Genomic DNA, 57,671 nt, shown 5'->3' on the forward strand with positions numbered 1-57,671 from the left:
TGGCCTTGGCCTTGGCCACCCAGGCGTCGAAATCGGCATCGCTGAGGCTGTGGAAGCGGAAGCGCATATCGGAGAAGCCGGCGCCGCTGTAGTTCGCCGAGATGCCCTCGAAATCGCCGGGCTTGTTCATCACGGCGTTGAGCTTGGTCTCCATACCCGGCATGGCGTAGATCATGCCGGCCAGGCTGGGGACGAAGAACGCGTTCATCACGTTCGAGGCCGTGATGCGGAACTCGATCGGGCGATCGACCGGGGCGGCCATCTCGTTAACCGTGGCAATGCCCTGTTCCGGGTAGAGGAACAGCCACTTCCAGTCCAGCGCCACGACCTCGACCACCAGCGGTTTGGTGCCAGCGGCGACGGGGCGGCCCTGGCCGATCTGATCGAGCGGGCGATACGGGTCCAGCTTATGGGTGCTGGTCCAGGTGACGGCGCCCAGGGCGATGATGATCATCAGCGGGGCCGACCAGACGATCAGCTCCAGGACCGTGGAGTGGTTCCAGTCCGGATCGTAATCACGTTCCGCCGCCTTGCTGCCCGCGCGGTACTTCCATGCGAACAACAGGATGAGGAAGATGACCGGGACGATGATGATCAGCATCAGCACCACGGAGATGAAGATCAGATCCCGCTGCTGGCGGGCGATATCACCCGAGGGGGAGAAAAGGACGGCATCGCAGCCTGACAAAAGCAGGGCCAGGGCGGGGATGAGCAATCCGCGCAACATCTTCATGGACATTCGCATGTGGGAGCTACCGTGGGGACCCAAAAAAATACGCTCAAATTCACGTCAGGACCATAGGACACTTTGTCCCATGGGATCCAAGCCAGACGCCCCCGCCGGGGGTATGCTGTACCCAAGCACAGGAAGGGAGTTGTTCGATGTCGAGCATTTCACACGCCCCTCACAACGCCGTTGACGTCGCTGAAAACGATGTCCGGCGGCAGCACCAGGCAAGCCATGCCGCGGTGGCTCCCAACGAGATCGCCGTAGGGGTGGTTATTGGCCGAGCCTCTGAATACTTTGACTTTTTCACGTACGGCATCGCCTCGGTGCTGGTCTTTCCGTCGGTCTTCTTCCCCTTCCTGAACCAGGTCGATGGCATCCTCCTGGCCTTTGCCATCTTCTCCTTCGCCTTCATAGCGCGGCCTTTTGGTACCACGCTGTTCATGGCAATCCAGCGTCATTTCGGCCGGAGTACCAAGCTCACCGCCTCGCTGTTCCTCCTTGGCACCTCCACCGTGTGCATCGCCTTCCTGCCGGTGAACCACACGGGGGGCTACACCGTCATCTTCATCCTCGGGCTGCTCCGGTTCTTGCAGGGCATTGCGCTGGGCGGCTCCTGGGATGGCCTGCCCTCCCTGCTGGCCCTCAACGCGCCGAAGAACCGCCGCGGCTGGTTCGCCATGCTGGGCCAGCTGGGCGCCCCGGTCGGGTTCCTGATCGCCGGCTCGCTGTTCCTGTTCCTCAACACCCAGCTTACCCGCGAGGATTTCCTCGACTGGGGCTGGCGCTTCCCGTTCTTCGTGGCGTTCGCCATCAACGTGGTGGCCCTGTTTGCCCGCCTGCGTCTGGTCGTGACCGAGGAATACACCCAGGCCCTCGAGGAATGGGTGCTCGAGCCGATCGGCACCATCGACCTCGTGCACGCGCAGGGCTACAACCTGTTCATCGGCGCCTTTGCCGCCCTGGCCAGCTACGCCCTGTTCCACCTGGTAACGGTGTTCCCGCTGAGCTGGATCGCCATCAGCCGCTCACAGGACATCAATAACGTATTGATCGTGCAGCTGATTGGTGCATTCGTCGCGGTACTGGCCACGGTGGCGTCAGGCGTCATTGCTGACAAGATCGGCCGCCGGAACACGCTGGGCACCATGGCGGTGCTCATCGGCCTGTTCGCTATTGCCACGCCGTTCCTGCTCGATGGCGGCCGCGCAGGCCAGGATACGTTCCTGGTGGTGGGCTTCGCCCTGCTTGGCCTTTCCTATGGCCAGGCGGCCGGCACGGTCACGGCCAACTTCGAAAAGCGCTACCGCTACACGGGTGCAGCCTTGACCACTGACTTCGCCTGGCTGATCGGCGCGGCATTCGCCCCGCTGGTGGCCCTGGGCCTGTCGCAGCGGTTCGGGCTGGCGGCGGTGAGCATCTACCTGCTCTCGGGCGTGGTTTGCACCCTGCTCGCCCTGCGGATCAACAAGGCACTGGAGACGGAGCGGGTGAAGCCGGCCGTCTGATCCGGCGGTAACGGACCTTACGAAGGCCCCCGCTCAGCGGGGGCCTTTTGGTTTCGTACGGAATTAGCCCGCTAACCGACCTGCTGCCGCTTCCAGGCCGCCCAGAATGCTGTCGGCCAGGGCTTGGGGGAACGCCTCAGGAAGCATCGCCCGGATGGCACGCACGACGGCCGGCGAATCACGTCCGCCGGAATAGCCGCCCGATAGTCGGCGCCGCGGTCGCCCCAGGCCGGATACCCTATCGCCATGCTTTTCGACCTGCCCGACCACGACGTTCTTTACCGCGCGCTACTGGACCGCGACCCGGCCTACGACGGCCATGTGTATGTGGGCGTGACAAGCACCGGGGTGTTCTGCCGGCTGACCTGCCCGGCGCGCAAGCCCAACATCGAGAACACCCGTTTTTTTGACTCGGTGGCGGGGTGCTTCGAGGCTGGCTTCCGGCCCTGCCTGCGCTGCAGGCCGCTCGACCCGATCGGGCAGCGTGAGCCGGTGGTCTCTGCCTTGCTCAGGGCGCTCGAACACGAGCCCGAGCGGGTGTGGTCTGAGGATGACCTGGTGGGAATGGGCTACGACCCGTCCACCGTGCGCCGCACGTTCAAGCGCCAGTTGGGCCTGACGTTTCTGGATATGGCGCGTCTGCGCCGGGCCGGCCTGGGGCTGGATGAGCTCGGCGCGGGCCAGCGGGTGATCGATGCCCAGCAAGCCGCCGGTTACGCGTCCGGCAGCGGGTTCCGCGATGCCGTGGTGCGCCTGTTAGGCGACAGCCCGGTGCACCTGCGCGGCCGCGAACTGCTGAAGGCGGCCTGGATCCCCACGCCCATCGGAGACATGCTGGCGGTGGCCGATATGCATGCGCTGCACCTGCTGGAGTTCTTCGACCGGACGGCCTTGCCGGCAGAACTGAAGAAGCTGCGCGAGGCGACGCGCTCAGCCATCACCTTTGGACGCACGCCAGTCATCGACCAGATCGAAGCGGAGCTTGGCCATTATTTCGCCGGCACGCTCCAGGCATTCAAGACCCGGCTCGTGCTGCACGGCTCGCCGTTTACCAAGGCCATTTGGGACGAATTGGTCACGATCGTGCCGGGAACGACGTGCAGCTACGCCGAACTGGCCGCCCAGGCCGGGCGCCACACGGCGGTACGGGCAGCGGCGCGGGCCAACGGGGCCAATCAGCTGGCCATTGTCATCCCCTGCCACCGGGTCATCGGCGCCAATGGATCATTGACGGGATATGGCGGCGGCCTGTGGCGCAAGGACTGGCTCCTGCGCCACGAACAAAAAGTGCGGGCTGCGCTTACGGCGTGACCGGGTATGGCCCGTGCTCGAAGACCTCGTCGTGGTAGCCCTTGGCGCCGATAGCCAGCGACATGGGGCTGCGGAACTCCTCCCCGCGGCGCAGACACGCCAGCACGTAGGCGAAATCCCGCGTCGGCTGCCAGCCGAGGTCGCGTACCGCCCGGCTGCTGTCGTACACACGATCCAGCGAAGGGAGCAACTTCCAGCCCTGCTCCGCGTAGAGGGCATCCACGTCAGGGAACCGCTGGCGAACGACGGCAGGGGCATCGCTGCGTAGCGCGGCGGTATCGGCCCGGGTAAACGGCGGCGGCGCGGAGACGATATAGCGGCCGAAGCGCAGTGCCGGTGCTTTCTCAACCGCCAGCAGGTGCGCGGTCACGATGTCGTCGATGTCGGCCCGACGGTAGAGCAGCTCGTTGGCTTGCATGTTGGCCGTGCTGTATTCGGCACGAACGCCTGCGTTGTCGTCATCTTCCGGGAAAAAGCGCGACGTTCTCAGCACGAGCACCGGGAGCCTATCCTTCCTTGCCACCAGTTCGCACATGCCTTCGGCGGCGATCTTGGTGGCGCCGTAGATGTTCTTCGGGATGGGGATGACGTCTTCGTCGATCCACGCAGCCGGTTCACCGGGCGCAGGTGAGAGGGCAGCGCCAAACGCGCTGGTGGTGCTGGTAAACACGAATGCGCCCACACCATGGGCGACCGCCGCCTCTAGCAGAGCGACGGTGCCAGCCACATTCGTATCCACGAACTGGCGCTTGCTGTGCGTGGCCACGTGCGGCTTGTGCAGCGTCGCACTATGGATGACCGCCGTGGCGCCGGCCATGGCATCGCGCACGAACGCCTCATCGGCGATCGAACCCACGTGGTCGGTGAAGGCGGATGGCTTGATGTCCACCCCGCGCACCTCGCGGCCCTGCTCGCGCAGCCGGCGAACCAGCGCCTCGCCGAGGTGGCCAGCGCTGCCGGTGACAAGGAGAGTCATCGCCTGCCCTCACCACATCAGGTCGTCGGGGACGACAAACTGCTTGTAGAAATCATCCTCGTCATCGGCAACCGGGGCTGGGTCGCCTTCCTTGCGGCCATGGTCGAGTGCAATGAGTTCGGGCACGCGGGCATGGACCTGGTCCGCCGCGACGCGCGGCAGCAGTTCGAAGGAATCGCCCTGGCGCACGATAGCCAGGGTGCCGGCCGCCAGTTGTGCGCGCTGCGCCTCGCTGACCAGCACGCTTGTGATGCGGTCACCATCGTTGAAGCGGTACGGCACCTCGCCATCGCGCTTGATCTTCTTGGCCTCGACGATCTGGCGGACCTGGGCTCGCAATTCCTTCGCCCGGGCCTCGGCGTTGCGCTCGGCGACGATGGCGCGATCGCGCTCTGCCCGCTCGGCCTGAAGCTGGCGGGCGTCCACCTTTTCTTCGTCCGCCGCGACCGGCGCCTTGCCCTGGCGCTGCTTGGCCTGGTCGCGCACGATCTTGGCGGCCTTGTCCTTCTTGACGAGGCCGGCCTTGAGGAGTTGTTCCTGGAGGGGGTTGCGCATGGGGGGCCTGCGGTGGTGCCGTTCGAGGCTCCCAATGATATCCCGGTCAGAGGTATTCCACCTCTAGACATAACGGGTTGCGTTCATCACGACGCTGGCGTCAGCCGGCGCGGCACAAACGGTCGCTACCGCCACGCAAGCCGCGTGCAGCATGAATCTGCTCATCTTGGAATTGACCTTTCATATCGGCCGCCGGCGTGCCGACGGCCGAACCCGCGATTACGGGGCTTCGTAGTTGATCGTGTACTTCACGCGCCCCTGCGCGTCACCGGCAGTGATCGCGCCGGTGCGCTCGAACGCTGCGGCGTGGTAGATCATTGCGACGTTGCCGACCACGGTTTTCTTGATGACGTTGTCGTTCAGCCACGCATTGATCTTTTCGCCGTTCTCGTTGAAAAGACGAATGTCCACGCCGGCCGCCGTGCCGCCGGTGACACGAACCAGGCCCGTGTCCGGATTGACGGTCGCGCCATCCGCGTCGAATGCCGCCCAGACCTTGGTATCGTTCTCGCAGCTTGCCTCACCGCCAATCTTGAGCTTGAAGCCGGTCTGGCCCACGTTGTCGCCGATATTGGCAAAGTCACCGGCACTTACGGCGCCGAGATCGACTGCGAAGTTGGGTCCACCGCTATCATTGCCGTCCACCGAGCACGTCACGTTGGTGATCTTGCCCGTAAACGAGATGGTACCGGTTTCAGCAAACGCCGCCGGCGAAGCAAGACCCGCAATGAGCAGGGCGGAGCTAAAAATCTTGAGGTTCATCCAATCAACCTTTCTCAAAGTTACGCAGTTCAACGGCCCACCATGGACCGCCGGCCTGGGGCGACACGGGTCACCCCGCACAGCACGCAGCCGGGCCCGACTACGCGAGCGCTGGAGAAAGTTTGTCGGATTTACCCTACAAAGTTATATGGAAGTTTCCTCAAAAATCGGACTTTCTCTGAGGAAAAACGGCGAGACGATAAAGCGACTTTCGGCAGGAATTCTCAAACTACCGGTGTCGTTACTGTGCTACGCCGTTTTAAACCACCGCGTGCGAACCACGTCACGACCAACGGCATGAGGACGAGTGGCAGGTTGCTCATCCCCGGAATCCAGAATGCCAGTACGAACGAAAGCGTCGACATTAATGGAAGGGCGATAGTCCGCCGTCGCATGGCGGCGATGTCCTCGGCGGGCACGCCCTCGGCAACAAACGGCGCGCGCAACGCGGTGCGGAAGAGCCGCCATTGCAACACCCCCGAGATAAACAGGTTCAGCGAATAGAACATCTCGGGAATGCGCTCGGTGGGGTGCGTACTCATCAGTGCCGACGAGAACGGCATGAACGCGACCGACATCAATAGCGCCAGGTTGCGCCAGACAATGGCCGGGTCAAAGCGCTGTAGCATGCCGAACACACGGTGATGGGCGGCCCAAAGCGCGCCGACCACCACGAAGCTAAGCAGATAACCAAGGAAGTGCGGCACCAGGTGGCCCAGCGCTTGCAACCAGGCCGCGTCGCCGCCGCCCTCTACCTCGGGCACGTGAATCTCGATGACGAGGAGCGTGATCGCGATAGCGAATACGGCATCTGAAAAGAACGTCAGCCGTTCGAGTTGCTGCTCCTGCCCATGCGACATGCTCGGTCCCCCACCGTTGCGTGAAGGACGATCATCGCCTTGCCGGTGGTGCCGAGGCAACCACCGGCAAGGCATGGCCCGTCAATCGAGCGAGGATGCCGGGCCGAAGAACTCGTACTTCGCCCGCGCATCCGGCACGCCAAGGTCGCGAAGCGCGTTGCGCACACTCTTCATGAAGGGCTTGGGGCCCAGGAAGTACGCATCCATGGCGTCGGTGGCCGGCAGCCACGCCGCCAGCAGGTCGCGGTCCAGGAACCCCGTGGCGTGCGGTTCGGGATCTCCCGCACGCGGCGCCTCATAGCAGTAGTAGCGTTTCAGGTTGGGGTGCCGGGCCGCCAGCTCGTCGATCGCATCGCGAAAGGCGTGCACGCCGCCGTGGCGCGCCGCATGGATAAAGTGAATCGGCCGCCGGGTGGCCAGCGCCTGCTCGAGCATGGCCAGGGTCGGCGTAATGCCGACGCCACCGCTGATCAGCACCACGTCGCGCTCGCTCTCCTCCAGGGTGAAGTGGCCCGCCGGCGGGAACAGCTCCACGGTGTCGCCCACCTGCACCTGATCGTGCAGGAAATTCGAGACCGCACCGCCCGGCTGACGCTTCACGCTGATCCGGTAGGTCTTGCCATTGGCGGCAGCGGAGAGCGAGTAGTTCCGGCGCATATCCTGGCCATCCACGCTCACCCGCAGGCCGATGTACTGGCCGGGCGTGTGCACATAGACGGCGCCACCATCCACGGGAGCGAAGCGGAACGAGGTGATCTCGTCGCTCTCCGGGGCCTTCTCGACCACGCGGAACGCACGGCCGTCGCGCCAGCCACCGGGAGCCACGGCCTGCTCGTCGTAGATCGCTTCCTCAGCCCCGGCAAGGATGTTTGCAAGCTGCCCATAGGCGGCGCCCCAGGCGTCGATCACCGCATCAGTCGCGATCTCGGGCCCCAGCACTTCGCGAATGGCGCGAAGCAGGCAGGCACCGACGACCGGATAATGCTCACGACGGATGCGCAGCGAGACGTGCTTGTTCACGATCATGCCGACCAGATCGCCCAGCGCTTCGAGCCGATCAATGTGCTTGGCATACATCAGCACGCCGTTCGCGAGCGCGCGCGGCTGTTCGCCGGTCAGCTGGTTGGCCTGGTTGAAGTACGGGCGAACCTCGGGATGCTCGCTGAGCAGGATGCCGTAGAAGTGGGTCGTGAGGGCTTCGCCACCGGCTTCCAGCAGCGGGACGGTGGCGCGGACGATGGCTTTGTGTTCGGTGGAAAGCATGTGGGATCTTCTCGTTGGGTCGTTGGAGTTGCCCTTACCTATCCACGAGCCGTGCCAGCCACCTGCGACCTTTTTGATCAATACGTTGCCCAGCCATCGAGTCATAATGACCTCGCAACGGATCGAGTCGTACCGACTCGATAACGAGTCACTATGACCACACCCGACCACATTCTTGCCGCCCTGCTCCCGCTGGTGGATGACCTTTCCCGCGACCTGCCGGAAGCCGAGCGCTACCGGCGCTTGCTGGAGGCGCTACGTGGCCTGGTGCCCTGCGATGCCAGCGCCCTGTTGCGGCTGGAAGGCCAGGAACTGGTTCCCCTGGCCGTGAACGGGCTCAGTGTGGATACGCTTGGCCGTCGCTTCCGGGTGGCTGACCACCCCCGCTTTGCCGCACTACTCGGGCAGGCCGGACCCACGCTATTCCCTTCGGATAGCCCGCTCCCCGATCCCTACGATGGGCTCGTCACGGCCGAACCCCACCTCGACGTGCACGACTGCATGGGCTGCCCGCTGCAGGTCGACGGCACGCCATGGGGGCTGGTGACGCTGGATGCCTTGGAAGCCGGCCGGTTCGATACCAACGACCTGGCGACGCTGCGTGCTTTCGCCAGCCTGGCCGGTGCGACGGTAGCGGCGGGTGACCGCATGCGCGGCCTGGAACGCGATGCCGAGCGCGAGCACTCGCGCGCTGAGGGGTTTCGCCTCGCCGCAGGCCAGGCGCCCGTGCGCCGGCTCACCGGGCTCAGCCCGGCCTTCCGCCATCTCCAGGAAGATATCGCCACCGTGGCGCACAGCGACCTCACCGTGTTGATCCGCGGGGAGACAGGCACCGGCAAGGAGCTGGTGGCGCAGGCCATCCACGCCGCGTCCACGCGAGCCGACAGGCCACTGATCGCCGTGAACTGCGCGGCATTGCCGGAACAACTGTTGGAAAGCGAACTGTTCGGCCACGTGCGTGGCGCGTTTTCCGGCGCGACGACGGACCGGCGTGGCAAGTTTGAACTGGCGGACCACGGCACGCTGTTCCTGGATGAGGTGGCAGATCTTTCCTTGGGCGCCCAGGCCGCGCTGCTGCGGGTCATGCAAAGCGGCCAGCTGCAACGCGTCGGCTCCGATCGCGAGCATCGCGTGGATGTTCGCACCATCGCCGCGAGCAACCGGGACCTTGCCGATGAAGTGCGCGCTGGCCGCTGCCGGGCGGATTTCTACCACCGCCTGAGCGTGTATCCGCTGGTCGTGCCCACGCTGCGTGAGCGCGGCAACGATGTACTGTTGCTGGCAGGTGGGTTCCTTGAAGAAAACCGCGCGCGGCTCGGACTGAACGGTATCCGCCTCTCCAGTGAAGCGCAGGCACGTCTGCTCGGCTGGACATGGCCGGGCAACGTGCGCGAACTGGAGCACACAGTGGGCCGCGCTTCGCTGAAAGCCCTATCCCGCGCGGGCCGCGGAAAGGTGCTGGTCATTGAAGCGGGCGACCTGGACATTGCGCCATCCGAAACGGCGGCGCCTGCTCCCAACGCCGATGCAATACCGCCTCGCGACGCCGCGGGCCTGACGCTGCGTGCCGCGCTGGACCTCTACGAGCGCCAGCGCATCGAGGAGGCCCTGGCGCGCAGCGGCGGCCGCTGGGCCGCCGCTGCGCGCGATCTGGGCATGGACCGGGCGAACCTGCGGCGCTCGGCCGCCCGGCTGGGTATCGCTTAGCTGCCGATACGACGAAGCGGCTTGCCGCTCATCAGGTTGCGTTCGATCTGCTCCAGCGTCACGCCCTTGGTTTCGGGCACCAGCCACACGGTGAAGATGATGAACACGGCATTGAGCGCGGCGTACAGCCAGAACGTCTGTGCGTTGCCGATACCGGCCATCAGGCTAAGGAAGGTGACGCCAACAACGAAGTTGGTGCCCCAGTTGGTAAACGTGGATGCGGCGATACCGAAGTCGCGGCCCTTCAACGGCTGTACTTCCGAGCACAGGGTCCAGATCAGCGGGCCAGCCGACATGGCGAAGCCCACGATGAAGAACAGCAGCATGCCCACGGTGAATAGCTGCTCGGCGCGGCCGTTGATGCCCAGGGCCATCATGGTGCCAACGACGCCAAGGCCCACCGCCATCATGCTGAAACCGGCATAGAGGATCGGCTTGCGGCCAAGGCGATCGACCAGGCCAAACGCAATGAGGGTGGCCAGCACGTTGGTAAGGCCCACCGCTGCGGTAAACCACATCTGCGCCTGGGTGTCGTAGCCCATTTCCTTGAAGATGCGCGGTGCGTAGTACATCACCACGTTCATGCCGGTGAATTGCTGCATGGCTTGCAGCAGCATGCCCAGCCCCACCGAACGACGGAAGTTGCGGTTCTCGCGGAACATGCTCCAGCCATGCTGCTTCGTCTTCAGCTGTTCCTCGATATCGGCGATTTCCTTTTCCACCACGCGCTCATCGCCGCGTAGCTTGGCCAGCACGATCTGCGCATCTTCCTTACGTCCACGCAGGAGCAACCAGCGCGGGCTATCGGGCAGGAAGAACAGGCCCACCATGAACAGCGCGCCCGGCACCGCGATCACGCCGAGCATCCAGCGCCAGTTACCCGTGCTGCTGAAGGCGGTATCGGACAGGAACGCCAACAGGATGCCGGTGGTGATCATCAGCTGGTAGGTGGAGATCATGGCGCCGCGGATGCGCTCGGGCGCCACCTCGGCGAGATAGAGCGGGGCGGTAAAGGTCGCCACGCCGATGGCCAGGCCGAGGACGACGCGGGCGACGATGAGGCTCTCCGGGCTCCAGGCCATGGCACAGAACAGCGAGCCGGTGATAAACAGCACGGCTCCAAGCATCAGCGAGCGCTTGCGGCCCAGCGTGGCCGACATCCAGCCGGCGCCCAGTGCACCGGCAGCGGCACCGAGGGTCATGCTGCTCACCACCCATTCAATGGTGCGGTCAGTGGCTCCGAAGTCCTTCTGGATGAACTGCTGGGCGCCTGAGATCACACCGATATCCAGGCCGAACATCAGGCCGGCGAGGGCCGCGAGAATACAGGTGGTAACGATGGCCGTCCTGGGGTGGGCGGCCTGGACTTGTTGTTTGACAGCGACATCCATGGAGGTACCTGTGGATAAAGGGGACCCCGGCATTGGATGCCGCGTCATGTATTCACGAGGTCACCTGCATGTCGGCCGGCCGTGATGCCCGATTGTGCATATACGGCAAAATGGGGCGCCTCGCGGCATCGGTAAGTGCTCAAAACCCACGCCAAGGCCTTCGGATATCTGCGCCCCATACGCCCTGCCGCCCAACCCCGCTGCCCGGGGCGGCTGCGATGCAACGGCATGGCGGCCCCGCTAAAAATCACCTTATCGCCACCGAAAAGCGCAACTCTTGGCAAGCGCGTTGCGGCATACGCTGTGGTAGCGTCGATCTGCTATTGCTTGCGTTTCCTTTCCTTCCGCCTTTGTACGCCGCCTTGAGTTACCAGAACGCCATCACCCCTACCGACGATCCCACCCTGACAACGCGCGATGCCGCGCGGCTGCTCGGCATTTCCGTGAGCACGGCCCAGAAGTGGATCGAAAGTGGTGCCCTGGTGTCCTGGAAAACGCCCGGCGGCCACCGCCGCATGCGCCAGAGCGCCGTGCTTGCCCTGCTGGAGGAGCGCACCGCGCTGGCGGCGGATCCGCTGCAGGCCATGTCGCCTGAACTGCGCCCGGAGCGCATGCCGGCCTACCCTGTTCCCGACGACGAAGCCGGGCGCCTGCGGGCGTTGGGCCGCACAGGCTTGCTGGATACCCCGGCCGAGCCGGCGTTCGATCGCATCACCTGGCTGGCCGGCCTTATCGCCGGTACCCCGGTGTCGCTGATCACGCTGCTCACCTCGCAACGGCAGTGGTTCAAATCGCACCGCGGCACGAGCATGACCCAGACGCCTCGCGAATGGGCCTTCTGTGGCCACGCCATCCTGGGCGACGACATCATGACCGTGGAGGATGCCCGCGAGGACGAACGCTTCCGGCATAACCCCCTGGTGACCGGTAACGAGCACCTGGTGTTCTATGCCGGCTGCCCGCTACGCAGCCCCGATGGCCACGCCCTGGGGACCCTGTGCGTCATCGATAGCGCCCCGCGCCGCCTGGATGAGACGCAGCGGGAAGGCCTGCGCGCCCTGGCGGACATCGCCGAAGATGAGATCCGCCTGTACATGACCGAGCGCGGCCGCCGCTGGGCGTAGTCGCCTAACCCGGCGGGGCCCAGGGATCGTAGCTGCCGAAGTACCAGAGCCGCCCTTCCAGGTCTCGGGCTGAGTAGCCGGCGCCGCCGTATTCCTTCTCTTCGTAGTCGTCGATGATCGTGGCGCCGTGGGCTTTGGCGTTCTCGTAGTGCGCCTTGAGATCGGCGACGGTAACGCAGGGACACTGGGTTTCCCGACCACCGATCTGGTCCGGTTGCACGATGTGCTCGGCGAACGGCGTATCGCCGATGACCGAGCCGAGCATGATCATGCCCTCACCGAAGGTCAGTTGCGCGTGCACCACGATGTCCGGGTTCGTGTCATCGCGGTAAACGGCATGTTCGCTGAAGCCGAAGGCCTCGCAGAGGAAGCGAATGGCGGCCGGCGCGTCGCGGTAGCGCAAGCAGGGAATGATCGTGCTGGGCATGGCGGCAGGTTCCCTTGGGGGGGAAACCAAGGGTACCGCTTCTTCGCTACCTTGGCTTTTCGCGCGCAAGCGCGCTCCTACAGGGGCTCGGGCCTCGTCCTGACGACAGATCAGGCCAGTTCGGAGACCGCCCGGCGGACGGAGTCGATGCCGCCCGCCTGGGTGTTCGTGGCACGGGCCACGTCGGAGACGCGATCCAGCAGCGTGGTGACTGAGCCCAGGATGTTGCGCATGGCCTCGCCCGCCTCGCCACTGCGCTCGCTGCCTTCGCGCACACGCTCCAGGGTGTTTTCGATAAGCGCACGAATATCTTTGGCGGAATCGGCGCTGCGCTGGGAGAGCATGCGCACTTCCTGCGCCACCACGGCGAAGCCCTTGCCATGCACACCTGAACGCGCGGCCTCGATCGAGGCGTTAAGCGCGAGGATATTGGTCTGGAACGCGATCGAGTCGATCATGCCCACGATCTCGGCGATATCACGTGCGCCATCCTGGATCGCGCCCATGGTGGCAATCACCGCATCGACCATCGCGCCGCCATCGGCCGCGGAGCGGCTCGCCTCGTTGGCAAGCGCGTTGGTCGCGCGCGCCTGCTCGGCGATCGCCGGTACGGTATCGGCCAGCTCCGTGAGCGAAGCGTGCAGCGTGCGCGTGGCGCGGGTCTGCGCTGTCACGTCGGTGGCGTACTTCACGACCTTGAACGGGCGGCCGGCCATGTCAAAGATCGGGTTGTAGCTGCCCTGTATCCACACCTCGCGGCCGCGCCGGTCCACGCGGTGGTACAGGCCCGAGTCGTACTCACCACGGCCGAGCTTTTCCCAGAACGACAGGTAATCGGCACTTTCACGTTCTGCGCGGTCGACGAACATGCAGTGGTGCTGGCCGATCACCTCTTCGCGCATATAACCCATGGTCGCAAGGAAATTGTCGTTCGCTTCCAGGATGTGCCCATCGAGCGTGAAGCTGATCACGGCCTGGGCCTTGTCGATGGCGGCCAGCCGTCCTTCCATGTCGGCGGTACGCAGCCGTTGTTCCGTCACATCGGTGGCGAACTTCACCACGCGCACCGGGCGTCCGTGGCGATCGAGCACGGGGTTGTAGCTGGCCTGGATCCACACCTCCCGGCCACCGGCGCCGAGCCGGCGATACAGGCCCATGTCCGGCTGGCCGGAGCCCAGGCGCTTCCAGAACTCGGCGTATTCCGCCGTCTCGGCCTCGGCGGGATCCATGAACACCCGATGGTGCTTGCCCTGGATCTCGCGCAGCGAGTAACCCATGGCATCGAGGAAATTCTGGTTGGCGGAAAGAATGGTCCCGTCCAGCCCGAACTCAATGACGGCCTGCGTCCGGTTCAGCGCGTCCATCTTGCCGCGCACGCCGGTTCGCCCCGCGCTCATGAGCGAACGCAGCCCTTCGATGATGTTGGATGCCATGGGAGCCCCCGCCCTGTGATTAACCCTCAGGCGCTACTTATCGTCGTTTCGGGGCAGACTCTGAACGGTGGGTGCCGAATTTACCCACAGATTTCGTGAACGCCAATTCACATGTGCTATTCAACCGATCCAATTCCGAGATCGCGGGCATCCGATGCCCCGCGATCATCCACGACACGCACGAGAAAGCGTCCGGTGCGCTCCGGTGTCCACATCCAGGTTTGCCCCGCTGGCGTGCTTCCGACATAGGCGTTATCAACGAACCAATACAGGGTACGCACCCCTGCATCGGTCGTAGCCGTGAAGGCAATTTTCTCGGTGCCAAACCGGGAAACACGTATCTGGTAGGTGCTGCCCTTGAGCGGCGACGTGATCCGCGGCGGATCACCTGGGGGCTGCCCACCGCCCTGGCAATCGGGCAGCGGCGGTGGCGTACGCCGGGCCATGCCCGCCTGGGCAAACACGCGTGCAAGGTCGGAAGGCCAGTATTCGTACACTTCGGTGTGGGTCGTTTCCCGATCGAACGGCGGGCACGCCGGCTTGCCACTGCGGTTATCCACCACGACCGGGCGGTGCACGTTACTTACCTTGATCGGTGACTTGCCGGGAATGAACCAGGTACTGCCGACCTGCGGGCACCACGTGTTGGGCAGGTCACCGCTGGCCAGGCAGATGGGCAGGCGGCGCAGGTTGGGCGGGTTGCGGCGGATAGGCTCGGCCAGCCCCGGCCGCTCCGCGCGCAGGGCATCGGCGATACGGAAGAACAAAGGAGCCGCGGCGTCGACGCCGACGAAGGCCGGGTTGCCCGTGCTATCGAAGTTGCCGATCCACACGACAAGTACGTACGGCCCGAACGAGCCTGCCGTCCATGCATCGCGAAAGCCCCACGATGTACCGGTTTTCCAGTACACCGGCAACCGCGACGGTTGGGCCGCCACGGCATCGTCGGGGCGCGGGTTCTGCCGCAGCATGTCCATCACCATGAAACTGGCTTCTTCGCTGAGCAGGCGCGTGCCTTTGCCGTTCGGTTGGGTAGCCTCAGTGCGCAACGGGCGCAGCTCACCGCGGTTGGCCAGCATGGCGTACAGGCCCGCGAGTTCCTGCATGGTGACTTCACCGCCGCCGAGCACCAGCGCGAGGCCGTAGTGCTGTTCGCTCTGCATGCGCGATACACCCGCATCGCGCAGGAACTGGTACAGGTTCGGGTTACCCAGGCGCGCGGCAACCTGCACAGCGGGGATGTTGCGGCTGCGAATCAGTGCCTGCGTTGCCGTGACCGGGCCAAGGAACCGCCCATCGAAATTCTCCGGCGTATACGGGCCGAAGGCCGAAGGTACGTCGCGCAAGACCGTCTCGGGATGCAGGATCCCCTGGTCGAAACCGAGCGCATAGATGAAAGGCTTGAGCGTGGAGCCCGGCGATCGCTTGGCCTGCGTACCGTTCACCTGGCCAAAGATCGCTGGATCGAAGTAATCCGCCGAACCGACCATGGCCTTGATGCCCATGTCGCGCGTATCCACCAGCAACGCGGCGGCATTACGGATGCCACGCGCGCTCGCGTGGTCTACGTACTGGCGCACCTGGCGTTCAAGGCTGTGCTGCAGGCCAAGGTCGAGCGTGGTGGTGACGCGCATGTCGTCGCCGCCTGTCAGGCGCCGGTCGGCCAGCACTTGCTCCACGAAATGCGGTGCTTCGAAGGGCAGGCGGGATAACGAACGCAGGCGCAGCGGCAGGTCGAACAGCGGACGCGCACTGGCATCCTCCGGATGCCGCTCCACCCAGCGTGCGAACAGCCGGTCACGTGACGCGCGCAACGCCTTATCGATCACGCCCGTACCGTTGGCGTTGCCGGGCAACCCGCGCGCGGGTTCCTGCGGAATCACCGCCAGGGTCAATGCTTCGGGCAAGCTCAGCCGCGCGGGCGGCTTGCTGAAATAGGCCAGGCTCGCTGCGCCAACCCCCTCCACGTTACGCCCGTAAGGTGCCGCATTGAGGTAGGCCTCAAGAATGTCGTGCTTGGAGTACTGCAGTTCGAGCTGCATGGCCCGCATCGCCTGCACGAGCTTGCCACCCGGGCTGCGGGTATCCAGGTGCCACAGCAGGCGCGCCAGCTGCATGGTGACCGTGGAGCCACCTTGTGGATTGCCATGCCGCACATAGGTCACCCATGCGCCACGCATCAGCCCCCAGGCGGAGACGCCAGGGTGCCAACGGAACCATCGGTCTTCGTGCAACAGCACGCCATCGACCAGCGCCGGTGAAATGTCTTCCAGTGGCACCCACAGCCTGTACCGGTCGTCGCTGGCCAACGTCAGGCGCAGCAGCTGTCCACGGTCGTCGTAAACAGCCGTGGACGAGGGCAGCCACGCCCGCAACGGATCATGCGGCCAGAGCCGGCAGGCCACCGGCACGGCCGCGACCAGCAACAACGCCACGAGGACGTTGTGCCAGCGCGGCCAGCGGAGGCGGGAGAACAACCCCTTCACGTCAGGGCTTCGACTCCACCGTGAGTTTGCCGCCACCCGGTGCCGTCGCCTGCGTGCTGCGATCGTAAAGTGATTCCACCTGGGCCGGTGGGATCACGAACGTGCCGGCGTTGGTTGCCTTGATGCGGTAGATGAACTCCTGCACATCGGTCGATGCGTAGCCGTACACAACCACGCGATCTTCGCGCACATCCGCGTACTCGGGCTTCCACGTGGAGTTCGGGTTGCCGATCGGCGATCGCCACGCCGGCGTCGAATCATCAGCTGCGTTGGCATCGCCTTCCGAATCATCTTCCGAGCTGGTCTCGGCATCAGCGCCTTCGGTATCCGAAGTGGTCTCGTCGGATGACGGTGCCGCCTGGTCATCCGGCGCCGGCGGCGCCTGGGTATCCAGGACGGGTTCGAAACCACCCGGCAGCAGGTCGGTGATGGCGATATTGCTGATGCCCCCTTCCTTGGTGGCGCGGATCCGGACGTGCACATCCACTTCGTCGCCCACGCTCAGCTTGCTGATCGTGCTGCCCTTGGTGTCAGTGTAGGTGCGCGTGATCTCCAGCCCATCCTTGCGGACCTGGGTGGAAGGCGCACGATCGAAGCCTGCCTGGGTCACGGCATACCAGGCCGTGCTGTCGGCATCATTGACCAGGCGCAGGCGCTGGGCGGCGGCGCTGAACCTGGCATCGAGCACCACGCCTTCCGGCTTGCCGATCGGCGTGACCGTGCCGTCCTTTGCCACCGAACCGATCGAGAGCTTGTCGATACCGGTGGCGCCTTCCTTCGCCCACGCATCAAGCGCAAGAATGATCATGCCCGACGACAGCGTGTTGTAGTGGCCCTGGCCCAGCGGGCGAACCAGCGTATCAACCAGCGATGGCGGCAAGTCTTTCGCCTGCTCAGGGAAATGCTTTGCCAGCAGGTAAAGCACCGTGGCGTCGCGGATCGGCGCGTCGTAGTACGCCTCGTAGCTGTAAGGCTCGTTGGTTGCTTTGCGCAGCAGCAGTTTGCGCGGCCCGGCGATCAGGTCGTTCGCGACCCGGTCCTGGTGTAGCAGGCGATACGAAGCCGCCACCCATGCCGCCGCGAGGTCATCCTTCCACGTGGTGGCGTAGGCCTCCTGCAGGCGGCGCTGCACGGAAGCGAGATCGTTGGTGGTGACCACGCCCTGCCGGGTCAGCAGGTAGATGGCGTACGCGCGCTGGCGCATCTCGGCCAGGCTATCGCCGCTATCGTCCGCCGCAACCTGACGCAATGCCTTGTCCGCGGCATCAAGCATGTCGCGCGGTACGGCCACGCCACGGTCGCTCGCCTCGATCAGGTAATGCACGGCGTAATCGGTGGCGAACACGTGCGTATCCGGTGTCGCGGTCCACAGGCCGAAACCGCCCTGTCCGTTCTGCCGCGCACGCAGCGTATCGAACAACGCCGCCACAGGATCTGTTGGCGGTGCGGCGCCATCGAACATCTGCGCGGGTTTGATATCGCCGAACTCGGGGCGCTTGCCCAGGATGAGTGCCGGCATGGCGGCGCTGATCACCTGTTCGGTACAGGCATGCGGGAAGTCGACCAGATAGGCGGCGAGGCCACGCGCCAGCACCACCGGCACGGTGGAGAACGCAGCGTCGCGGCGCGCATACGCATCGAACATATCGCGCAGACCGGAGACATCGGCGCGTGCGTGCGCATCGACGTGGCCGAACGCGAGTTCGGTACGCATGGCCGATGCCGGCCGCACCGACACGTCCACGCCCTGGCGGGCTGATTTGCCATTGGCACCGGCGCTGAAGGCCAGGTGGCCCGAGCCGAGCTTGTCCGTGGCGCGCACGCGGAAGATTGCCGCGCCCTCGCGCATCTCGCCCAGTTGCAGCGTTTGGGTGGCGTTACCCACCACCTGCAGCTGCGGGCCTACCTTCAGCTCGACCGACACCGGGATGGTCTTACCGCCCAGGCCGGTGAGGTTGTTGGCCACACCCACACTCACCTCGGCCTCGTCGCCCGGCGCCAGCGTGGTCGGTACGTTCGGCGAGAGCACGAAATCGCCACGCACCGTCGTCGCGCCTTCAAAGGTGCCAATACGTTCTGGCGACACGGCCACGGCCATCACGCGCAGCTTGCCGTTGAAGTAATCCGGCACCTTCCACGTGAGGTCGCGGCTACCGTCCACATCCACGATGCCGGACCAGAACGCCACCGGCTTATCCTGCTTGCGGCGGAACGGGTTGAGCTGGCGGCCGATCGCACCCTCGGCATCACCGCCTGGCGCGGCCAGGGCCGTCAGCTTGGTGAAATCGGGGATGATCAGGTCGAGGATCTGCGTGGTGCTGACTTCCAGCATGCGCTTGCGGAAGAAGTACTGCAGCGGGTCGCCCAGTTTGTAGCGCGCCACCTGCAGGATGCCCTCGTCCACGGCGAATACCACGGCCCGCGTCGGCGTGCCTGACGTGACGTGGAAGGTCAGCGTATCGCCGGGCTTGACCAGGTCCGGTGTTTCCACGCGCAGGCCTTCTTTGCGCGCATCCATGTTCACCGAGAACGGCACCACGCCGAACGACAACGGGCTCATGAAGATCTCGTCGGAAGACGGATCACGCACGTACTGCACGTTGATATAGCCGTTGCCCTCGAAGCCGGCCGGCACCGTGATGTGCTGTACCGAACTGGTGGTATCGGCATGGAACCACGCGTGCGCATACACCTTGTCGCGCTCGATGGTGATGAGGCCACTGCCGGCGTACGGCGCGCGGATGGCGATATCCACCGCTTCGCCCGGCGCGTAGTCCTTCTTCGACAGCGCCAGCTGCAGCTCGGCATTGCGTTCCAGTGAACGCGATACATTGCCCTCGCCGGCGACCGACCAGGCCACGCGGTTCACTTCCTTGCCCTCGGCGTTCTTTACCACCAGGGCGAAGTTGCCCGGCTTGTTCGTGGGCAACGCCACATCGAGGCCTGCTGCCGGAATGGTGAGTCCGGTCTCCGACAACGTGGTTTCACGTGCTTTGGATTCGTACTTGTAAACGCCTGAATCCTGCTTGGTCAGCACCGAGACGTAGCGGGTCTCGACAATAGCCTGCTTGAGGCCCGCCAGGTCCATGCGCTTGGCCTCGGGGTTGATCGCCACGAGGTTCACGTTGCGCACGGCGTCACGTGCGACGTAATCCAGGTTATCGGGCGCCTTGTAGCCCACCAGCCAGTCATTGGACGAGACCATGCCCTGCGTGGCAGCGGCGACGCTGCGGCCGCCTTCGGCCTCGTATGCCTTGGCCAGGAAATACAGCTGGTAAGTGGCATCGGCGTAACGCGAAAGGTCGAGCGGGAACTCCGCGTGGCCCTTATCGTCACTCTTTTGGTCCGCCAGCTTTTCCTCGAAGCCATCCTTCGCGCGGCGGATGTCGTAGAAGTGGTAATCCTTGAAACTGGGGAACGACGGGAAGGCCGGGCGGAGGGTCAAGGACCCTTCCACCCGACGCCCCGCAGCGGGGGTACCGAACAGGTTCTGCACGTCGACCAGTGCCTTCAGCTGCGCCGGCTTCACCCAGCCTTCGGGCACCGCGGCGGAGAGCTTCGCCGATACCTTCATGCGATCGGGTTGAAACTCCTTCACCTGCACGGTGGTGTCGCCGATCTGCGAGTACGGCTTGCCGTCCTTCGCGATGTACAGGTTCACGGTCCAGTTGCCGGTCGGCGAGGTTTCGGCCGTGGTGTAGTCCAGCTCGGCAAAGCCGGCCTGGTCCATGGTGACCGGTTGCTGGCGAACCGTGGTGCCGCGTGGGTCCACGATCTGGGCGACCAGCGGAATGCCGGCAACGCTGCGTGTCCACGTGCTCGCCCGCACGATCAGGCCAATGTGGAACTGGTCGCCCGGCCGGTAGATGCCGCGATCGGAGAACAGGTAACCGGAGAGCTGGCCCGCGCTCATCGGGCTCACGTCGCCACCGATATCGAAGCGCGAGAAGTCGAGCTGACGGTCACGCGCGCTGATCGGCAGGAACGAGAGGTCCTCGCCCTGGCGCACCACCACCATCGCGGGCTCCTTCTCCTGGATGAAGCCCGCCAGGCCGGCGAAGTGCGCGTGACCATCGGCGCCCGTGGCCTGGGTGAGCAAGGTGGTGCCGTTCTTGGCGATGATCGAGACCGAGGCGCCCGCAGCGGGCTGGCCGCTGCGGATCGACTGCACGTAGATATCGCGGCTACCATCGGCCGCGCGCTTGGCAATCACACCAAGATCGGTGATCACGACCAGGCGATGGTCGCTGGGCCACTCGTAGGAGGTGTAGCCCCCTTCGCGGTCGAAGCGCTCACCAGCCGCGGCCGCATCGGCATCCGGATCGCCGCCGGCTTCGCGGCCGGCCGCTTCGCGTGCGGCCTGCATGGCCTTCTCACGCATCTCCTTCTCACGCGCCGGGTCGAAACCCTGCAGCTTCAGCAGGAACACGCCGCGCTTGCCGCTGGCGAGGTACTGGCCGACGTCGAACCCTTCGTAGTGCGCCTTGCCAGGGCCTTCGTCGGCGATAGGCACCTTCTTCACAAAGCGCTCGGTGATGTTGTCTTCGCTGATGCCATAAAGGTAAGGCTTGGCGAACGTGCCGCCCGACATGGTCACCAGGTGCTGCAGCTGATCCGGCAGCACGCGACCCACTTCGACCCGTAAACCCGGCATATTGCGCGAGACAATGGATACACGGTGGTCGCCCGAGAGCGACAGCAGGGCACCGTCGGACATGAAGCGGAGCAGTCGCGGGTAATCCGGAACCGGCAGGATCTCGGCGTACGACTTCGGCATCACGTAGCCGCCGAACGAGGTCATGCCTTTCTCGACACGCACGTACAGGCGGTCGCCGGGCTGGGCATGGAAACGGAAGCTCTGTGTCTCCGACCAGTCATTCTCCGTGGGCACCACGTCGGCCTTCACCGAGGTCCAGCTGCGCAGGTCGGCGTCACGGACATCGCTCGCGCCGTAGGCCTTCGCGTCCTTCGGGATAACCCACGCGCGCACGTGCTTGGCCAACTCGGTATCGCTTACTGCGCTGGCAAACGCCATGGTCACGACCTGCTCCGGCTCGAAACGGTCGTTATCCACCAGCGTGGCCTGCATCTCGTTGATCTTCAGGCTGTACAGGCCCGGCACGCGAACGCTGGTTTCCAGCGCCTTTTCGGTGCCGTCGCCGCCGCGGCTGCTACGCACGCCATCGGCCACGTTCATGCCTACCGCGCCATCATCGCGTGGCAGCTGGAGCGGCATGGAATGCACGAACGCATTGAGGTGGTGCTCGTCATACGTCACGCTGAACTTCAGGTCGCTGCCGTGCTTCTGGTCGTGTTCGCGCAGATCCAGGGCAATGCGTTTTTCGAGTTCGGCGGCGTCCACCGGGTAGTTAAAGGCGAGCTGGATAATCGTCTTGCGTCGGGTCGGATCCTGCGGATCCTGGTAGAACTCGCCGTTGGTGACGCGCGCGGTAAAGGGCACGGTATTGAACGTGGCTTCGTCATCGGCAAGCAGCGCCTGCGGCGCGAAGACCTTTGCTTTGTCGAAGCGCACCTCGAACTTGCGGCCGACCGGCCAGTCGGTGGCCGGCGTGAACACCAGCGTGCGGTCGTCCTGCCACTTCCACTGGCCGCCCTGGCGTGGTTCCAGCGCAATGCCATCGGTCACCGGCTTGCCGAGCGATTCGATGCGTGCCGCGGAGCCGGAAAAGCGAATTTCCAGCGAATGAATGTCTGGCCGTGCATCGCTGTAGTCGGTCACCGCCGGCGCGACTACCTCGAAGGTAATGCGGTTCGGCTCCGCCGCCTTGGGCCGATTGACCCACCAGTGCCAGCCGAACCACCCCGCCGCCGCCAGCAGCAGGACACCGGCGATCGTGCCGGTGAACTTCAGCGGGTGCTGGCGGGCGGCCTTGCCGGTGGCGGGTACCCATGCCGGGGCCGACCAGGCCACATTGCCAAAGATAGGCCGCAGCAGGAAGGCGAGCAGCCAGCCCAGGCCGCGCAGCAGGCGCACCGGGAGCATTGCGAGGAAGCGCAGGAGATCCATGTTCCGTTCCAATCCTTTCACGTAGGGCGGTTGGCCGCCGAGGGGGCCCGGGGTACACGCCGCCGCAGCCGCGCCATGCGCAGCGATGCCTTGAGCGGTTGTCCCCGGACATAGCCTGCGCGTTACCCCTGTCACGCTGGCGGCAGGATTCTGACATATCGACGGCCCGGTTCGGGCCGTCCGCAGGCAACGCCTCAATGCAATACGGCAATTCTGAAAACGCTTACGTATCTGTCCCTGCGTGACCGGCCTCACGCCACGGCAGGGCGCCATGCACGCGGCGTGATAAACGCGTTATGGTGGGCTCACTTCGGCGCCTCGTCGGCGAAGGGTCCCGGCGCGATGGATCGCGCGGACCACCATGGATGTCCCGCGCCGAGGGATCAGGAGGCGACGCGCGGACCGCGACGGTGAATATCGATGAGCGAGTACGCCACCAGCCCGTTCCAGCGGGCCATCGCCACCTCGGATCGCGAGTTCCGGGAGCTGGCCGATTTCGCGCCAGTCATGATCTGGCGTTCCGGCGTAGACAAGCTCTGCGACTGGTTCAACAAGCCCTGGCTGGATTACACCGGGCGCACCATGGAAGAGGAAGTAGGCAACGGCTGGGCCGAGTGCGTGCACCCCGAAGACATGGAAGCCTGCCTGGCCGTCTATACCGGCGCGTTCGATGCCCGTGAGCCGTTTTCCATGGAGTACCGCCTGCGCCGACGCGATGGTGAGTACTGCTGGATGCTCGATAACGGGTCGCCGTTCTACCGGGATGGCCACTTCGCTGGCTACTGGGGCAGTTGTGTTGACGTGACGGCCCACCGCGATGCCCAGCGTGCCCAGCGCATCCTCATCAATGAACTCAACCACCGGGTGAAGAACACCCTGGCCGTCGTCCAGGCCATTGCCATCCAGAGCTTTCGCGGGGAGCGCCCCGTGGAGCAATCGCTGGGCCTGTTCGAAAGCCGCCTTCGCGCCCTGGCCGGGGCCCACGATCTGCTCGTGTCACGCGCCTGGGAGGAGGTGGCCCTGCGCGGCATCATCGAGGCCACGGTTGCACCCCACGACCCGGACGGTACGCGCGTGCGGATGGACGGCCCGGCCCTGATGCTGCGCCCCGAGCCGGCGGTATCGGTCGCCATGGCCCTGCATGAGCTCCTGACCAACGCCATCAAGTACGGCGCCTTGTCAGTACCGGGCGGGACCGTGGCGCTGCACTGGGGTTACGTGCCCGAACGCCACACGGTGCGCCTGGAGTGGCAGGAGGCGGGGGGCCCCGCCGTGGAGCAGCCCGTCCAGCGCGGGTTCGGCACACGTTTCATCGAGCGGGTGCTCGCCACCCAGGCTGGGGGCAGCGCGGAGGTGACCTTCGCCCCCGAGGGCGTCCACTGCGTGTTCGAGGCCGAGGCACGGACCGGGTCAACCCTGGCCTGGCGCAAGGCCGGTGTGACCGGCCCGCCTGATCGGTTCGCCGACGCCTGAGCCTTCGTCGCTCATGCTTTGAGAATCCTCTGCTGCATGCTGTCGGGTGGGTGAGCTAAAACCCTGGCTGGCGGCGCGAAAAAATTTTCCGCTGCCATGTCGATCGGCCCGGATGCCGTTCGACGTACCCATGAAGGCCAGGAACGGTTCTGGCCAATGGCAAGGAGAAGGCAGATGCGATTCATCGTCATGGTTCGCGCGACCCAGGAATCCGAGGCGGGCATCATGCCCAGCGAAGCGTTGATTACCGCCATGGGCAACTTCAACGAGGAACTCGTGCGGGCCGGCGTCCTGCTGGCCGGCGAAGGCCTGCGCCCCAGCAAGGATGGCGCGCGTATCCGCTTCAGCGGTGACCGCCGTGAGGTCATCGATGGCCCGTTCACCGAGACCCGCGAGCTCATCGCCGGCTTCTGGCTTATCCAGGTGCGCTCGCTGGATGAGGCGCTCGAGTGGATGAAGCGCTGCCCCAACCCCTTCGAAAACGGAACCTCCGAAATCGAGATCCGCCGGATCTTCGAGGCTGAGGATTTCGGTGCCGAGTTCACCCCCGAGGCCCGCGCGCAGGAAGAACGCATGCGCGCCGAGATCGCCGCCCGTCAGTAACCCCACCCAGCACTCAAGGATCACGCCATGAACATCACTCCGTACCTTCATTTCAAGGACAACTGCGAGGAAGCCTTTGCGTTCTACGAGAAGGCCCTGGGCGGGCAAATCATCATGACGAGCCGCTTCAAGGATATGCCGCCACCGCCGGAGGGCGCGGCAAACAACGAGGGCTGTGGTCCTTCGCCCGAGGAGATCAAGGCCATGGGCGAGAAGATCATGCATATCCGCCTGCAGGTCGGCGATGCCATCCTCATGGGTTCCGATACACCGCCAGTGTTCAAGCACAGCGGCAAGGTCGAGGGCTGCACCATCGCGCTCGGTTTCGATACCCCGGCTGAGGCCGAAAAAGTCTTTGCGGCGCTTTCCGAGAAGGGCACGGTCACCATGCCGATTGGCGAGACCTTCTGGGCTGAGCGTTTCGGCATGCTCGACGACGCCTTCGGCGTATCGTGGATGGTGAACGGTGGCGAGAAGAAAGGCCCGTAAGGAGGGTTGCCCATGCGATTCCTGATCGTCCGCAAGGCCGATGCCGAGACCGAGGCCGGCGCACCTGTCACGCAGCCCCTGCTCGACGCGATGGCCGAGTATTGTGATGTGCTGGCCTCCGAAGGCCGGTTCCTGGCCGGTGAAGGGCTCAAGCCCAGCCGCGAAGGCGTTCGCGTCAGCTTTCGCGATGGCCGCACGCCGGTCGTGGTGGATGGCCCCTTCGCCGAGGCGAAGGAGCTCGTCGCCGGCTTCAGCATCATCGAGGCCGATTCCATGGAAGCGGCCGTGGACTGGGTGAAGGGCTGGCCGGCCGAGGATGCCAACGGCAACGCGGAGATCGAGATCCGCCCCGTGGGCTGCCCCGGTGGCCTCAGCAACTTCGGCGATCCAGCCGAAGATGACTCGGACCGGCCGCGCTACATGGTGATGCTCAAGGCGAACGAGCGTAGCGAAACCGACTGGAATCCGGGCCCGGAGATCCTCGGAAAGATGGCCGAGGCCAACCGCGCCGGCTACGAGGCGGGCTACCTCATCGCCGGGAATGGGCTTTCCTCCAGCCGGCACGCCAGGCGCGTGCGCTTCAGCAAGGGCCAGCCCCAGGTGTTCGACGGCCCATTCGCCGAGATCAAGGAGATGGTCGCGGGGTTCTGGGTGCTGCGCGTCGATAGCCTGGATGATGTCATCGCGTGGGCCCGCTCCTACCCGTTCCCCGACGGCGATGACGCACGGCTCGAGATCCGCCCGCTGTACACGATGAAGGAGCTGCTCGCGCCACTGGCGTAATGCGGCAGCGCGGCTTGCCTGCCATGGCGGCGGATGGTGTCATCCGTCGCCATGACCGACCCAACCCATCGCGCCATCGATGCGATCTGGAAGATCGAATCGCCCCGGCTCATCGCCACCATCGCCCGCATGGTGCGCGATCTCGACCTTGCCGAGGAGCTGGCCCAGGATGCGCTGGTGTCGGCCCTTGAGCAGTGGCCACGCGATGGCGTGCCACGCAACCCGGGTGCCTGGCTGACCCAGGCCGCCAAGCATCGCGCGGTGGACCGTATCCGCCGCGAGCGCATGGCTGGCCGCAAGCTCGAGGCGCTGGGCCAGGACATGGAAGGCCTGCTGGAATCGCACGACAATGCACTGATCGATGCGCTCGACGACGATATCGGCGATGACATGCTGCGGTTGATCTTCACCGCCTGTCATCCGGCGCTGTCGGTGGAAGCGCAGGTGGCATTGACGCTGCGCCTTTTGGGCGGCCTGGCGACTGATGAAATCGCGCGCGCCTTCCTCGTCCCCGAAGCCACCGTGGCGCAGCGCATCGTGCGCGCCAAGCGAACGCTGGCGGGCGAAGCCGTGGTTTACGAAGTACCACGCGGCGGCGAACTCAAGGACCGCCTCGTCGCCGTGCTGCGTGTCGTGTATCTCATCTTCAACGAGGGGTATGCCGCGACGGCGGGCGAGGACTGGATGCGTCCGGGCCTATGCGACGAGGCACTGCGCCTTGGCCGTATTCTCGCAGAGCTGATGCCCCGCGAGGCCGAAGTGCATGGCCTGGTCGCCTTGATGGAAATCCAGGCCTCCCGATCGGGCGCACGCACGCGGGCGAACGGCGAACCCATCCTGCTGATGGAGCAGGATCGTGCCCGCTGGGATCGCCTGCTGATCCATCGTGGCCTGGCCGCGCTGGATCGCGCAGAAAAGCTCGGCGGCGCGCGCGGCCCCTACGCCCTGCAAGCTGCGATCGCCGCGTGCCATGCCCGTGCGCCACGCGGCGAGGACACCGACTGGCAGCGCATCGCCAGCCTCTACGCGGAGCTCGTCGACGTCATGCCGTCACCGGTGGTCGAACTCAACCGCGCCGTGGCCGTATCCATGGCCGATGGCCCCGCGCCCGCGCTCGCTATCGTCGATGCGTTGAGCGACGAGCCATCCCTGAAGGATTACCACCTCCTGCCCAGCGTACGCGGCGACCTGCTATTCCGCCTCGGCCGGTTCAGCGCCGCCCGCGAAGCCTTCCTGCAGGCGGCCAGCATGACCCGCAACGAGCGTGAGCGGCGCCTCCTCGAGTCCCGGGCGGGGGCCTGCGCACGGGAATAGCTCTCGGTACGGTGAGATTCGAAGATGATTTCTTTTTTTGAACTAGTGCGTGATATCGATATTGACGTTGGTGCCGTCGGGGACATCCTGCAGCTGCTGCAGGACTGAACCGGTCAGTTCGAAATGTTCGCGTGCCGGTACCGGGTTGAAGTTTTCCACGGTGTATTCGCCTTCGGCGAACACGGGTAGCGTCACGTAGGTATAGCACTCGCCTTCGGCGCACACCTTGCCTGCTTCGATCAGTGCTTCGATCAGCGGCGGGAGCAGCCATTCATCGGCGATCTCTTCGCGCAGCAGCTGGTTGAATGCCTCGACGTTATCCGCCACGCGCTCCACTTCCGACGTACCGGTATTGAGCCAGTACACGCCACCTTCGTCCGCCTCATAGAACATATCGCCCAGCGCGGTGAACAGCAGCGGGGTGAACGCGTCGCCAATGCACCAGCTCCACGACGTGGCGAGGGCATCGATGGCGTCTTTATCAGGTGTGCAGGTGAGTTCTTTCCAAGAGAGGGGCATGGTGGGGTGGCCTGGGGAGGGGTAGGCGGATTGTAACGCCTACCGGTCCGCGTCGACGGCCCGGGTCACGGCCCGCACGAAATCGCCGCGCGCCCTGGCCTGGGTATCGTCGGTGGCGACAGGCCATGCCGCCAGTTGCACGACCACCAGGTGCCGTGCCGGGTCCACATGCAACAACTGGCCGAAGATGCCGATACCCGCAAACGCGCCGCTATCCCAGGTCCACCACTGATAGCCATAGCCACGGCCCGATACGCCGATATCCGCATGTTTTTTCGTCGCATCCGCCAGCCAGCCATCGGCCAGCACCGCACGCGCACCGGCCATGCCGCCATCGAGCAGGAACTGGCCCAGGCGGGCGTAATCGCCCAGCGTCGCGGAGACGCCCGAGCCGCCGGCCTCGGTCCCGTCAACATCATCCTTCAGCCACAGCGCATCGCTCGCCATGCCGTAAGGCTTCCAGACTTTCTCCGATAGATACGCCGCGAGCGTCTTGTGCGTGGCGCGGTTCACCAGGATGCCGATGAGATCAGTTTCGCCGGTCTTGTAAACCCAGCGCTCACCCGGTGCGAATTCGCGAGGCAGCGGTGCCATGTAGGTGACGAGCAGCGGCTCGCCCGGCACTCGCCTTCCTTCATACATCTGTGCCACATCCGAATGCGGGTCGCTGTAGTCCTCATTCCAGCGGACACCCGAGGTCATCGTGAGCAGCTGCCGCACCGTCACATCGCGATATGCGCCCGCCGCCAGCTCAGGGATATAGCGCACGACCTTGTCATCGAGCGACTGGATGCTGCCATCGCGCAATGCAGCGCCGACCAGCGTGGAGGTGAACGACTTGGCGACCGAGAACGAGGTCCACCGCGTCTTCGCGCCTGCGCCGAGCCCATATCGCTCCAGCCGCACTTTGCCGTCCTGCAGCACCATGATGCCCGCGACATGATGAGCGGCCATGTAAGCATCGAGCGTGGTGCCATCGTCCAGTACGGGCGCGATGGGCTTGCCCGGCGGCAAGGAATGCGCGACGCCATGCTTCACCACATTGCTGGCGTACTGCATTTCCATCGCGCGGAAGTTCGCCTCGCGCTGTGCCTGGTTCCAGAACAGCACATCGGTGCGGCGGGCATGCTGCGCCGTGCAGCCGGTGACCAGCACCAGGCAGGCCGTGATGAGAAAACGTTTCATGCCATTTTCCGGGCGCGTCGGCGAACTTCAAAACTGCCAAGCGCGATGGAGGCCAGGATAAACGGGCCGAAGCCGTAGATAACCCGGTAGGCCAGTAGCGCGGCGAGCACCTGCGCGCGCTGTTCCTGGGGGAACGCCGCGAGGGTCAGCGCTTCAAAGGCGCCGATACCGCCCGGCGTGTTGCTGATGATGCCTGCGAGCACGGCACCCACGTAGATTGGCGCGAAATTGAGGAAGCTGCCGGCAATCTCCGGCGGTAGCAGCAGGTACATGGTCAGGATGGCGCCGACCATCTCGATGATGCCGAACACGATCTGCGCGGCGGCCGAGCGCGCAGACGGGACCGGCGTGGAGAATTTCCACACCTTCAGTTCATCGTGCTTGCCGGCCAGCCAGTGCAGGAGCAGCACGAACGCGACGACCAGGCCCATGCCCAGCCAGCGACCCCATTCGTTCGCGATGGAGGGCTCCAGCACGAGCGCGATGCATGTGACCGCCGCAAACCCCATCCCGACTGCGAACCCCACGAGGCCGACCACGCGCGCCACATCAGCCGCACGCACTCCCTGCGTGGACAACATGCGGTAACGCAACGCCGTGCCGGTGATAGCGTGGAAACCCAGCGCGTTGCAGATGGCATGGGTGGTGGCACCGGAGAAGATCTTCATCTTCATCGATACCTTGCCCGGCACCACGGTTTCGACGGCGAACACGTCGTAGGCCGTGAGGCAGGCCCAACTGGTCAGTGCCGCGCCAATCGAACCGATCACATGCCAGTGGGGAATGCGGGTGAGCGCATCGCGCACGTCATGCCAGGCCATCTTCGCGATATAGCGGTGCAGCAGGAACGCTGCCGCACCCACGATGGCCAGCGTGATGCCGTACTTCAGGGCGCGGGTGGCGATGACCTTGCCCCGACTGGTCTGGCTTGGCTCTCTCAACGTCAGGTCCGCACGAACACAATGGGGGCCGATGATAGCCGAGCCGCTTCGCGGCAGGTGTTCATGCCACGACGTGGCCGTCGCGAATTTCGATCGTATGCCCCTGAAGGGCCTCGACATCCGCCGGATCGTGGGTGATGACCAGCAACTGGAGGTCGAGCCGTTGTTGCAAGGCGAGCAGCTCTGCCCGCATGCGCCCCCGCAACGCCGGATCCAGCGCGGCGAACGGCTCATCGAGCAGCACCAGCCGCGGTTCGGCCACCAGGGCCCGGGCCAGGGCCACACGTTGCCGCTGGCCGCCGGAGATCCGCGCGGGGTAGCTGCCGGCCACGGCGCCGAGCTCGAACAGGTCGAGCAGGCGCGCCACGCGCGCATCGCGCGCACGCCTGGCGGGATTGAACCAGCCACGATTTAGTGAGAACGCGATGTTCTGCGCCACGGTCAGGTGCGGGAAAAGGGCATAATCCTGGAAAACGTAGGCCACGCCGCGCTCCCGCGGCGGCAGCGCGACGCCCGCTGCGGCGTCGTAAAGGGTGTGCCCATCCACCCGCACGTGGCCGGCGTCCGGCAGCAGCAGGCCCGCCACGGCGCGCAGCGTCAGGCTCTTGCCGGCGCCCGAGGGGCCGAACATCACGATGCGCCTGGCGTCCGACGCGAAGGCAATATCGAGGTCGAAATGGCGATCGTCGTCACGCAGTGCCTTGCGGATCGAGATATCGACGCTCACGGGCGGCTCCTGCGCAGGTGATCGGGCGCCAGCCAGCCAGCGAGGAGCAACGCGATGACACAGGTGACCGATACGACTGCCACCATGATTGCCGCTCCGTGATCATCACCGGCCTGGACCGCGGCATAGATCGCCACGGAGAGCGTCTGCGTTCGGCCCGGCAGGTTGCCCGCGATCATCAAGGTGGCGCCGAACTCACCCATGGCGCGCGCGAACGCCAGCAGTGCGCCAGCACTAATGCCGCGGGCGGCGAGCGGCAGCGAGACGCGGAAGAACACGGCCGCTTCGCGCAAGCCCAGTACGCGGGCGGCATGTTCCAGTTGGGGATCCACGGCCTCGAACGCGGCGCGCGCGGCCTTTTGCACCAGGGGAAACGCCACCAGCGTCGACGCGATGACCGCGCCTTGCCAGGTGAATACCAGTTCGATGCCCAGGCGATCCAGCCATGCACCGAACACCCCGCGGCGGCCCAACAACACCAGCAGGTAGTAACCGAGCACGGTCGGCGGCAACACCAGCGGCAGGGTCAGCACCGCATCGACCACTTCGCGTGCATGCGATCGCCAGCGCGAAAGGCCGAATGCCACCGCCACGCCCAACACAAGGTTGATGGCGGTCGCCCACAGGGCGACCTTCAAGGTGAGCAACAGCGGAACCCAGAGCGAATCCACGCGCGGCTTACGGTGCCTCGAAGCCGAAGCCGGCCAGGATGCTGCGCCCCTCGGCCGACTGCACGAAGGCTTCAAACGCGGCGGCATCCGCGGGCTGCTTCGAGCCCGCCACCACGGCGATCGGGTAAGTGATCGGCTTGGGCGTGGGTACGGTGGCGGCGACCTTCACCTTGTCCTTCATGATGGCGGCATCCGTGGCGAACACGAAACCGGCGTCCACCTCACCCCGCGCCACGTAGTCCAGGCTCTGGCGTACGTTCTGCGCCAGCACGCCCTTGGCCGATACCGCATCCCATAGGCCCTGCTGCTCGAGCGCCGCCTTGGTGTAACGGCCCACCGGCACCGACGCGGGGTCGCCGTAAGCCACGCGCTTCACGCCATCGGCTTTCAGGTCAGCCGGCCCACGGATTGTCGCTTTGCTGTCATGCGGCACCACCAGCACCAACCGGTTGGACGCGAAATCCATGCGGGTGGCGGGGTCGATGGCCTTGGCGGCCGCCGCCTTGTCCATGGCCGCCTGGTCGGCGGAGGCGAACACATCCGCTGGTGCGCCACTGGTGATCTGGCGCAGCAGGACATCCGAGGCGGCGAAATTCAGGATCACGTGAGTATCCGGGTGTTTCGCCTCATAGGCCTTGCCCACCGCCTGGAAGGCATCGGTAAGGCTGGAAGCGGCTGATACCACCAGATCGGCAGCGGATACGGTGGAAACACCGGTCAGTAACAGCAGCGCGACAAGCGGACGAAGGCGCATCGTGGGTGTTTCCGGCAGTGGGGTCGTGAAGGACTATACGCGTGGGCGTATGGCACGGAAACCGCGGGCTCGAACGGACAAGGATCTCCAAGCCAGCCCCTCGCGCGGGTGGCAGCGTGGCCGGATCGAACGAGGGTTGTGGCCCACATGAAAGTCGCCTTACGCATCATTGGTGCCCTGCTGGTCATCGGCACCCTCGTCGTGCTGCTTTTCGCGTGGCTGGATCGCACCGAAACGACCACGGATGCCTATGTGACCGGGCGCATCCATCCGGTGGCGCCACGTGTCACGGGCACGGTCACCGCCCTGTACGTGGATGACAACCAGCACGTGAAGGCCGGTGATGTCCTGTTGCAGCTGGATACCCGCGACTTTGACGTGCGGGTGGAGCAGGCACGCGCGGATATCAACCGCGCAAAGGGCCAGGTGGCCAGCGCCCAGGCACAGATTGCCCAGGCGCAAGCGGCCATCGTGGCGGCGGATGCCAGTGTGCGGAAGACCGGCTTCGACCTGACCCGCGCCAGTGAACTGGTGAACGAGACGCCGCGAGGCATTTCGAAGCAGGAATACGATGCGGCGCGCGCCGCCTCCGATTCGGCGAAAGCCAACAAGACCAGCGCCGATGCCGCGAAGGTGGCCGCGGAGGCCGCGCTTGAATCGGCCAAGGCCCAGGTCGCCACCGGCGAGGCATCGCTGCACGATGCACAGCTGGCTTACGGCTATACCAAGGTTCTGGCGCCTGTGAACGGCTATGTCGGCCGACGCACGGTGGAAGTGGGTGCCCGGGTGGCCGCTGGCCAGACGTTATTGTCGATCGTGTCGGACCAGGTGTGGGTCGTCGCCAACTACAAGGAAACCCAGTTGCATGGGATGAAGCGCGGCACGGAGGCCCGCATGACGGTGGATGCGTTGCCTGGGCTCACCTTCATCGGCCACATCGATAGCATCGCGCCCGCATCGGGGTCACAGTTCGCGCTGCTGCCGCCGGATAACGCTACCGGCAACTTCACCAAGGTCGTTCAGCGCGTCCCTGTGAAGATCCTCTTCAGCGATGACGACCTGCGCCGCTATCGCGAACGCCTGCCGCCGGGCCTTTCGACCATCGTGAAGATCCGCGCGGGGGATGCGAAGTGAAACGGGCGTACGCCGTGCTCGTGCTGTGCGCCAGCGCGCTCGGCGGGTGCGTGCTCGGGCCGGATTACCAACGCCCCGAACGGCAGGCGCCCGCCGCATGGCAACACCCCGCCAGCACGCAGGGCGAACTACCCGATCGCTGGTGGGCGTTGTTCGGCGACGATGAGCTTAATCAGCACATTGACGCCACGCTGGCGGCCAACCAGGATCTGGCCGGCGCGCTGGCGCGCTATGACCAGACCCGTGCATTGCTGGGCGTGGCGCGCGCGGATGAGTTCCCCCAGGTGGCGCTGGACCCCCTGTACCTGCGCGGCCGCACCTCTGGCACCGTATCGAACGCCCTTCCCGCCCTGGAAACGACGCTCTACCGCGTGCCGGTGGATGTGTCGTATGAAGTGGACCTTTGGGGTCGTGTGCGCCGGAGTGTGGAAGCGGCGCAGGCCGATGTGGAAACCAACGCCGATACCATCGCCGCGCTGCGCCTCAGTCTGTCCGCCACCACGGCATCCACGTATTTCTCCCTACGCAGCGCCGATCGCGATATCGACGTGCTCGGCCGCACTGTGAGCCTGCGTGAGGATGCGCTGAAACTCGCTGACCGCCGTGCCCATGCCGGTGTGGTGGGCGATCTGGATGTACTGCGCGCGCGGGCCGATCTCACCCAGACCCGCGCTGACCTGGCCGATGCACACCGCCGCCGCGACAACCTGGAGCACGCGCTGGCGGTGCTCGAGGCGCGCGACGCCCCCGATTTCCACATCGCACCCCGCTCATGGACACCCACGGTACCCGTCGTTCCCGCAGGGCTGCCTTCCACGCTGCTCACCCGGCGGCCCGATGTCGCCAGCGATGAACGCGCGCTGGCGGCGGCCAGCGCGCGTATCGGCGTAGCCCGCACGGCATTTTTCCCGTCCGTGCAGCTCACGGCCTCCGCCGGCCTGTCGAGCAACGGCCTGGGCGACCTCACGGCACGCGATAGCCGCCTGTGGGGCATCGGCCCATCGATCCACCTGCCGATCTTCGAGGGCGGCCGCAACCAGGCCCGGCTCGAAGCGGCGCAGGCTGCGTATCGCGGCGCTTATGCGCGTTGGCGCCAGGATGGCATCGAAGCGTTCCGCGAAGTGCAGGATGCGCTCAGCGATGGCGCATGGCTGCAGGAACAGGGCGCCGCGCTCAGCGCCACCGTGGATGCGGCGACGGCCGCGGCCAAGGTATCGCGCTCGCGCTACGATCGCGGGCTTGCGGGTTATTTCGAGGTCGTGGATTCCGAACGGCAGGCGCTCGCCAGCCAGCGCGCCACGATCCAGAACGATCAGCAACGGTTGCTTACCGCGATCTCGCTGGTTAAAGCACTAGGCGGCGGCTGGAAGGAAGGGGATCCGGTGCCACGGCAACCCGAGGCCAGCGCTGCGGTTAACCCATGAACGCCGTTGTCGCGCCCACCGCGCAGGCGCCCGCGACCGCGCCTTTGCCGTGGCTCGGGATCGTGGCGGTTCTTATCGGCGCGATCGCCACGACGCTTACCTCGCGCCTGACGTCGATCGGCCTGTCCGATGTGCGCGGCGCGGTGAGCGCCGGATTCGATGAGGGCGCGTGGATCCCTACCGCGTTCGCCGCATCGCAGATGTTCATCGGGCCATTGGCGATCTTCCTGGGCCGGGCGTTCAGCCCGCGCCGCGTACTGCTTGTGGGTTGCGTCGCGTACGGGGTCGCCGAATTCCTGATTCCGTTTGCGCCGGATCTGCGCAGCCTGCTCGTGCTGCAATGTGTGGCGGGCCTTGGCTCGGGCACGTTCATACCGCTCACCGCCTCGTTCATCCTGCTGAGCCTGCCCCGCACCTTATGGCCATGGGGTTTGGCCGCGTACGCGATGAACATCATCCTCGGCCTCAACGTCGCCAGCTCGCTGGAAGGCTGGTACGTCGAGCACGTGCAGTGGGCATGGATCTTCTGGCAGAACACGCTGGTCGCCATTCCCATGCTGTTCCTCTACTGGTTTGGCCTGCGCCGCATTCCCATCGATTGGGATTACCTGCGCGGTGGCGATTTCCGCGGCATGGTCACGGGTGCGATCGGCTTCACGCTGATCTACATCGCGCTTGACCAGGGCGACCGGCTGGATTGGTTCTCGTCGACGTTCATCGTGGGCGTGCTCGCCGCAGGCATCATGGCGATAGGCCTGTTCTTCCTGCATGAAACCACGCTGCCCGCGCCCAGCGTCGATTTCGGCCTGCTCATCCGGCGCAACGTGCTGCTATGTATCCTGCTGGTGCTGTGTACGCGCTTTCTGGTCACCTCAAGCAATACGCTGGTCGCCAACTTCCTGATCCAGGTGCGCGGCCTTCGCCCGCTCGAGGTGGGCAACGCATTGCTGTGGGTCGCATTACCCCAGCTCATCATTGCGCCCACCGTCGCGTGGCTGCTCAACCGGATCGATGCGCGGTTCGCCATTGGCGTCGGCTTCTCCATCGCCACGGCAGGCTTCCTCCTGGCCACCGGCATCACCTCCGAGTGGGCCGAAGGCGACTTCAAGGTGGCCTTGCTGCTGCAGGCGGTAGGTGAAACGCTGGAGCTCACCGCGGTCGTGTATTTCTTCGCGCACCATGTGGGGCCCACCGACGGCATCACGTTTGGCGCGATCATCCAGACCGCACGGCTGTTTGGCGGTGAGCTGGGTACGTCCCTGCTTATCTCGTTTACCCGCAAGGCCGAGCAGTACCACTCAAACCTGATTGGCCAGCACGTGCAGGGCGACTCGCCACTCACCGAAGCGCGCATCAACGCCTACGCCACCGCGGTGGGGCAACTTTCGCAGGGCACGGGTACGGCGGAAGCGCGCGGCGCCGGCCTGGTGGCTACCGCCATCCGCGGGCAGGCGTACACCCTCTCGATTCTCGACGGGTTCCTGCTGGCCAGTTGCGTCGGTACGTTCGCCATACTGATCGTGTTGTGCTTGCGCGAGCCGCCCGCGGTTGCCACGCCACCGGCCGTTCCGCCGTTGCCCGATCCGGCGGCTGCCCGGCGCACCTGAGCCCGTGGTCGGCGGGGGGCGACACCGTGTCGCATTCCGTTCACCCCGGTCCATGACATCATCTCTGGACCCGGGTCCGGGGTTGTGAAAAGGGGACGCCACGTGCGTCGTAGAGCGGTCAGACAGCGTGCGTGGGGATGGATGGCGATCATCGCCGTCTGGCTCGCGGCGCTCGCCCCTACGATCTCCCGGGTCGATGCCTGGCGCTTCCCCGAGCTGGGAGCATGGTGTGAACCCGTCGATGCCCACCACCATGGTGATGAGGGCGCACGGGGGCACGACGATGCCGGCGCCGCCTGCGGCTATTGCACGCTGTTCACGCACAGCCCGGGCCTGGCCGGTGCCTTCCACGCCGCCGGGGTACCCCACCTTTCCCTTGCCAGCCCAACGCCTGCTGCGCCGGGCCGCGAGTTCAGCCCGCGGGCCGTATTCCATACCCACCCACGAGGTCCGCCGGTCGCCGCGCACGCCTGATCGCCAACGATCCCGCTGTACGCCACCGACCTACGGACCCTGACGCCATGCCTTTCCTTGCCACCGAGGGACGCGTACTCGCGCGTGCCATCGCCTGCGCCTTGAGCGCCTATACGTTCGCTGCGCACGCCGCCGAGACACCCGACCTGCCACCGCCCACCACCAACCTGCATGAAGTGCGGGTGTCAGCGACCAGCCATGGCACGGCGGTGGATCCCGATATGCCCGCTGCCGTGGAGACGATCACGCCGGCGAAGCTCGAACGGCTGAACATCGTCAACACCGAGGATGCGCTGAAATACCTTCCCGCCTTTGGCATCCGCAAGCGCTTCGTGGGCGATGAGAACGCGACGTTCTCCGTACGTGGTACGAGCAACCAGCAAAGCGCGCGCGGGCTGGTGTACCTCGATGGCCTGTTGCTCTCCAACCTGCTGGGTAACAACTGGGCGAACCCGCCGCGCTGGTCCATGGCCTTCACGGATAACCTCGCCCGCATCGATGTCATCTACGGCGCGTATTCCGCGCTGTACCCCGGCAACAGCATCGGCGCGACGGTGGTCATGACCACGCGCATGCCGGATAAGCTCGAAGTCACCGGTGATGTGCAGGCGTTCACCCAACACGTGCATACCTATGGTGTGGACCGCGACTACGGCGGCAGCAAGCAGACCGCGACGATCGGTGATCGCAGTGGCCGTTTCGCGTTCCTCATCGGTGTATCGCACCTGCAATCGAATGGTCAGCCGCTCGTTTACGCGGTGCAGAATCGCTCCACCACCACAGGTTCGGGGCGCCCTGTGACCGGCGCGATCGGCGATACCGGAACCACGGGCTTGCCCCGCGAAGTGCTCGGCATCAATGCAGAGGGCCAGGAAGCCACGAGCCAGGACGAAGCGCACGCACGCTTTACCTATGACCTGACACCGGGGCTCACGGCCGCCGCCACGCTGGGCTACTGGAAGCAGGATCTGTCGCACCGCACCGATACGTTCCTTCGTGATGCGAACGGCAATCCGGCCTGGTCCGGCCCCGTAAGCATCGATGGCCGCCAGTACACATTGCCCGCCAATTTCTTCGCACCGTCCACGCGGCAGAGCCGAAATTACCTGTATGGGCTGTCCCTGGGCACGCACCGCGATACCGGCTGGAACGTGGAGGGCAACGTCTCGTACTTCGACATGGACCAGAACCGCGATCGCACGGCAAGCGCCGTCACGTACGATGGCCCGGGGCTTCTCACCGCCGGCGACGGCAGCCGCTGGCGCACGCTGGACCTGCGAGCGAGCCATACCCCTGACACCATGGGTGCGAACACGCACACGGTGAGCTTTGGCTACCACTATGACGGCTACCGCCTGGACAATGCGTCGTACGCCCTCGATAACTGGCGTCGTGGCGACGCGGGTGCGCTTACCGCATCCAATGGCGGCAGCACGCAAACCCAGGCGCTCTACGTGCAGGATGCGTGGCAGCTCGATGAACGCTGGCGCCTCACCGCCGGTGCGCGCTATGAGCAATGGCGGGCTTTTAACGGGGCACGCGCCACCGCATCGGCCACCACCGGCTACCCGGAACGGAAGGAAACCCATACCTCCCCGAAGGTATCGCTCGCTTACGCCGCCGGCGATTCGCTGATGCTGCGTTTGTCGGGCGCGCGGGCATACCGCTTCCCCACCGTGAACGAGCTGTTTCAGGGCACCTTCAACGGCATCAGCCTCATCAACAACGATCCCAGCCTGAAGCCGGAGAATGATCTTTCACGCGAGCTTTCCGCCGAGTGGTATCACCCCGACAGCATCACGCGCTTTACCGTGTTCCGCAGCGACACGCGCAACACGCTGTTCAGCCAGACCGATACGACGGTATTCCCGAACGTCACCAGCGTGCAAAACGTCGACCTGGTACGCACGCGTGGCGCGGAAGCGAGCTACGACGGCACCGGTGTTTTCACACCATGGCTCGACCTGACCGCGAACGCGGCCTATACCCAGGCCACCACCGTGCGTAATCACCGCAACCCGGCGTCCGAGGGCAAGCAGTTCTACCGCATACCACGCTGGCGGGCCAACGTGATGGCGACGATGCACGCCAGCGATAACGTGGCACTCACCCTCGCCGGCCGCTATTCCGGCAGGCAGTACAACACGCTGGACCACAGCGACATCGATCCGGATACGTTCGGTGGTGCCAGCGATTTCCTGACCTTCGATGCAAAGGTCGGCTGGACATTAAGCGAGCATGTCGAGCTCAGCGTCGGCGTGGATAACCTGACGAATCGCCGTTATTACGTGTATTACCCGTACCCGTCGCGCACGTGGCTGGCCGAGGCGCGGTTCCGTCTCTGACGGCTCACGCCGCCACGCAGCGCGGCTGCGTGGCGGCCGGCATGGCTTCATCGAGCATGAACGATGCGGTGCCACCATGGGACAGCCGAACGAGGAAACTTCCCACGCCGGCATTGCCCGTAGCGAGATCGCAAGAGATCCGCGCCAGTTCTGCACCGGGCACGGCATAGCCCTCGCCCTGCGGGATAAGAAAGGGTTCGATGCCGCATGCCACGTGGCGTGCCTGCTCCGTGTACAGCACAGCGCGATCGGGCAGGAACGTGGCAAGGTCGAGCAGTGTCTCGCCTATGCCCGCAAGGCCATCGAATAGCCCAGGGCGAATCGCGTGGCGGCGGAAGAGATCGCGTTCGGTCGCCATGATGGCATCGCGGTAACACGACTCCCCCGTGCACGCGTAGAGCCGCGCAGCCACGGCAAGCACGCCGGCCGTCCCCTCACGGAGGTAGGGCAGCACGGTCCCGGCATCCACGTAGGCCGGCCATGATGCGGTACCACCGGGGCCGGGTACGGCGTGCGCCAGGTCGAAATCCAGCGCACCGCGCGCGGCGGTGAGGTAGCGCCCCTTTCCCGTCGCCAGGTACAAATGGAGCATGAAAACGGCGATGCCGCTGGCACCCTCGCCAAGGCCCAGCGGTTGACGCCGGGCGGCAGGCCAGCACAACGTGCCCTCCCCGGCCACGGCCTGGGCCAACAGCAGCTCGCCCGCCTCACACGCCGCATCCAGGAACGGTCGCTCGGCCGTGGCATGCCATGCTTTCAGTCGGGCCAGGCCCCAGCCCGCCACGCCGTCGTCCAGCCCGGCTTGCTCGCGCACGGCACCCTCGAGGGCGGACGCGCGTAGCAAGCCCGTCGCGAGCGCTCGCTCACCCGCATCGAACAACGTCCACGCGATACCGGGCGCGCCACCGATCAAGCCAGCTCCCAGTTCATCGTTACCCTGCACACCCTCGCAGAGCCAGGGCAACAGGTTCGAAGGCGGCGCGCGGCCGACGCGGTGGTAGGCGTGCAGTACGCCGGCCGCGCCATGTGCGACCCCATAAGGATGGGCCTCGAATACTTCCGGCCCCGCCGGCACAAAGCGATCGATGCGTGGCGCTCCGGCATGGTGCTCAAGGTAGCTAAAGAGGCGCTCCGTTACGTCGGGCGCGGGAGTGGGCGGCCGGGTACGGTGCGGTACCGGCGAGCCATCGCGGGGCATCGCCGCCACGGCGGCGCGCAAGACTGCCATGGCCTTCACCGGATCGGGGCGCCGCTCAGGTGCGGCATGGGTCAGCCCCGCAACGATGTCAGCGTAGGCCTGTGGGTAGCCCATCTCATCGACAAAGCGCGTGAGAAAGCGCGGCAAGGCCATGGCGTCCAGCGGCTGCAACGCGTTCACCGGGGCGCAGGCTGCAAACAGGTTGGCCCCGAAGGCGTACCGATCCGCCGCCACCGCCATCGCGTGTGTGCTGCACGACACGTCCCTGGGGGCGAAGCCGGGTGTCCACGCATCGGCGACATGGTCCAGGCCATCCTCAATGGCGGTCTCCAGGTCGATCAGGCGCACGTTACCCGAAGACTCGACGATGATGTTGTGGAACGACAGGTCGCCCACTGAGATACCCGCATCGTGCACGGCGTTCAGCGTTACCGCGAGCCTCTCGAACACCGTGCACAATTCATCGAAGTACGCTGATACATCGGCGCGCGACGCATCGACACGAAGCGCTGGATAACGTCGCGCCAGCCACATGCGCAGCGTGTCGCCCTCGAGCATCTCCTGGGCCAGGAAGCTGTGCTCCCATTCGCGGAAATGCGCGATCGGCCGTGGCGCCACGGCGAGTGGCGCGAGCCGGCGAAGCAGGCGGTATTCCTTGCGCAGGCTGGCCGTCGCCGGCTCTGCGGCACCGATATACGGACGGGCCTCCTTGATCACGACGCGCCGCCCTTCGAACAGATCGTCGGCGACATAGATACCTCCCGCCGCCGAAAAGGCGAGGGACTTGAGTGGCCGGAACCGGCCACCACCAAGTAGCGGCGTATCGTCTGCCGGTGCGCATGTATCGTCACCCAGCGGGTCGACGAGCCAGTCTGGCACCCGGTACCGCGGCTCGCGATCATCTGGCTCCGCACCACCGTCGGGGCGCCGTAGCAGCCATTGGCGACGCCCACGCGCATCAATACGGTAATCGCTCAGCATGCCGCCATAGCGATACGACACGATGGGGCACTCAGGATGTCGGCGATCCGTCAGTACGTACGGGCCGACATAGCCGCCGAGCGCGGCGGCCAGGTCATCCAGGACGCGGCGGAACATGCGCAGGTCGGTGGGGTAGACCGTAATGAATTTACCGGCACCGCCGCGCGGCCAGCGTTTGCCATTGATCGCTCGAAGCAGCCGCAGGTCGCCGGCGAATTTAAAGGCCACGTCGTTGGCCACCAGGATGGCCGCCGTGATGGCGAGCACGATCCGCGCTGTCGCCGACACCGAAGACACGTGGATCTTCCAGCCCTGGGCGGGCATCCGGCATGCGGGGGGTTGGGCGTGTAGCCATATGCCTGAGCGGTGCAGGGCCCACGCGGCGGGCAACTGCCGGCGAACGACGTTCTCGAACTCATCCGGTTCAACGCGGTGCCGTGAGTAGGGCTCGAAGAACTGGGGATCCACTGCCGTGTACGGCCATAGTTGCCTGTGTCGCTCCATGCGTATCCCTCTTCAGGAGCGGCCCAGTCCCCGTGCCGGCCCGGACGCCGGCACGGGAGCCTTTGCCTCCCGTTTGACTGATTAGCCACGCACGCCGGGTGGGTACCGGGCGGCGGGCCACTCACGTACCGTTCGCGACCTGGTGCCACCGTTACCCTTCACCCGGATCGGCAGCGCCCGCGATACAGCCGGCGCCGCTGTACGTACTCCCCAGATTGGTCTCGATGCCAGGGGGTGCGCTGACATCCATATCGAGGTGCTGGAGCGAAAGGATGGGGTGCATGGTGGGTCTCCTTGACCGGTGCGTGCACGACGCCGGAAGTGCGTGTGCGCGGCGAATCTAGGTCGCGGCCGCATTTGCGCACAATCCATTTACGAAACCACCGGTGCGATTTGCGCTCGCCTGCACGCACTTTTCACCTGTGCGGTCCGATTCCGGTCACGGCAGCCGTCCGGATACGGACAGGTACGTCCGGTTTCGGACGCACGTTCATGACGCGAGCTTGAGCCGAACCGTGGCGATAGCCCCGCGTACATCGGTGCGATCTGCCAGGCCCACGCTGCCCCCGTGGGCTTCAATGATGAGCCGGACAAGGGTCAGGCCAACGCCCGACCCCTCTTGCTTGGTCGTAAAGAAGGGGACGAAAAGCGAGTCGCTCCGCGGAAGGCCAATGCCTTCGTCGACCACCTGGACGCACGCCTCGCCGGCGTCGGCATACCAATTGATGCTCACCCCGCCTCCGGTCAGCAATGCTGCCTCAGCGGCGTTACGCAACAAGTTGATGAACACCTGCCCCAACTGGTCTTCATCGCCGTCGACGACCAGCGCGTCATGGCCTTCGACCACCACCGGTACGCGTTGCTCCAGTCGCGCCATGCGCGACAGGGCGATATCCAGGCGGAACGGCTGTACGGACAAGGGCGGCAAGCGCGCCAGCCGGCCGTAGCCACCGACAAAACGGGCGAGTGATCCCGAGCGCCGCGCGATGGCCTCGAGTCCGGCAGCGAGTTCCTGCTGGGGAATACCCGCACCATGCCGTTCCAGCAGCCGGGAGAGCGTATCGGCCAGCGAGCCGATCGGCGCCAGCGAGTTATTCAACTCATGGCTCAGCACCCGGATCAGGCGCTGCCACGCGCGGTGTTCTTCCTCACCGAGGGCGGCGCTTAGATCGTGCAACAGGACCAGGGTGTGCTGGCGCCCGTCGCTGTACCAGGTGGCACGCCGCACCGCCCACCGCCCGTTCGCTTCGGCAAAACGGTGCGAGAGAATGCTTCCATCGGCTGCCGCCATCGCTTCCGCGAATCCCAGGGTGCCCGGGTCGAGCCCCACCACCGCCCGGCGCTCCGCACCCACCAGGCGTCGTGCCGCCGGATTAATCAGCCGAATGGCCCCATTGCCGTCCACGACGATCACCGCGCTGTGTAATGCGACCAGGGTCTTGGCGAGGAACCGGGATGCCTGCGTTCGCACGAGGCGCCCGTGGCGTAACTCATCGGAGAGCTCGTTGACCCCGGCAATCAGGCCCTGGAGCGGATCATGCCCGGGGCGCACATGGCCGCGTAAGCCATAGTCGCCCTCCCGAAGTGCACCAAGCAGGTCCGTTACCGTGCGCAGTGACTCCAGGATGCGCCGGCCGCCGATCCAACCCACAAGCAACGAGCCGCCGATGCCGGATACCAGCAAGGCCGCACGTACGAGCGGCGGTGCGCCCGGATCCCAGGCCACCGCGAATGCAGACGCGGTCACCGGCGCGATGAAGCCAAGCGCCCAGAGCGCTGCCCCGGTCGCGGGTGCGGGCCCGAAGCCCGGTGGCGACTCGCCAGCCAAGGCGCGGACCCTCAGTCCACCGGCTCGAAGGGATCTTTCAACCGCCGTTTGTCGAGTCGGCGATAGAGTGACTGGCGGGAGATGCCTAGCGCATCGGCCGCGCGCTGCAGGTTGTTCTCGTTGCGCTCCAGCGCCTGCTGGATCAGCAGATGTTCCGCTTCCGGAAGCGTGATGCGATCAAGCAGCAAGGGAGCATCTTCCTGGCGCTGCAGTGCCAGCGCCTCCGCATCGATCTCGGTTTCCGTCGCAGCAAGTACGGCGCGCTCCACGGCGTGTTCTAACTCGCGGATATTGCCTGGCCACGCGTATGCACGCATCGCGCGTTCGGCGGAAGGCGAAAAGCGTGCCGCATCGCGCCCAAGTCGCCGGCATTCGCGCAACAGGAAGTGCCGCGCGAGCGGAACGATATCCTCCTGGCGATCGCGCAGTGCTGGCAGCCGCACCTGCATGGCGTTCAGTCGGTACAGAAGATCCAGGCGAAAACGGTTTGCTCGGGCGGCGGCCTCCAGGTCGGCATTGGTCGTGGAAATGACCCGGACATCCACGCGCCGGGTCTGCCCGGAACCGATGCGTTCAAGTTCGCCTTCTTCAATCACGCGCAGAAGGCGCACCTGCTGGAACAAAGGAATCGTCGAGACCTCCTCCAGGACCAGGCTGCCGCGATGGGCGAGTTCGAACCGCCCAGGGCGCATGCCCGACTCGTCGCCGAACATGTCATCCATGAAGCGAGACTCAGGAAGGCTGCCCATGTCCATCCGGATGAACGGATGCATGGCGCGAGATGACAAGGTGTGGATATCGCGCGCCAGCATTGACTTGCCCGTGCCATTCTCTCCGAGCACAAGCACGTTCGAATCGCCCTTCGCAATGCGATCGACCAGTTCAAGCACGCGACGCATCGCCGACGATTCCGTCGCGCAGATGGCGGCCGGCCCTGCGCGGCTGAGCAGGCTTTCTGCGCGCAATCGGCGGTTTTCCTCGCGCATGTCGTGCAGGCTCACCTGGGCCCACACTGTGTTTAGCAGGCGCGTGCGGTTCCACGGCTTCTCGATGAAGTCCGCCGCCCCCCGGCGCATGGCCTCGACGGTCAAGTCGATACTTCCCCAGGCGGTCATCACTACCAGTGACATCGCGGGTGCGAGTTCGCGTAAACGCGATACCAGTTCGAGCCCCTCATGGCCTGAGGTGGTATCCGCCGTATAATTGAGGTCGACGATGGCACACGCGAGCGCCTGGCTAGCCGCGATCTCGCAGGCCGCATCCGGAGATGCGGCTTCGACGATGCTCAGCCCTTCGCTACGCAGCAACATGCTCATCGCCAGGCGAATGTCGGCGTGATCATCGATGACGAGGACGGGGGCGTGGATCAGGGTACCGTTCACGGGATACCTCATTGGTTTCGCAGCACGAGCAAGGGGGTTGTCGCGGCCGAACGAAACGCGGGTGAAAACGCAACGGCCGACGTCATCACAAGCATGGCCACCGCGACCACGAGGGCCGCGGCGGGGTCGAAATGAATATCGGCAGAAAGGCCAGCAGGGGGCCACCTGCTCCAGGCGAACGCCAGCGCCAGGCCCACGCAGATGCCAAGCAGGCCTCGGGCGATACCATGGGCAAAGCACATGCCGAACAGGTCCGGCGGCGTCGCCCCCAAGGCCGCGCACAGGGCCAGGTCGCGGCGGCGCGAGGCCACTTCGACACGCTGCGCCGAGTACAGACCCACCAGGCTCAGGCACAAGCCCACGCTTGCAAACAAGGTGGCAAGCCACGTATCGCGTTCGATTCCTGCGCGCGAGTCACGCCAGGTGCGCGCCAGCGAGCGCGGCCGATCAAGTACGAGCCACGGCACAACCGCGCGCATGGCCGATGGGAGATCGACGCCGGCCAATGCCGCATCGCTGTTACCCCGGGCAACAACGTAATACGAGAGCAGGCCGCGATAGCTGGCGAACTCGCCAGGCGGGAGCTGCGCAAAGGGCACGATAACCCATGGACGCGGCGCTTCCCCAGGGCCGGCATCGCGCGTATCGGCCACCACGCCTACGATGCGCAAGTCACGGTTGCCCAGGCTGCGCGACACCTTGCGGACCGTCGTGCCCAGGACAGCACCGGGGATGCTGGCGAGGAACGCCTGGTTGACTACCGCTACCGCCGGCGCCGCTGCCGTATCGGCGGCATCGATATCGCGGCCGGCCAGCAAGCGCAGGCCCAGCGCAGCGCGCGCGCCGGGCGTAAACATCGCAAACTGGGTTTCCACGGGGTCGCCCGCGCGGCCGGCGAACGCCACGTTAAAGCTTGTTCCCGCAGGCAACTGCGTTGTGACACCCGCGCTAGCCACCCCAGGCAGTTGATTCGCGCGCTGGTCGATCGCCGCCATCGCCTGCGCGATGGGTGCCGGCGCGTCGAAATGCGCGGGGTCGGGGCGGAAGCGAGCTGCCGCCGCTGCCATTGGCGTAAACCCTGGGGGCACATGCTCCAGACGCCACGCCTGCATGCCACGTACGACGCATAACGATAAGAGCACGGTGGCCAGGGCCAGTTGCACCTGCACCATCACCACGCGAATGGCACCCGCGGTAACGCGCCCAGCATTCGGGTGGCCACCTGCGATATGTTCACGCAGCAACGCGTCGCCGTGCTCATGCAGCGTCCCGCCGATCGCCGCGAGCGCTGTGGCAAGCAGCGCCATGAGCGCCGTGGCAACGTAAACCCGCCAACCGATGGCAAGCATGCCCGCGTTCACCCGCCAGGCGTCGGGGATATACCCCTCGCCAGACCGGACAAGTGCATACCCGAGCGCCGCGCCGGCCACCATGCCCGTAACGCCGATGATCGCGGCCTCGGTCGCGGTCGGCGCCCACGTCCCCCACGAGCCGGCACCCAGCGCCCGGCGTAATGCGGTCTCGCGGCTACGCACCAGTGATCGCGCCAGCACCAGGTTAGCGAGGTTTCCGCAGGCGGTAGCAAGTACCAGCACGGCGCAGGCAAGGAAAAGCCATAGCGTCGGGGCGCTCACCTGGGTCAGGGCATCATTGATGTAGGTGGCCCCAAAGCGGCTGGCCGGGGCGCGATCCCCACGCAACGCGGCGAACTGCTGGAGACGCACCACCAGCCCATCGGCAGGAACGCCTGGTGCAAGCCGGGCCACGGCCATGTAGTTCGGTACGGAAGCCGGCGCGCCTGGCGCGGGGCGCAGCGGCAGCAGCACGTCCACGTCATCGAACAGCCGGTAAGTAGCAGGCAATACGCCCACGACAGGAAGTGCCCGGCCGTCCACGGTGATGGATCGGCCGACGACCGCGGGGTCGCTGTCAAACCATGATCTCCAGAGCCGCCACGATATCGCCACGCCATCACGGCCGCCGGCTTCCATTGCCAAACTGCCCGTGGCCGGCGTTACGCCCAGGGTAGGCAAGAAGCCTGGATCGACCCGCTGGATGGCGAGCAGGCCTGTATGGGCACCACTGCGGATGCTGGCGCGCTCGACGCTTCGGGCCAGTCCTCGGGACAGAACACCTTGCGGTGAACCGGTCGCATCGTAGAGGGAGGCCGACAGGCTACGTGGCGAAGACGGCCGCACGATCTCCCCGTACAAGACTACGTGGGGGTGGTAGCGGAAAGCGGGCGGGGTGAATAGCAGTGCATCAAGCAAGGCGAAGGTCGCAAAAAACACGCCGACCGCCAACGCCAGCGTGGCCGATGCCAGAACGAAATGTCCTGGCCGTTGGAACAGCCGACGGCACGCCCGCCATGTCACGGCCCCCGGCCCATTCAAGGGAAGATCTCCATGATGCGCCGTTCATCCAGACCACACTCCGCCTCACGCTGGAGTTGGCGAAACGTTGCTTCGTCCACCACTTGTCCGTCCAGCAAGCGCACGGTGCGATCGGCGGCGGCACTGAATCGATCATCGTGGGTGACCATGCAAATCGTGGTCCCTGCAGCGTGCAGCCGGCTGAGCAAGGCCATGACGTTCTCGCCGTTACGCAGGTCCAGGTTGCCCGTGGGTTCGTCGGCCAGCAGGATGGCCGGCTCACCCACGACCGCGCGGGCAACGGCGACGCGCTGCTGCTGCCCGCCGGAAAGCTGCCCGGGAAAGTGCCCCATGCGATGCGCCATGCCGACACTGGCCAACGCAGCCCCGGCGCGATCCGCACGCTCCCGCCGCCCGATCCCACCACGGAAAGTGAGAGGCAGCGCCACGTTCTCTGCCACGGTCATGTCGGCAACGAGGTTGAAGGCCTGGAAGACGAACCCGACGTGCGCATTGCGCAGTGCCGCCGTCTGCCTTCGTCCCAGGCCGCCGATCGGCTCGCCAAGAAAGCGCATCTCGCCGTGGGTCGGTTGATCCAACAGGCCCATGAGCGATAACAAGGTGGTTTTTCCACAGCCGGACGGGCCGGCAATGGCAACGAACTCACCGCGCCCGATGGCCAGGTGGATATCGGTGAGGACATGGTTCTCGATGGCGCCAGCCAGGAACACCTTGCCGACACCGCGCATCTCGATAACCGGTGAAGGTTGGGGCGAACGCATGCGCGACCTCGCTGGGGACGCGGCCGGTGGGTAAGCGGCCGGGCCTCCACCATAGGATGTGTCGCGACAACGCCAAGGGCGCGCGAAGGCGAAACAAGCACTCTTGCCGAATTGACGCAGTAGATGCCGAAAGTCGCCCCTTCCTTAACGGAATCCTTACGGCACACAAAGCCCATACCGACGGATGGGTCGAATTGCTGTACTCCAAAGCTTACAATTAGCTTACGGGGGGAGAGCGGCATGGCCGCTACATTTCCTGGGCGTGGCGAGCGGGCCGTAGCGCGGGGGCGCCGGAGCACCCGTCACGCATGGAGTTTCACTCATGGTTCAACGGTTCTCCCTGGGCGGTCGTACCGCCTGGCTCAAACGATACGAAGCCGATAGCTGGCTGCGCCCCGCCCTGGTCCGCCTGTGGAACAGCCTTGCGGCACGCCTTGAGCTCAATGCGCTCCGCTCGCCGCCGCGACATGCAGGCGAGGCGGCCAAGCAGGTCGAATCCCGGCGTATCGAGGCGTTGCGTGCCTGCGGCGCGCCGGTGCCGCGCATTCTCGGCGAAGGCCCGCGCAGCCTTATCCTCAGCGACATGGGCCCTACGCTGGCGCACCGCCTGAAACGGCTGCAGAGCGCCAACGACGCCGATATCCTGGTCCGGGCGACCGCACACGCCATCGGCGAACTTCACCGGCACGGCGGCTACCTGGGCCAGGCCTTCGCGCGCAACATCACCGTCGGCGACCACGGCGTTGGCTTCATCGATTTCGAAGAAGACCCCAGCGAAATCATGACGCTGCCGCAAGCCCAGGCGCGCGACTGGGTCATGTTCACGACGGGTATCAGCCGGTATTACGTGGGCCGCATGGATGTGCTCTCCGAACTCATCCGCGAGGAAGCCGATGGCGTGGCCCCGCAGGTGGCGCTGGAGGTGCATCGCATCGCCCGCAAGCTGTCGTTCCTGGAACGCGCAGGGCGCCTTTTCGGCCGTAAGCTCGGCACGATGGGCGCCGCCATCGGTGCCGTTCGCAAAGGTTTTGCTGCCATGGCGGTCGCCGCGCTCATGGTCGATGTGCTCAGCGATGGTGACTGCGACATGCTTACCGCCGTGGTCGAAGCCGTACGGCACGTCGCCACGTAGCGATGGGCGCGGGTTACCATCACGGCTTCGTCCCGTGTTCCGCAGGCCCGCCGCATGAGCGCCCCGCCGCCACAGAACCCATGGCTCGCCCCGCCCACCGGTGGTAAGCCTCCGCGCCGGTATCCCGGCCCACGACACGGTGTGTTGTCATCGTGCGCGTGCTGATCGTCGAGGATGACTGGCTGGTCCGAACCACGGTGGCGGAAATGCTCCAGATGCGTGGTCACGACGTGTTCGAAGCCGGGGACGCCACGTTCGCGCTGGAGATCCTGCGCGAGCATCCCCTGGATGTCCTGGTCAGTGACATCAACCTGCCGGGCATGTCGGGCATCGAACTGGTAGCCCGCGCCCGTGAGCACCAGCCGGGGCTGGCAGCCGTTTACGCCACGGGGCACGGCCACGTGGACGGCATGCAAGCCGATGCGAGCACCCTGGTAGTGATGAAGCCCTACGGGTGCGATGCCCTCACCGAGGCACTGGCCCGTCTTTTTCCACCACCCGGCGCGGCGCCCCTCGTTCCCCCAGCCGACCAGTGACGGCGTGCCCTTCACGTCAGTGAAGCCTTTGCGCGCCAAGGACGTAATCGTTTACACGTAACGCCATTTACGTGCCCACATCCATGCCGGTTACCAGTATCCTTCCCCGCCGTAGCGTCCGTTGACGCCGCACGTCATTCCCCGCAAGGCAAGCCCATGACCTCCAGCTCCCGCATCGAAGACCTGATCGCCCGCATGACCGTTGAGGAAAAGGTCGGCCAGCTTGGCGTGTTCGCCGATGCCGTCCGCCCGTTCGCACCGGATATCAACCCGGAAGCCAACGCCCGCGGCGCCGCGGAAGTGCTTGAGCAGGTACGCGCCGGCCGCGTGGGTTCGCTGTTCAACGGCGTGGGTGCCGCGGAAGGTCGCGAGGCCCAGCGCGTGGCGGTGGAAGAAAGCCGGCTCGGCATTCCTCTTATTTTCGGTTCGGATGTCATCCATGGCATGCGCACCGTATTTCCCATTCCCTTGGGCGAAGCGTCCACGTTCGAGCCGGACCTGGCAGAGCGCACCGCACGTGCCACCGCCGTGGAAGCCACGGCCGCCGGCATTCATTGGACCTTCGCACCCGCGGTGGATATTGCGCGCGACCAGCGCTGGGGTCGTGTCGCCGAAGGCGCGGGCGAAGATGTGGTACTTGGCGCCGCGTTTGCGGCGGCACGCGTTCGCGGCTTCCAGGGCAATGACCTGAAGGCCAACGATTCGCTGCTGGCCACGCCCAAGCATTTCGCTGCCTATGGCGCCGTACTGGGTGGCATGGAATACAACCAGGTGGATATGGCGCCGCAGACGCTGCGCGATGTGCATCTGCCGCCGTTCAAGGCCGCCATCGATGCGGGCGCGCTCACCATCATGAGCGCGTTCAACGATATCAACGGCGTTCCCGCATCGGCCAATCGCGAATTGATGACCGATATCCTGCGTGGCGAGTGGGGCTTCAAGGGTTTCGTCGTTTCCGATTACACCGCCGACATGGAACTGATCGCCCACGGTTTCGCTGAAGACGAGCGCGATGCATCGCGACTTGCGTTCCTGGCTGGCGTGGACATGAGCATGCAGAGTGGCTTCTACGCCGCGAGCCTGCCCGACCTGGTCGAGAAGGGCGATGTTTCCATGGCCGCGCTGGACGAAGGTGTGCGCCGCGTCCTTACGGTAAAGGATGCCATTGGCCTGTTCGATAACCCGTACCGTTCGCTCGATGCCGCGGTGGAGGCCGATACATCGAAGAACGCCGAGCACGCCATGCTGGCGCGCGAAGCGGCGCGCCGTTCCATCGTCATGCTGAAGAACGATGGCGTGCTGCCGTTGAAGAAAGCGGGTCAGAAGATTGCCCTTATCGGGCCGTTCGGTGCCGATGTGGATAATCTCGAAGGCTGCTGGACCCTGTTCGGCGACGCGACCCGCCACGTCAATATCGAGACGGGCTTGCGCCATGCGCTGGCCGATACGTCGTCGCTGGAGATCGTTGCCGGCAGCGGGTTCGAAGAGCCCATCGACGGCGGCATCGAAGCGGCTGTGGTCGCGGCAAAGCGCGCCGACGTGGTGCTGCTCGCCATCGGTGAACCGCAGAACTATTCAGGCGAGGCCCAGGCCCGCACGCAGATCATCGTGCCGCCGGCGCAACAGGCGCTGGCCGAAGCGGTCGCTGCGACGGGTACCCCCGTGGTCGTATTGCTGAAGAATGGCCGTGCGCTCGCCCTGACCGGCGCCGTGCGCGACGCGAATGCCATTCTCGTCACCTGGTTCCTTGGCAGCCAGACCGGCCCCGCGATCGCCGATGTCGTGTTCGGTGACTACAACCCCTCCGGCCGCCTGCCGGTGAGCTTCCCGCAAGACAGCGGCCAGCAGCCCTACTTCTACAACCACCCCCGCACCGGGCGCCCCGAGCTTGCCGACCAGCCTCCTGCCTTCAAGGCCCGCTATCGCGAGATCACGTTCGAGGCGCTCTACGCTTTTGGCCACGGCCTGAGCTACACCACGTTCGATTACACCGCACCGGCGGTCAAGGCACGTGCCGGCTGGAACGAGACGATCGTCGTAACGGCCACGGTGACCAACAGCGGTACCGTCACGGGTGAAGAAGTGGTGCAGTTGTATATCCACGATCGCGTGGCCAGCCGCGTGCGGCCCGTGCGTGAGCTGAAGGCCTTCCGCAAGATCCTGCTCGCGCCCGGTGCTTCCGAGGAAGTCTCGTTCGAACTCGAGCGCCGTGACCTGGCCTTCACCCATCGCGATGGCGTGACCTTCGAGGCCGAGCCGGGCACGTTCGATGTGTGGATCGCGGGATCCTCCACGCAGGGCGAGCCGGCCGCATTCGTGCTCGAAAAGCCGTAAGGGGCCACCCCCTTCAACGCCCCGCCACATGGCGGGGCGCATACTCTCCGCTTGTCCCTACAGCGGAGCAGCACCATGCAGGATCTGAATGGCAAGGTCGCCCTCGTTACCGGCGCGGCCAGCGGCATCGGGCGAGCGATCGCCGAGGCCTACGCGAAGGCGGGCGCGAAGGTCGCCGTGGCTGATATAGCAGCAGACAAGGCCATGGCGGCGGCAAGCGCCATGGGACCCAACGCCATCGGCCTTGCCATGGATGTCACCGACGAAGCACAGGTCGAAGAAGGCTTCGCCCGCACCCAGCGCGAGCTCGGCCCGGTCGATATCCTGGTCAGCAACGCGGGCATCCAGATCATCGCCCCGGTTATCGAGCTTGCATATGCGGACTGGAAGCGCATGCTGGCCATCCATATGGACGGTGCATTCCTGACATCGCGTGCCGCCATGCGCCAGATGATCCAGGCGGGCCGCGGCGGCTCGATCATCCTGATGGGCTCGGCGCATTCCCACGTCGCATCGAAGTTCAAGGCACCTTATGTGTCAGCCAAGCACGGGCTGCTTGGCCTCGCTCGCGTGATCGCGAAGGAGGGCGCGCCCAACGGCATCCGTGCGAATGTCATCTGCCCCGGCTTCGTGCGCACGCCACTGGTGGAAAAACAGATCCCGGAGCAGGCACGCGAGCTTGGCATCAGCGAGGACGATGTCGTGCGCAATGTCATGCTGCGCGATACCGTCGACGGCGAGTTCACCACGCTGGAGGATATCGCGGATACCGCACTGTTCCTGGCGGGCTTCGGCTCCAACGCGCTGACCGGGCAATCCTTGCTGGTGAGCCACGGCTGGCACATGCACTAGGCGAAGTCCTACGCGGCCCCAGGCAAAGCGACTACGCGCGACGAGTGCGACGGCCTATGCGTTGATACGGCGCCCCTCCCTAAACTGACCCTTCCGTTTGCCGGACGGGTCCCCTTTGGGGCCGCGCGCACCGACGTCACGGAATGACGTTCGTCGATAACAAGGAAGTGCCATGAAGTATCACCTGGTCACCCCGCTCATGATCGGCGGGGCCCTGCTATACGCGACCTATGCGCGGGCCACGAACCCCCTCACCTTCCCGTCATCGCCCCTGGCATGGAGTACCTGCGCAAGCGATACCTTCGCCGACGCGGATGCCGACGTGGCGAAGCTTAAAAAGGCCCTTGGCGAGCGCCTGGGAGAACGCCTGCAGTGCGCCCTCATGCGCGTGCCGCTTGACCACTACCACCCTGAAGGACCGAAGATCGATGTGGAGGTCATCCGGGTAAAGGCGCTTATCCCAGCAAGCCGTGAGGGCAGCTATTTCATTCACATCGGCGGACCCGGTGGAAATCCACGCGATTTCATTGTCGCTGCCGGCTCGAAGTGGGCACTGGCCGACGCGGATGACACGATCGCCGGGTGGCAGCGCAAGGTGTCGGAGCGTTACGACCTTGTCGCCGTCGTGCCCCGCGGGCTGGAAGGCGGCGATGCTTTCCAGTGCCGCGGCATCGATTCGATCGAGGCGCCACCGGATGCGCTGTCCGACTGGCACGCCACTACTGCTGCTGCGCGCGACATCGCGGAGAACTGCGGTGCCAACCCCGCGGCGCGATGGACGGGAACGGAGCAACATGTGTTCGACCTTGAGCAAGCACGGCGGGCGGTGGGCGACCCGAAGCTGAACTTCATCGGGTACTCGTACGGCGGACTGGTCGGTGCGTGGTACCGCGCTATGTTCCCGGGCAAGGCTGGCCGCATGCTGCTGGATTCCAGCATCGATTTCACCGGCAGCATCGATGACGCGGACCTTGCGACGCTGGAGGAGCGCCACCGCGAGTTCCAGCGCCGCGCGCTGCGCCCTTTGCTCCAGAAACACGCGTTGTACCGGGTCGACAACGATGAGGCGGCCATCGTGCGCCAGCTGCAAGCCATGCCGGCCCGCGCGCGAAACACCCTCATGCCCCTCGTGCAGAGCGCCGCCTCGTTGAAAGCGGCATGGGTGCTGGGCGGCCTGCTCACCGAACAGCCCTGGATGACCGAGAGCGAGATGCACGCGCGGATCGCATCGGTTCGGTTCACGACCGACGATACGGCGGAGACCAGGGTTCGTAGACGAGCAGAAGTGCTCATTGGCGCCTACTTCGGTGACGACGCCGAAGTTATCGAAACCCTTGATGCAGGGGAGCCTGATGCGGAAACGATCCATGCATCCACCTGGCACACGCGCAGCCTCGGCGCCCGCGAATCCGTGTTCCTGGCGACGCGTTGCAATGACAATCCTTGGGACCAGACGGAAAGCGATTGGCACCGGGTGATGCGGGAACGCGCGGCGGCCTTTCCAGCCAGTCGACAAGGCGTCGAGTTCTTTGGATTGATCTGCTCGAACTGGGCAAACCGGGTTTCCCACCGCCCCTCGCTAGAGCCGGCGCTCGCCACCCCACCTTTCCTGCTCATTCACGCTGAGCACGATGTGCGCACGCCGCTTGATGGCGCCGCGCGCATCCTGGATCGGTTCCCCGGTGCGAGGCTTGTCGTCGCCAAGGGCGTATCGGGCCACGGCATCGTCGCAAACTCACGGACGCCGTGTGTCGAAGAGGCGGCCGGGCGCTACCTGCTCACCGGCGACGTACCTGATGCCAGGCTTGGCTCATGCCCGTACGTGCGCAAGCCGCGCAAGGCCCGGCAACACCCGAACGTCGCGCTGCCGGGCAATGCCGATGAACTCATCGAACGCGCGCTACAGGATGGCTGACCAGGTCAGATCATGATCTGCGCGCGCACCTCGAAGACATGCGGGTCGATGCGCAGGTCATGGCGATCGCTGAAAGCACGAACGTAGTTGCCCTGCAACTTCAGGTACTTCGTGAGATACCAGTTGGCACCGAGCGTCCAGTCGTGCTCGTTGCCACCCTTGGTGGGGCCGTCGTCGAGGTCCAGCGTGCTGTAACGCACGAGCAGCTCAACGGCGCCCCAGTGCCCCTTCGGCACCACGTCGGCGACATTGCCGCCGTTGTAGGGGCGCGATTCGCCCGTGAGCACCCAGCTACCGAACGTGTACCAGCCGTGCGCCTTGTAGGCCGGCTTGTCGAGCAGCTTGACCTTCGCATCCAGGTATTCGCCCTGGACCGACCACGGACCGTTGATCCACAGGCCTTCAAGACCGCGTCGGTCGATATGATTGGCGGGCGCGAGCGTGCCCGAATCGATCAGGCGCTGGGTAATGAGCCCGGCTTCCGGGAGCGCGCGCAGGCGTGCCGAAGGCGGGTTGTAGTGGCCACGGCCATCCCAGGTTCCCTTGGGGTTTTCCCGGGATACCGAGCCACCCAGGTGCAGTACGTTGCCCGGCGAGTTCATGGGCGTCCATGCCGCGCGACCGGCGACCATGCGGCCATCCAGGTCACCTTGCAGGTTGCCGCCCTGGTAGTAGCCCGCCTGGATCAGGTAAGCCTTGCGCGTGAGTGCCCAGTCCATGCCGATGCGGCGGTTGGCGTAGACCGCCTGCATGGGCAGCGAGGTTTCCATGAACGAGGTGGAACCCGTGCTGGTGTTGCCCTCGAAGCCCACCGGTGTCTTCATGAAGCCCACGCGGACGGCGCCCACGTCTTCACCCAGCACGGCCTTGCTCTGCAGGCGGAAGAACACATCCAGCCAGGTCTTCGCCTGGAAATCGAAGTTCGCCGTGGCGTCGTAGACGCCCTTCTTGCGGATGAAGAAGCCGAACTCCTTGCGACGGTTGGTCTGGGCGTCCTCGTAAGTGCCCTTGTCGTTGCTGAAGCGGTCCAGGTCGTACTGGTACTTCACGGCCAGGCCGAGGTCGGTGCCGTCCGCGAAGACGTAATGGGTCGGCCAGTTGTTGCGCCAGTCGTAGGTGTTGCGCGGCGCATCGTCGGCCACGGCACAGGCGCTGCCGGCCAGCGCCAACACGGCGAGGATCGTCTTCTTCAAGGTAGTGCCCCTTCCAAGCCACCGCAGAAACGGCGGTTTCAGCAAAAAATAGCAGCCAGCGCAGGATGCTGCGCCAGTAATAAGGCCCAGACCGTCACAAAACTGTCATCTGGCCCTGCTGCATCGGCCGGAACGGGCACGACTTGAGGGAGCGTCAGGCAAAAAAAGGGGAGCCGAAGCTCCCCTTCCTTCCTCACCCCGAGGAATGCGATCAGATCGCGTAGTACATCTGGAACTCGAGCGGGTGGGTGCTCGCGCGGTAGCGGGTCACTTCCTGCATCTTCAACGCGATATAGCCGTCGATGAAGTCATCGGTGAACACGCCGCCCGCCTTCAGGAAGTCGCGATCCTTGTCGAGGGCGTTCAGCGCCTCGTCCAGGCTCGCGCACACCTGCGGAATGTTCTTCTCTTCTTCCGGCGGCAGGTCGTACAGATCCTTGTCGGCCGGCGCACCCGGGTCGATCTTGTTCAGGATGCCGTCCAGGCCGGCCATCATCAGCACGGTGAAGGTCAGGTAGCCCGACTGCATCGGATCCGGGAAGCGGATTTCGATGCGGCGGCCCTTCGGGCTGGCCACGTACGGGATGCGGCACGAGGCCGAGCGGTTACGGGCCGAGTAGGCCAGCATCACCGGGGCTTCGTAACCCGGCACCAGGCGCTTGTAGCTGTTGGTGGTGGAGTTGGCGAAGGCATTGATGGCCTTGGCGTGCTTGAAGATGCCGCCGATGTACCACAGCGCCGTCTGCGACAGGCCGCCGTAAAGGTCGCCCGCGAACAGGTTCTCGCCGTTCTTCGACAGCGACTGGTGCACATGCATGCCCGAGCCGTTGTCACCGACGATCGGCTTCGGCATGAAGGTCACGGTCTTGCCGGCCTGGTGGGCGACGTTCTTGATGACGTACTTCATCGTCATCAGCTCGTCGGCCTTCTTCACCAGCGTGTTGAAGCGGGTGCCGATCTCGCACTGGCCCGCATTGGCGACTTCGTGGTGGTGCACTTCCACGACCTGGCCCAGCGATTCGAGCACCTTGCACATATCGGCGCGCAGGTCGCCCAGGCTATCCACCGGGCTGACCGGGAAGTAGCCGCCCTTCACGCCCGGACGGTGGCCGGTGTTGGTGCCGTCGTACTTGTAGCGCGACGACCAGGCCGCCTCTTCGGAGTTGATCTCGTAGAACACGCGGCCCATGTCGTTCTGCCAGCGGATCGAGTCGAAGATGAAGAACTCGGGCTCCGGGCCGAAGAACGCGGTATCGGCGATGCCGGTCGACTTCAGGAAGGCTTCGCCGCGCTTGGCGATGGAACGCGGATCGCGGCCGTAGGCCTGCATGGTGCTCGGCTCGAGCACGTCGCAATGCAGGATCAGCTGCTTGTGCGCGCTGAACGGATCGAGGTGGGCCGTATCAGGGTCCGGCATGAGCACCATGTCGGACTCGTTGATGCCCTTCCAGCCGGCGATGGACGAACCGTCGAACATCTTGCCGTCTTCGAAGGTGCCTTCATCGATCTGATGGGCCGGGAAGGTGACATGGTGGTGCTTGCCGAGCATGTCGGCGAAGCGCAGGTCGACGAATTCGATTTCCTCGTCCTGGATCAGGTTCAGCACTTTGGAAGCGGCAGACATGGGCAAACCTCGGAATTAGGTATTGGGGCGCAGGGCA

Annotated in this window: 44 protein-coding genes and 1 pseudogene (1 of these 45 only partly in view); 19 read left to right on the forward strand and 26 right to left on the reverse strand. The window is 65.4% G+C overall.

Translation table 11 applies throughout. The annotated features are described in order from the left end of the window. Positions 1-745, reverse strand: partial view of a ubiquinol oxidase subunit II gene (cyoA, locus tag ABIE56_RS03785; RefSeq protein ID WP_429242496.1) — the 5' portion only. The gene continues 332 nt to the left of window position 1, outside the view; only the first 745 of its 1,077 coding nucleotides appear in the window; the start codon lies at positions 743-745; its stop codon lies off the left edge, out of view. A gap of 137 nt (positions 746-882) precedes the next feature. On the opposite strand from cyoA, the gene ABIE56_RS03790 reads away from it, so the two are divergent. Together ABIE56_RS03790 and ABIE56_RS03795 are read left to right on the forward strand one after the other, a co-directional pair. Further along, positions 883-2,235 (forward strand): MFS transporter, encoded by a 1,353-nt coding sequence (locus ABIE56_RS03790; RefSeq protein WP_429242497.1) that lies wholly within the window; start codon positions 883-885, stop codon positions 2,233-2,235. Positions 2,236-2,481: 246 nt separating this feature from the next. Then, a complete protein-coding gene (locus ABIE56_RS03795) occupies positions 2,482-3,546 on the forward strand; it encodes a bifunctional transcriptional activator/DNA repair enzyme AdaA (RefSeq protein WP_429242498.1) in 1,065 nt (354 codons plus the stop codon). Here ABIE56_RS03795 and ABIE56_RS03800 read toward each other — a convergent pair. The 5 genes from ABIE56_RS03800 to hmpA all read right to left on the reverse strand — a co-directional run bounded on the left by ABIE56_RS03800 (position 3,536) and on the right by hmpA (position 7,962). Next, positions 3,536-4,522 carry an NAD-dependent epimerase/dehydratase family protein gene (locus tag ABIE56_RS03800; protein WP_429242499.1) on the reverse strand — a complete coding sequence of 329 codons (987 nt, stop codon included), beginning with the start codon at positions 4,520-4,522 and terminating at the stop codon, positions 3,536-3,538. The two genes, ABIE56_RS03795 and ABIE56_RS03800, sit on opposite strands and share 11 nt — an antisense overlap. A gap of 9 nt (positions 4,523-4,531) precedes the next feature. After that, positions 4,532-5,077, reverse strand: coding sequence for a DUF2058 domain-containing protein (locus ABIE56_RS03805; RefSeq protein WP_429242500.1), 546 nt, complete (start codon positions 5,075-5,077; stop codon positions 4,532-4,534). A gap of 219 nt (positions 5,078-5,296) precedes the next feature. After that, on the reverse strand, positions 5,297-5,839 hold the full coding sequence (locus tag ABIE56_RS03810; RefSeq protein ID WP_429242501.1) for a fimbrial protein: 543 nt from the start codon (positions 5,837-5,839) through the stop codon (positions 5,297-5,299). Between the two features lie 224 nt (positions 5,840-6,063). Next, a complete protein-coding gene (locus tag ABIE56_RS03815; protein ID WP_429242502.1) occupies positions 6,064-6,699 on the reverse strand; it encodes a TMEM175 family protein in 636 nt (211 codons plus the stop codon). A gap of 81 nt (positions 6,700-6,780) precedes the next feature. Continuing rightward, entirely contained in the window at positions 6,781-7,962 is a 1,182-nt protein-coding gene (gene hmpA / locus ABIE56_RS03820) for an NO-inducible flavohemoprotein (protein ID WP_429242503.1), read from the reverse strand. A 153-nt stretch (positions 7,963-8,115) separates the two neighbouring features. On the opposite strand from hmpA, the gene norR reads away from it, so the two are divergent. Then, positions 8,116-9,669 (forward strand): nitric oxide reductase transcriptional regulator NorR, encoded by a 1,554-nt coding sequence (gene norR / locus ABIE56_RS03825; RefSeq protein ID WP_429242504.1) that lies wholly within the window; start codon positions 8,116-8,118, stop codon positions 9,667-9,669. Here norR and ABIE56_RS03830 read toward each other — a convergent pair. After that, the gene (locus tag ABIE56_RS03830) at positions 9,666-11,060 is read right to left on the reverse strand and encodes a sugar porter family MFS transporter (RefSeq protein WP_429242505.1); all 1,395 of its coding nucleotides are present in this window, start codon (positions 11,058-11,060) and stop codon (positions 9,666-9,668) included. The genes norR and ABIE56_RS03830 overlap by 4 nt on opposite strands. A gap of 362 nt (positions 11,061-11,422) precedes the next feature. Between ABIE56_RS03830 and ABIE56_RS03835 the strand changes: the two genes are divergently transcribed. Further along, positions 11,423-12,184, forward strand: a complete 762-nt coding sequence (locus ABIE56_RS03835) for a GAF domain-containing protein (protein ID WP_429242506.1) — start codon at positions 11,423-11,425, stop codon at positions 12,182-12,184. Between the two features lie 4 nt (positions 12,185-12,188). Here ABIE56_RS03835 and ABIE56_RS03840 read toward each other — a convergent pair whose 3' ends face one another. The 5 genes and pseudogenes from ABIE56_RS03840 to ABIE56_RS03860 all read right to left on the reverse strand — a co-directional run bounded on the left by ABIE56_RS03840 (position 12,189) and on the right by ABIE56_RS03860 (position 22,558). Then, positions 12,189-12,611 (reverse strand): VOC family protein, encoded by a 423-nt coding sequence (locus tag ABIE56_RS03840; protein WP_429242507.1) that lies wholly within the window; start codon positions 12,609-12,611, stop codon positions 12,189-12,191. Between the two features lie 110 nt (positions 12,612-12,721). Next, positions 12,722-13,285 carry a methyl-accepting chemotaxis protein gene (locus tag ABIE56_RS03845; protein WP_429242605.1) on the reverse strand — a complete coding sequence of 188 codons (564 nt, stop codon included), beginning with the start codon at positions 13,283-13,285 and terminating at the stop codon, positions 12,722-12,724. Next, a pseudogene (locus ABIE56_RS03850) lies at positions 13,268-13,975 on the reverse strand (PAS domain-containing protein); the annotation flags it as partial. The pseudogene ABIE56_RS03850 and the gene ABIE56_RS03845, both read right to left, overlap by 18 nt. 185 nt (positions 13,976-14,160) lie before the next feature. Continuing rightward, positions 14,161-16,530: a penicillin-binding protein 1C gene (pbpC, locus tag ABIE56_RS03855; RefSeq protein ID WP_429242508.1), complete on the reverse strand. Its 2,370-nt coding sequence runs from the start codon at positions 16,528-16,530 to the stop codon at positions 14,161-14,163. A gap of 1 nt (position 16,531) precedes the next feature. Next, positions 16,532-22,558, reverse strand: coding sequence for an alpha-2-macroglobulin family protein (locus tag ABIE56_RS03860; RefSeq protein ID WP_429242509.1), 6,027 nt, complete (start codon positions 22,556-22,558; stop codon positions 16,532-16,534). 420 nt (positions 22,559-22,978) lie between these two features. Here ABIE56_RS03860 and ABIE56_RS03865 point away from each other — a divergent pair, with 420 nt between their 5' ends. The 5 genes from ABIE56_RS03865 to ABIE56_RS03885 all read left to right on the forward strand — a co-directional run bounded on the left by ABIE56_RS03865 (position 22,979) and on the right by ABIE56_RS03885 (position 27,220). Beyond that, positions 22,979-24,031 (forward strand): HWE histidine kinase domain-containing protein, encoded by a 1,053-nt coding sequence (locus ABIE56_RS03865; RefSeq protein WP_429242510.1) that lies wholly within the window; start codon positions 22,979-22,981, stop codon positions 24,029-24,031. Positions 24,032-24,205: 174 nt separating this feature from the next. Further along, positions 24,206-24,634 (forward strand): YciI family protein, encoded by a 429-nt coding sequence (locus ABIE56_RS03870; protein ID WP_429242511.1) that lies wholly within the window; start codon positions 24,206-24,208, stop codon positions 24,632-24,634. A gap of 27 nt (positions 24,635-24,661) precedes the next feature. Then, positions 24,662-25,123: a VOC family protein gene (locus ABIE56_RS03875; RefSeq protein ID WP_429242512.1), complete on the forward strand. Its 462-nt coding sequence runs from the start codon at positions 24,662-24,664 to the stop codon at positions 25,121-25,123. A 12-nt stretch (positions 25,124-25,135) separates the two neighbouring features. After that, entirely contained in the window at positions 25,136-25,906 is a 771-nt protein-coding gene (locus ABIE56_RS03880; RefSeq protein ID WP_429242513.1) for a YciI family protein, read from the forward strand. Between the two features lie 51 nt (positions 25,907-25,957). Continuing rightward, on the forward strand, positions 25,958-27,220 hold the full coding sequence (locus ABIE56_RS03885; protein ID WP_429242514.1) for an RNA polymerase sigma factor: 1,263 nt from the start codon (positions 25,958-25,960) through the stop codon (positions 27,218-27,220). A 42-nt stretch (positions 27,221-27,262) separates the two neighbouring features. Here the strand turns inward: ABIE56_RS03885 and ABIE56_RS03890 are convergent, their stop codons facing one another. The 6 genes from ABIE56_RS03890 to modA form a co-directional block, all read right to left on the reverse strand. Next, positions 27,263-27,739: a T6SS immunity protein Tdi1 domain-containing protein gene (locus ABIE56_RS03890; protein WP_429242515.1), complete on the reverse strand. Its 477-nt coding sequence runs from the start codon at positions 27,737-27,739 to the stop codon at positions 27,263-27,265. Positions 27,740-27,778: 39 nt separating this feature from the next. Beyond that, positions 27,779-28,924, reverse strand: a complete 1,146-nt coding sequence (locus ABIE56_RS03895; RefSeq protein ID WP_429242516.1) for a serine hydrolase domain-containing protein — start codon at positions 28,922-28,924, stop codon at positions 27,779-27,781. Then, on the reverse strand, positions 28,921-29,865 hold the full coding sequence (locus tag ABIE56_RS03900) for a lysylphosphatidylglycerol synthase transmembrane domain-containing protein (RefSeq protein ID WP_429242517.1): 945 nt from the start codon (positions 29,863-29,865) through the stop codon (positions 28,921-28,923). The genes ABIE56_RS03895 and ABIE56_RS03900 overlap by 4 nt, the downstream gene beginning before the upstream one ends. Before the next feature lie 61 nt (positions 29,866-29,926). Further along, entirely contained in the window at positions 29,927-30,592 is a 666-nt protein-coding gene (locus tag ABIE56_RS03905) for an ATP-binding cassette domain-containing protein (RefSeq protein ID WP_429242518.1), read from the reverse strand. Then, a complete protein-coding gene (gene modB / locus ABIE56_RS03910; protein ID WP_429242519.1) occupies positions 30,589-31,263 on the reverse strand; it encodes a molybdate ABC transporter permease subunit in 675 nt (224 codons plus the stop codon). The genes ABIE56_RS03905 and modB overlap by 4 nt, the downstream gene beginning before the upstream one ends. Before the next feature lie 7 nt (positions 31,264-31,270). Then, positions 31,271-32,017 carry a molybdate ABC transporter substrate-binding protein gene (modA, locus tag ABIE56_RS03915; protein WP_429242520.1) on the reverse strand — a complete coding sequence of 249 codons (747 nt, stop codon included), beginning with the start codon at positions 32,015-32,017 and terminating at the stop codon, positions 31,271-31,273. Positions 32,018-32,164: 147 nt separating this feature from the next. Between modA and ABIE56_RS03920 the strand changes: the two genes are divergently transcribed. From ABIE56_RS03920 to ABIE56_RS03940, 5 genes are all read left to right on the forward strand, one after another. Further along, the gene (locus ABIE56_RS03920) at positions 32,165-33,151 is read left to right on the forward strand and encodes an HlyD family secretion protein (RefSeq protein ID WP_429242521.1); all 987 of its coding nucleotides are present in this window, start codon (positions 32,165-32,167) and stop codon (positions 33,149-33,151) included. Further along, positions 33,148-34,575: an efflux transporter outer membrane subunit gene (locus tag ABIE56_RS03925; RefSeq protein WP_429242522.1), complete on the forward strand. Its 1,428-nt coding sequence runs from the start codon at positions 33,148-33,150 to the stop codon at positions 34,573-34,575. Before ABIE56_RS03920 ends, ABIE56_RS03925 begins: the two co-directional genes overlap by 4 nt. Continuing rightward, positions 34,572-36,182, forward strand: coding sequence for an MFS transporter (locus ABIE56_RS03930; protein WP_429242523.1), 1,611 nt, complete (start codon positions 34,572-34,574; stop codon positions 36,180-36,182). Before ABIE56_RS03925 ends, ABIE56_RS03930 begins: the two co-directional genes overlap by 4 nt. A gap of 141 nt (positions 36,183-36,323) precedes the next feature. Beyond that, positions 36,324-36,656 (forward strand): DUF2946 family protein, encoded by a 333-nt coding sequence (locus ABIE56_RS03935; protein WP_429242524.1) that lies wholly within the window; start codon positions 36,324-36,326, stop codon positions 36,654-36,656. A gap of 47 nt (positions 36,657-36,703) precedes the next feature. After that, positions 36,704-39,001: a TonB-dependent receptor gene (locus tag ABIE56_RS03940; RefSeq protein WP_429242525.1), complete on the forward strand. Its 2,298-nt coding sequence runs from the start codon at positions 36,704-36,706 to the stop codon at positions 38,999-39,001. A 4-nt stretch (positions 39,002-39,005) separates the two neighbouring features. On the opposite strand, the gene lanKC is transcribed toward ABIE56_RS03940, so the two are convergent. The 6 genes from lanKC to ABIE56_RS03970 all read right to left on the reverse strand — a co-directional run bounded on the left by lanKC (position 39,006) and on the right by ABIE56_RS03970 (position 48,048). Beyond that, a complete protein-coding gene (gene lanKC / locus ABIE56_RS03945; protein WP_429242526.1) occupies positions 39,006-41,684 on the reverse strand; it encodes a class III lanthionine synthetase LanKC in 2,679 nt (892 codons plus the stop codon). A gap of 151 nt (positions 41,685-41,835) precedes the next feature. Further along, on the reverse strand, positions 41,836-41,967 hold the full coding sequence (locus ABIE56_RS03950; protein WP_429242527.1) for a hypothetical protein: 132 nt from the start codon (positions 41,965-41,967) through the stop codon (positions 41,836-41,838). A gap of 207 nt (positions 41,968-42,174) precedes the next feature. Beyond that, a complete protein-coding gene (locus ABIE56_RS03955) occupies positions 42,175-43,512 on the reverse strand; it encodes a sensor histidine kinase (protein ID WP_429242528.1) in 1,338 nt (445 codons plus the stop codon). Positions 43,513-43,523: 11 nt separating this feature from the next. Next, a complete protein-coding gene (locus ABIE56_RS03960) occupies positions 43,524-44,894 on the reverse strand; it encodes a sigma-54-dependent transcriptional regulator (protein ID WP_429242529.1) in 1,371 nt (456 codons plus the stop codon). A gap of 8 nt (positions 44,895-44,902) precedes the next feature. Next, positions 44,903-47,269: an ABC transporter permease gene (locus ABIE56_RS03965; RefSeq protein ID WP_429242606.1), complete on the reverse strand. Its 2,367-nt coding sequence runs from the start codon at positions 47,267-47,269 to the stop codon at positions 44,903-44,905. Positions 47,270-47,283: 14 nt separating this feature from the next. Then, positions 47,284-48,048, reverse strand: a complete 765-nt coding sequence (locus ABIE56_RS03970; RefSeq protein WP_429242530.1) for an ABC transporter ATP-binding protein — start codon at positions 48,046-48,048, stop codon at positions 47,284-47,286. Positions 48,049-48,370: 322 nt separating this feature from the next. Here ABIE56_RS03970 and ABIE56_RS03975 point away from each other — a divergent pair, with 322 nt between their 5' ends. The 5 genes from ABIE56_RS03975 (at position 48,371) to ABIE56_RS03995 (ending at position 54,817) form a co-directional block, all read left to right on the forward strand. Beyond that, entirely contained in the window at positions 48,371-49,180 is an 810-nt protein-coding gene (locus ABIE56_RS03975) for a serine/threonine protein phosphatase (protein WP_429242531.1), read from the forward strand. 152 nt (positions 49,181-49,332) lie between these two features. Continuing rightward, positions 49,333-49,716: a response regulator gene (locus ABIE56_RS03980; RefSeq protein WP_429242532.1), complete on the forward strand. Its 384-nt coding sequence runs from the start codon at positions 49,333-49,335 to the stop codon at positions 49,714-49,716. Between the two features lie 156 nt (positions 49,717-49,872). Then, positions 49,873-52,050: a glycoside hydrolase family 3 N-terminal domain-containing protein gene (locus ABIE56_RS03985; protein WP_429242533.1), complete on the forward strand. Its 2,178-nt coding sequence runs from the start codon at positions 49,873-49,875 to the stop codon at positions 52,048-52,050. 75 nt (positions 52,051-52,125) lie between these two features. Next, entirely contained in the window at positions 52,126-52,902 is a 777-nt protein-coding gene (locus ABIE56_RS03990) for a 3-hydroxybutyrate dehydrogenase (protein ID WP_429242534.1), read from the forward strand. 172 nt (positions 52,903-53,074) lie between these two features. Further along, the gene (locus ABIE56_RS03995; protein WP_429242535.1) at positions 53,075-54,817 is read left to right on the forward strand and encodes an alpha/beta fold hydrolase; all 1,743 of its coding nucleotides are present in this window, start codon (positions 53,075-53,077) and stop codon (positions 54,815-54,817) included. A gap of 5 nt (positions 54,818-54,822) precedes the next feature. Here ABIE56_RS03995 and ABIE56_RS04000 read toward each other — a convergent pair whose 3' ends face one another. Together ABIE56_RS04000 and glnA are read right to left on the reverse strand one after the other, a co-directional pair. Further along, positions 54,823-56,010, reverse strand: coding sequence for an OprO/OprP family phosphate-selective porin (locus ABIE56_RS04000; RefSeq protein WP_429242536.1), 1,188 nt, complete (start codon positions 56,008-56,010; stop codon positions 54,823-54,825). A 211-nt stretch (positions 56,011-56,221) separates the two neighbouring features. Beyond that, positions 56,222-57,634, reverse strand: coding sequence for a type I glutamate--ammonia ligase (glnA, locus tag ABIE56_RS04005; protein WP_429242537.1), 1,413 nt, complete (start codon positions 57,632-57,634; stop codon positions 56,222-56,224). Between the last annotated feature and the right edge of the window lie 37 nt (positions 57,635-57,671).

It is taken from the genome of Luteibacter sp. 621 (assembly GCF_050435445.1).
Classification (GTDB): domain Bacteria; phylum Pseudomonadota; class Gammaproteobacteria; order Xanthomonadales; family Rhodanobacteraceae; genus Luteibacter.

Coding starts and splice junctions, on each gene's coding strand:
- ABIE56_RS03930 (WP_429242523.1), top strand. CDS start 34,572: ATGAACGCCGTTGTCGCGCCCACCGCGCAGGCGCCCGCGACCGCGCCT.
- ABIE56_RS03985 (WP_429242533.1), top strand. CDS start 49,873: ATGACCTCCAGCTCCCGCATCGAAGACCTGATCGCCCGCATGACCGTT.
- ABIE56_RS03880 (WP_429242513.1), top strand. CDS start 25,136: ATGCGATTCCTGATCGTCCGCAAGGCCGATGCCGAGACCGAGGCCGGC.
- ABIE56_RS03790 (WP_429242497.1), top strand. CDS start 883: ATGTCGAGCATTTCACACGCCCCTCACAACGCCGTTGACGTCGCTGAA.
- ABIE56_RS03795 (WP_429242498.1), top strand. CDS start 2,482: ATGCTTTTCGACCTGCCCGACCACGACGTTCTTTACCGCGCGCTACTG.
- ABIE56_RS03970 (WP_429242530.1), bottom strand. CDS start 48,048: ATGCGTTCGCCCCAACCTTCACCGGTTATCGAGATGCGCGGTGTCGGC.
- ABIE56_RS03805 (WP_429242500.1), bottom strand. CDS start 5,077: ATGCGCAACCCCCTCCAGGAACAACTCCTCAAGGCCGGCCTCGTCAAG.
- ABIE56_RS03995 (WP_429242535.1), top strand. CDS start 53,075: ATGAAGTATCACCTGGTCACCCCGCTCATGATCGGCGGGGCCCTGCTA.
- ABIE56_RS03935 (WP_429242524.1), top strand. CDS start 36,324: ATGGCGATCATCGCCGTCTGGCTCGCGGCGCTCGCCCCTACGATCTCC.
- ABIE56_RS03990 (WP_429242534.1), top strand. CDS start 52,126: ATGCAGGATCTGAATGGCAAGGTCGCCCTCGTTACCGGCGCGGCCAGC.
- ABIE56_RS03815 (WP_429242502.1), bottom strand. CDS start 6,699: ATGTCGCATGGGCAGGAGCAGCAACTCGAACGGCTGACGTTCTTTTCA.
- ABIE56_RS03875 (WP_429242512.1), top strand. CDS start 24,662: ATGAACATCACTCCGTACCTTCATTTCAAGGACAACTGCGAGGAAGCC.
- ABIE56_RS03890 (WP_429242515.1), bottom strand. CDS start 27,739: ATGCCCCTCTCTTGGAAAGAACTCACCTGCACACCTGATAAAGACGCC.
- ABIE56_RS03950 (WP_429242527.1), bottom strand. CDS start 41,967: ATGCACCCCATCCTTTCGCTCCAGCACCTCGATATGGATGTCAGCGCA.
- ABIE56_RS03840 (WP_429242507.1), bottom strand. CDS start 12,611: ATGCCCAGCACGATCATTCCCTGCTTGCGCTACCGCGACGCGCCGGCC.
- ABIE56_RS03895 (WP_429242516.1), bottom strand. CDS start 28,924: ATGAAACGTTTTCTCATCACGGCCTGCCTGGTGCTGGTCACCGGCTGC.
- lanKC (WP_429242526.1), bottom strand. CDS start 41,684: ATGGAGCGACACAGGCAACTATGGCCGTACACGGCAGTGGATCCCCAG.
- ABIE56_RS03865 (WP_429242510.1), top strand. CDS start 22,979: ATGAGCGAGTACGCCACCAGCCCGTTCCAGCGGGCCATCGCCACCTCG.
- ABIE56_RS03940 (WP_429242525.1), top strand. CDS start 36,704: ATGCCTTTCCTTGCCACCGAGGGACGCGTACTCGCGCGTGCCATCGCC.
- ABIE56_RS03920 (WP_429242521.1), top strand. CDS start 32,165: ATGAAAGTCGCCTTACGCATCATTGGTGCCCTGCTGGTCATCGGCACC.
- ABIE56_RS03975 (WP_429242531.1), top strand. CDS start 48,371: ATGGTTCAACGGTTCTCCCTGGGCGGTCGTACCGCCTGGCTCAAACGA.
- glnA (WP_429242537.1), bottom strand. CDS start 57,634: ATGTCTGCCGCTTCCAAAGTGCTGAACCTGATCCAGGACGAGGAAATC.
- modA (WP_429242520.1), bottom strand. CDS start 32,017: ATGCGCCTTCGTCCGCTTGTCGCGCTGCTGTTACTGACCGGTGTTTCC.
- ABIE56_RS03885 (WP_429242514.1), top strand. CDS start 25,958: ATGACCGACCCAACCCATCGCGCCATCGATGCGATCTGGAAGATCGAA.
- hmpA (WP_429242503.1), bottom strand. CDS start 7,962: ATGCTTTCCACCGAACACAAAGCCATCGTCCGCGCCACCGTCCCGCTG.
- norR (WP_429242504.1), top strand. CDS start 8,116: ATGACCACACCCGACCACATTCTTGCCGCCCTGCTCCCGCTGGTGGAT.
- ABIE56_RS03860 (WP_429242509.1), bottom strand. CDS start 22,558: ATGGATCTCCTGCGCTTCCTCGCAATGCTCCCGGTGCGCCTGCTGCGC.
- ABIE56_RS03870 (WP_429242511.1), top strand. CDS start 24,206: ATGCGATTCATCGTCATGGTTCGCGCGACCCAGGAATCCGAGGCGGGC.
- ABIE56_RS03810 (WP_429242501.1), bottom strand. CDS start 5,839: ATGAACCTCAAGATTTTTAGCTCCGCCCTGCTCATTGCGGGTCTTGCT.
- ABIE56_RS03800 (WP_429242499.1), bottom strand. CDS start 4,522: ATGACTCTCCTTGTCACCGGCAGCGCTGGCCACCTCGGCGAGGCGCTG.
- ABIE56_RS03830 (WP_429242505.1), bottom strand. CDS start 11,060: ATGGATGTCGCTGTCAAACAACAAGTCCAGGCCGCCCACCCCAGGACG.